This is a genomic window from Stenotrophomonas muris (assembly GCF_052751275.1).
In genome coordinates, this window is sequence record NZ_CP199879.1 from 849,038 (window position 1) to 906,708 (window position 57,671).

45 protein-coding genes (2 of these 45 running past the window's edge) are annotated in these 57,671 nt (G+C 66.8%); 23 read left to right on the forward strand and 22 right to left on the reverse strand.

What is annotated here, in order from left to right; all coding sequences use genetic code 11:
* From ACUVWL_RS03735 to ACUVWL_RS03785, 11 genes are all read left to right on the forward strand, one after another.
* Positions 1-435 carry the 3' portion of a glycine zipper 2TM domain-containing protein gene (locus ACUVWL_RS03735; RefSeq protein ID WP_046431690.1) on the forward strand. Its footprint begins 411 nt before the window's first position, so the window shows 435 of its 846 coding nt (coding positions 412-846); its start codon lies off the left edge, out of view; it ends in the stop codon at positions 433-435.
* Positions 436-561: 126 nt separating this feature from the next.
* Entirely contained in the window at positions 562-1,104 is a 543-nt protein-coding gene (locus ACUVWL_RS03740; RefSeq protein ID WP_053495598.1) for a GNAT family N-acetyltransferase, read from the forward strand.
* Positions 1,105-1,280: 176 nt separating this feature from the next.
* Positions 1,281-1,937, forward strand: a complete 657-nt coding sequence (locus ACUVWL_RS03745; RefSeq protein ID WP_046431688.1) for a glutathione S-transferase family protein — start codon at positions 1,281-1,283, stop codon at positions 1,935-1,937.
* A gap of 78 nt (positions 1,938-2,015) precedes the next feature.
* The gene (locus tag ACUVWL_RS03750) at positions 2,016-4,295 is read left to right on the forward strand and encodes a thiamine pyrophosphate-dependent enzyme (protein ID WP_046431612.1); all 2,280 of its coding nucleotides are present in this window, start codon (positions 2,016-2,018) and stop codon (positions 4,293-4,295) included.
* A 3-nt stretch (positions 4,296-4,298) separates the two neighbouring features.
* Positions 4,299-6,242 (forward strand): asparagine synthase (glutamine-hydrolyzing), encoded by a 1,944-nt coding sequence (gene asnB, locus ACUVWL_RS03755; protein WP_445978827.1) that lies wholly within the window; start codon positions 4,299-4,301, stop codon positions 6,240-6,242.
* 66 nt (positions 6,243-6,308) lie between these two features.
* Entirely contained in the window at positions 6,309-6,869 is a 561-nt protein-coding gene (locus tag ACUVWL_RS03760) for an NADPH-dependent FMN reductase (protein WP_014647710.1), read from the forward strand.
* A gap of 297 nt (positions 6,870-7,166) precedes the next feature.
* Positions 7,167-8,597, forward strand: a complete 1,431-nt coding sequence (locus ACUVWL_RS03765; RefSeq protein WP_014647708.1) for a replicative DNA helicase — start codon at positions 7,167-7,169, stop codon at positions 8,595-8,597.
* A 173-nt stretch (positions 8,598-8,770) separates the two neighbouring features.
* Positions 8,771-11,014: a TonB-dependent receptor family protein gene (locus tag ACUVWL_RS03770; RefSeq protein WP_445978828.1), complete on the forward strand. Its 2,244-nt coding sequence runs from the start codon at positions 8,771-8,773 to the stop codon at positions 11,012-11,014.
* The gene (locus ACUVWL_RS03775; RefSeq protein WP_445978829.1) at positions 11,014-12,606 is read left to right on the forward strand and encodes an alkaline phosphatase D family protein; all 1,593 of its coding nucleotides are present in this window, start codon (positions 11,014-11,016) and stop codon (positions 12,604-12,606) included. Before ACUVWL_RS03770 ends, ACUVWL_RS03775 begins: the two co-directional genes overlap by 1 nt.
* Positions 12,607-12,816: 210 nt before the next feature.
* Entirely contained in the window at positions 12,817-13,029 is a 213-nt protein-coding gene (locus ACUVWL_RS03780) for a hypothetical protein (RefSeq protein WP_032958903.1), read from the forward strand.
* Entirely contained in the window at positions 13,026-13,274 is a 249-nt protein-coding gene (locus ACUVWL_RS03785; RefSeq protein ID WP_053495588.1) for a hypothetical protein, read from the forward strand. The genes ACUVWL_RS03780 and ACUVWL_RS03785 overlap by 4 nt, the downstream gene beginning before the upstream one ends.
* A 148-nt stretch (positions 13,275-13,422) precedes the next feature.
* Here the strand turns inward: ACUVWL_RS03785 and lpdA are convergent, their stop codons facing one another.
* The 6 genes from lpdA to purB form a co-directional block, all read right to left on the reverse strand.
* Entirely contained in the window at positions 13,423-14,859 is a 1,437-nt protein-coding gene (gene lpdA, locus ACUVWL_RS03790) for a dihydrolipoyl dehydrogenase (protein ID WP_014647703.1), read from the reverse strand.
* Between the two features lie 63 nt (positions 14,860-14,922).
* The gene (sucB, locus tag ACUVWL_RS03795) at positions 14,923-16,113 is read right to left on the reverse strand and encodes a dihydrolipoyllysine-residue succinyltransferase (protein WP_180835898.1); all 1,191 of its coding nucleotides are present in this window, start codon (positions 16,111-16,113) and stop codon (positions 14,923-14,925) included.
* A 40-nt stretch (positions 16,114-16,153) separates the two neighbouring features.
* Positions 16,154-18,985 carry a 2-oxoglutarate dehydrogenase E1 component gene (locus tag ACUVWL_RS03800; RefSeq protein WP_445978830.1) on the reverse strand — a complete coding sequence of 944 codons (2,832 nt, stop codon included), beginning with the start codon at positions 18,983-18,985 and terminating at the stop codon, positions 16,154-16,156.
* Positions 18,986-19,171: 186 nt separating this feature from the next.
* Positions 19,172-20,068 carry a GNAT family N-acetyltransferase gene (locus ACUVWL_RS03805; RefSeq protein ID WP_100450318.1) on the reverse strand — a complete coding sequence of 299 codons (897 nt, stop codon included), beginning with the start codon at positions 20,066-20,068 and terminating at the stop codon, positions 19,172-19,174.
* A 9-nt stretch (positions 20,069-20,077) separates the two neighbouring features.
* A complete protein-coding gene (locus tag ACUVWL_RS03810; protein ID WP_049420425.1) occupies positions 20,078-21,490 on the reverse strand; it encodes a ribosomal protein uL16 3-hydroxylase in 1,413 nt (470 codons plus the stop codon).
* A gap of 605 nt (positions 21,491-22,095) precedes the next feature.
* The gene (gene purB / locus ACUVWL_RS03815) at positions 22,096-23,463 is read right to left on the reverse strand and encodes an adenylosuccinate lyase (RefSeq protein ID WP_111207021.1); all 1,368 of its coding nucleotides are present in this window, start codon (positions 23,461-23,463) and stop codon (positions 22,096-22,098) included.
* Positions 23,464-23,755: 292 nt separating this feature from the next.
* On the opposite strand from purB, the gene ACUVWL_RS03820 reads away from it, so the two are divergent.
* Positions 23,756-25,183, forward strand: coding sequence for a class II fumarate hydratase (locus ACUVWL_RS03820; RefSeq protein ID WP_445978831.1), 1,428 nt, complete (start codon positions 23,756-23,758; stop codon positions 25,181-25,183).
* 104 nt (positions 25,184-25,287) lie between these two features.
* On the opposite strand, the gene ACUVWL_RS03825 is transcribed toward ACUVWL_RS03820, so the two are convergent.
* The 7 genes from ACUVWL_RS03825 to ACUVWL_RS03855 form a co-directional block, all read right to left on the reverse strand.
* A complete protein-coding gene (locus ACUVWL_RS03825; protein WP_014647695.1) occupies positions 25,288-25,713 on the reverse strand; it encodes a hypothetical protein in 426 nt (141 codons plus the stop codon).
* Between the two features lie 106 nt (positions 25,714-25,819).
* Positions 25,820-26,425: a hypothetical protein gene (locus tag ACUVWL_RS03830; protein WP_049442450.1), complete on the reverse strand. Its 606-nt coding sequence runs from the start codon at positions 26,423-26,425 to the stop codon at positions 25,820-25,822.
* Between the two features lie 30 nt (positions 26,426-26,455).
* Positions 26,456-27,343 (reverse strand): hypothetical protein, encoded by an 888-nt coding sequence (locus ACUVWL_RS03835; protein ID WP_445978832.1) that lies wholly within the window; start codon positions 27,341-27,343, stop codon positions 26,456-26,458.
* Between the two features lie 25 nt (positions 27,344-27,368).
* Positions 27,369-28,397, reverse strand: a complete 1,029-nt coding sequence (locus tag ACUVWL_RS03840; protein WP_046431579.1) for an ABC-2 transporter permease — start codon at positions 28,395-28,397, stop codon at positions 27,369-27,371.
* The gene (locus tag ACUVWL_RS03845) at positions 28,394-29,269 is read right to left on the reverse strand and encodes an ABC transporter ATP-binding protein (protein ID WP_014647691.1); all 876 of its coding nucleotides are present in this window, start codon (positions 29,267-29,269) and stop codon (positions 28,394-28,396) included. The genes ACUVWL_RS03840 and ACUVWL_RS03845 overlap by 4 nt, the downstream gene beginning before the upstream one ends.
* Complete coding sequence (locus ACUVWL_RS03850) at positions 29,269-29,628, reverse strand: GntR family transcriptional regulator (protein WP_005410261.1); 360 nt, start codon at positions 29,626-29,628, stop codon at positions 29,269-29,271. Before ACUVWL_RS03850 ends, ACUVWL_RS03845 begins: the two co-directional genes overlap by 1 nt.
* 2 nt (positions 29,629-29,630) lie before the next feature.
* Positions 29,631-29,867 carry a hypothetical protein gene (locus ACUVWL_RS03855; RefSeq protein ID WP_014647690.1) on the reverse strand — a complete coding sequence of 79 codons (237 nt, stop codon included), beginning with the start codon at positions 29,865-29,867 and terminating at the stop codon, positions 29,631-29,633.
* 365 nt (positions 29,868-30,232) lie between these two features.
* On the opposite strand from ACUVWL_RS03855, the gene ACUVWL_RS03860 reads away from it, so the two are divergent.
* From ACUVWL_RS03860 to ACUVWL_RS03885, 6 genes are all read left to right on the forward strand, one after another.
* Positions 30,233-30,820, forward strand: a complete 588-nt coding sequence (locus ACUVWL_RS03860) for a glutathione peroxidase (protein ID WP_445978833.1) — start codon at positions 30,233-30,235, stop codon at positions 30,818-30,820.
* 96 nt (positions 30,821-30,916) lie between these two features.
* Positions 30,917-31,894 (forward strand): FKBP-type peptidyl-prolyl cis-trans isomerase N-terminal domain-containing protein, encoded by a 978-nt coding sequence (locus ACUVWL_RS03865; RefSeq protein ID WP_032962085.1) that lies wholly within the window; start codon positions 30,917-30,919, stop codon positions 31,892-31,894.
* 23 nt (positions 31,895-31,917) lie between these two features.
* Positions 31,918-33,267, forward strand: coding sequence for a UDP-glucose dehydrogenase family protein (locus tag ACUVWL_RS03870; protein WP_014647687.1), 1,350 nt, complete (start codon positions 31,918-31,920; stop codon positions 33,265-33,267).
* A complete protein-coding gene (locus ACUVWL_RS03875) occupies positions 33,260-33,502 on the forward strand; it encodes a SlyX family protein (RefSeq protein WP_005410256.1) in 243 nt (80 codons plus the stop codon). The genes ACUVWL_RS03870 and ACUVWL_RS03875 overlap by 8 nt, the downstream gene beginning before the upstream one ends.
* A gap of 10 nt (positions 33,503-33,512) precedes the next feature.
* Positions 33,513-34,193: a DUF2058 domain-containing protein gene (locus ACUVWL_RS03880; protein WP_049408561.1), complete on the forward strand. Its 681-nt coding sequence runs from the start codon at positions 33,513-33,515 to the stop codon at positions 34,191-34,193.
* Between the two features lie 48 nt (positions 34,194-34,241).
* Positions 34,242-36,314 carry an acyltransferase family protein gene (locus tag ACUVWL_RS03885; protein ID WP_241887795.1) on the forward strand — a complete coding sequence of 691 codons (2,073 nt, stop codon included), beginning with the start codon at positions 34,242-34,244 and terminating at the stop codon, positions 36,312-36,314.
* Positions 36,315-36,326: 12 nt separating this feature from the next.
* Here the strand turns inward: ACUVWL_RS03885 and ACUVWL_RS03890 are convergent, their stop codons facing one another.
* The 4 genes from ACUVWL_RS03890 to ACUVWL_RS03905 form a co-directional block, all read right to left on the reverse strand.
* Positions 36,327-37,511 (reverse strand): MFS transporter, encoded by a 1,185-nt coding sequence (locus ACUVWL_RS03890; protein WP_111207025.1) that lies wholly within the window; start codon positions 37,509-37,511, stop codon positions 36,327-36,329.
* A 95-nt stretch (positions 37,512-37,606) separates the two neighbouring features.
* Complete coding sequence (gene metH, locus ACUVWL_RS03895; protein WP_014647682.1) at positions 37,607-40,291, reverse strand: methionine synthase; 2,685 nt, start codon at positions 40,289-40,291, stop codon at positions 37,607-37,609.
* A 57-nt stretch (positions 40,292-40,348) separates the two neighbouring features.
* Positions 40,349-41,440, reverse strand: a complete 1,092-nt coding sequence (locus ACUVWL_RS03900; protein WP_262087111.1) for a homocysteine S-methyltransferase family protein — start codon at positions 41,438-41,440, stop codon at positions 40,349-40,351.
* A gap of 13 nt (positions 41,441-41,453) precedes the next feature.
* Positions 41,454-42,383: an ArsR/SmtB family transcription factor gene (locus ACUVWL_RS03905; protein ID WP_014037755.1), complete on the reverse strand. Its 930-nt coding sequence runs from the start codon at positions 42,381-42,383 to the stop codon at positions 41,454-41,456.
* 153 nt (positions 42,384-42,536) lie between these two features.
* Here ACUVWL_RS03905 and ACUVWL_RS03910 point away from each other — a divergent pair, with 153 nt between their 5' ends.
* Positions 42,537-43,685 carry an acyl-CoA dehydrogenase family protein gene (locus tag ACUVWL_RS03910; RefSeq protein WP_014647680.1) on the forward strand — a complete coding sequence of 383 codons (1,149 nt, stop codon included), beginning with the start codon at positions 42,537-42,539 and terminating at the stop codon, positions 43,683-43,685.
* Positions 43,686-43,815: 130 nt separating this feature from the next.
* Positions 43,816-44,103: a hypothetical protein gene (locus ACUVWL_RS03915; protein WP_277878426.1), complete on the forward strand. Its 288-nt coding sequence runs from the start codon at positions 43,816-43,818 to the stop codon at positions 44,101-44,103.
* Between the two features lie 151 nt (positions 44,104-44,254).
* Here ACUVWL_RS03915 and ACUVWL_RS03920 read toward each other — a convergent pair whose 3' ends face one another.
* The 3 genes from ACUVWL_RS03920 to ACUVWL_RS03930 are packed head-to-tail and all read right to left on the reverse strand — an operon-like array spanning position 44,255 to position 49,368.
* Positions 44,255-47,428: a multidrug efflux RND transporter permease subunit gene (locus ACUVWL_RS03920; protein ID WP_046431562.1), complete on the reverse strand. Its 3,174-nt coding sequence runs from the start codon at positions 47,426-47,428 to the stop codon at positions 44,255-44,257.
* Between the two features lie 15 nt (positions 47,429-47,443).
* The gene (locus ACUVWL_RS03925) at positions 47,444-48,712 is read right to left on the reverse strand and encodes an efflux RND transporter periplasmic adaptor subunit (protein WP_032962064.1); all 1,269 of its coding nucleotides are present in this window, start codon (positions 48,710-48,712) and stop codon (positions 47,444-47,446) included.
* Positions 48,712-49,368, reverse strand: a complete 657-nt coding sequence (locus ACUVWL_RS03930; RefSeq protein WP_111207029.1) for a TetR/AcrR family transcriptional regulator — start codon at positions 49,366-49,368, stop codon at positions 48,712-48,714. Before ACUVWL_RS03930 ends, ACUVWL_RS03925 begins: the two co-directional genes overlap by 1 nt.
* A 250-nt stretch (positions 49,369-49,618) precedes the next feature.
* On the opposite strand from ACUVWL_RS03930, the gene ACUVWL_RS03935 reads away from it, so the two are divergent.
* The 3 genes from ACUVWL_RS03935 (at position 49,619) to ACUVWL_RS03945 (ending at position 56,643) form a co-directional block, all read left to right on the forward strand.
* The gene (locus tag ACUVWL_RS03935) at positions 49,619-54,595 is read left to right on the forward strand and encodes an NAD-glutamate dehydrogenase (RefSeq protein ID WP_445978834.1); all 4,977 of its coding nucleotides are present in this window, start codon (positions 49,619-49,621) and stop codon (positions 54,593-54,595) included.
* Positions 54,596-54,877: 282 nt separating this feature from the next.
* Complete coding sequence (locus tag ACUVWL_RS03940) at positions 54,878-55,651, forward strand: NAD kinase (protein ID WP_032962058.1); 774 nt, start codon at positions 54,878-54,880, stop codon at positions 55,649-55,651.
* A gap of 47 nt (positions 55,652-55,698) precedes the next feature.
* Positions 55,699-56,643, forward strand: coding sequence for a 5'-nucleotidase (locus ACUVWL_RS03945; RefSeq protein WP_005410242.1), 945 nt, complete (start codon positions 55,699-55,701; stop codon positions 56,641-56,643).
* A gap of 171 nt (positions 56,644-56,814) precedes the next feature.
* On the opposite strand, the gene ACUVWL_RS03950 is transcribed toward ACUVWL_RS03945, so the two are convergent.
* Positions 56,815-57,366 (reverse strand): DUF2939 domain-containing protein, encoded by a 552-nt coding sequence (locus tag ACUVWL_RS03950; RefSeq protein ID WP_014647672.1) that lies wholly within the window; start codon positions 57,364-57,366, stop codon positions 56,815-56,817.
* A gap of 42 nt (positions 57,367-57,408) precedes the next feature.
* Positions 57,409-57,671, reverse strand: the final stretch of a protein-coding gene (locus ACUVWL_RS03955) for an aldo/keto reductase (RefSeq protein ID WP_014647671.1). The gene runs 718 nt beyond the window's last position; the window shows 263 of its 981 coding nt (coding positions 719-981); its start codon lies beyond the right edge, outside the window — the gene reads right to left on this strand; its stop codon occupies positions 57,409-57,411.

A 57,671-nucleotide genomic window follows, 5' to 3' on the forward strand; every position in this document is an offset into this window, starting at 1 on the left:
CTGCTCGGCAACCAGGTCGGTGGCGGCAACGGCAAGAAGGCCGCGACCGCCGCCGGTGCCGTGGCCGGCGGCTTCATCGGCAACCAGATCGACAAGCGCCATGTGGGTGGCCGCGTGGTCAACCGCACCGAGCGCCAGTGCCACACCGAGACCGCCACCTCCGAGTCGAGCCGCGTCACCGGCTACAACGTGACCTACCGCAATGAGGACGGCACCACCGGCACCATGCGCATGGCCAGCAAGCCGGGCAACCGCATTGCCATGGGTACCAACGACGTGGTGAAGGGTTACAACGTGACCTACCGCTATGACGGCGCGGAGAAGACCGTGCGCATGGACAACAAGCCGGCCAGCGATCGCCTGCCGGTGGTCGATGGCCAGCTGGTCACGCAGACCGCTGCCGCCGGTGCCACTGCCGCAGCCACGCGCCAGTAATCCCGGCGCAGCATGCAGTACCTGACGGGCCGGCTCATGCCGGCCCGTTTCATTGCGACCGGCGATATTCATCCGCGCAGCGAAGCCATCCTCCATCATGGGTGCCCCCTTCGACATGGAGCCGGCATGAGCATCTTCGACCTGCGCATCGAAACCGAGCGGCTGATCCTGCGCCCGCTGCTTCGCGAGGACTACGAGCCGTACCTGGCGTTCTGCGCCGACGAGGCCACGATGCGTACCCTGGGCGGCGTGCAGCCACCCTCGGTAGCCTGGCGCGGTTTCTGCAGCCTGGCCGGCGCCTGGCAGCTGTTCGGCTTCTCGATGTTCAGCGTGATCGAGAAATCCAGCGGCGACTGGATCGGGCGGATGGGACCGTGGCAGCCGCAGGACTGGCCGGGTACCGAGGTCGGTTGGGGCATCCGCCATGCCAGCTGGGGCCGGGGCTATGCGCCGGAGGCGGCGGTCGCGGCGATCGACTGGGCGTTCGATACGCTGGGATGGGCTGAGGTGATCCACACGATCGCCGAGGACAACGACAACTCGCGGGCCGTGGCACGCAAGCTGGGAAGCACCCTGCTGCGCATGGGGGAGTTGCCAGCGCCATACAACGACAAGCCCATGCAGATCTGGGGCCAGTCGCGCGAACAGTGGCGGCAACGCGCGCGCTGAGCGTGGCTTGGTAGTGCCGGCCGCTGGCCGGCAATCGCTTGGATCCAGCTGCATCGAGGATGCCGGCCAGCGGCCGGCACTACCGTGTAGTCATGCTGCACCCGCGCTTGGCATTCACTGGCGTGCTTGCCAGACTGCACGCAGCCGGCCGCCGGCCGGATCCGAGGGAGCAGGCAATGGTGGAAGAGCGCGTCCCGTTGACGGTGCACGGCATGTCGGTGTCAGGCAATTGCCACAAGGTCCGCCTGCTGCTGGAGCAGCTCGGCAGCCGCTACCGCTGGGTGGAAGTGGACAGTGCCCACGGCCAGACCCACACCCCTGAGTTCCTCGCGCTCAATCCCAATGCCAAGGTGCCGTTGATCGTCCGCGACGATGGCCGCGTGCTGACCGAGTCCAATGCGATCCTTTTCTGGCTGGCCGAAGGCACGCCCTACCTGCCCACCGATGGCTGGGAGCGCGCGCAGGCACTGAGCTGGATGTTCTTCGAGCAGTACACGCACGAGCCGTGCGTAGCGGTCGCGCGCTTCATCCGCGGCTGGACCCCGCCTGGGTCGCCGCGCCGCGCCGAACTGCCACGCCTGCACGAGCGCGCCGCCGCTGCACTGGCGGTGATGGAGCAGCACCTGCGTGATGCGCAATGGTTCACCGGCAGTGGGTACGGCATCGCCGACATCGCGCTGTTCGCCTACACCGACGTCGCAGGCGAGGGTGGAATCAGCCTGCAGCCGTTCCCGGAAGTTCGCGCCTGGTTGCAGCGCGTGCGCGGGCAGCCGCGCTTCCTGCCGATGCCGGCGGTGACCGCCGAGGTCCGCGCCCGCTTCGAGGCCGCATGACTCTCACCAAGGTGATCCCCACAGGGTAGCGCCTGGCCAACCCCGGGCGGAATGCAACAACGACACGGAGGGTGTTCGATGTTCGCTGTGGTTCCAGATCCGATTCCCGCACGCATGCGCGTGCTCAACCGCGCCGACGTGTGCGACGCCAATTTCCTCGACGCGGTGCGTGGCTGGCGCGGTACCCCGCGCCCGCGCCCGGCGCCGGATGCGCCGATCCTGCCGGGCAGCACGCTTACCGCCGCCGCGTTTGGCGAGCTGTTCGATTCGCAGCTGGCCAGCCGCCAGCTGGACCTGATGGCGCGCGTGCTGCGCGTGCAGAACAAGGTCTTCTACACCATCGGTTCATCCGGCCACGAAGGCAATGCGCTGCTGGCACGGGCCTGCCGGCATACGGATCCAGCATTCCTGCACTATCGCTCCGGTGCCTTCATGGCCGAGCGCTCACGCCAGGTGCCGGGGATCGACCCGCTGCGCGATGCCGCGCTGTCCTTTGCTGCCAGCGCCGATGACCCGGCCAGCGGGGGGCGGCACAAGGTGTGGGGCAGCAAACCGTTGTGGGTGCTGCCGCAGACCTCGACCATCGCCTCGCATCTTCCGAAAGCGCTGGGCACCGCGCTGGCCCTCGAAAGCGGCAAGCGGCTGGGCCACGAACTGCCGATTCCGGCCGACAGCATCGTACTGTGCTCGTTCGGCGACGCCTCGGCCAACCATGCCACCGCGCAGACCGCGTTCAACACCGCGATGTGGTCGGCCTACCAGAAGCTGCCGGCACCGGTCCTGTTCGTCTGCGAGGACAATGGCCTGGGCATCTCGGTGAAAACGCCTGAAGGCTGGATCGCCGAACGCTTCAGCGGTCAGCCCGGGCTGGACTATTTCTACGCCGATGGCCTCGACCTGGCCACCGGCCATGCGCAGGTGCAGGCGGCGGTGGAGCACTGCCGGCGTACGCGGCGGCCGACCTTCCTGCATCTGCGCACCACGCGCCTGATGGGGCACGCCGGCACCGACTTCGAGGTGGAATGGCGCGCGTTGCCGGAGCTGTGCGCGGCCGAGGCGCAGGATCCGCTGCTGCGCTCGGCACAGATCGCGATGGAATCGGGCTGGATGGATGCGGCCGCCATCGAGGTGGCCTACGAGACGATGCGCGCGCGCTGCATGGCCGCCGCCGCCGATGCCGAAGGACGGCCGAAGCTGCAGTCGCTGCGGGAAGTGATGGAGCCGCTTGCGCCCTATACGCCGGCTGCGGTGCAGGCCGAAGCACGGCGCGAGGTGCCCGCCGGAACGCGTGAAGCGCTGTATGGCGGTGCGGAGGCGTTGCCCGAACGGCAGGCGCCACGCCACCTCGCGATCCAGATCAACCATGCCCTGCAGGAACTGCTGGCGAAGTATCCGCAGAGCCTGCTGTTCGGTGAGGACGTCGCACAGAAGGGCGGTGTCTACACCGTCACCAAGGATCTGCTGCGCCGCTTCGGCCCACGCCGGGTGTTCAACACCCTGCTGGACGAGACCATGATCCTGGGCATGGCTCAGGGCCTGGCCAACCTGGGCATGCTGCCGATTCCGGAGATCCAGTACCTGGCCTATCTGCACAACGCCATCGACCAGGTGCGCGGCGAAGCGTGTTCGCTGCAGTTCTTCTCCAACGACCAGTACCGCAACCCGATGCTGGTGCGGGTGGCCGGGCTGGGGTACCAGAAGGGCTTCGGTGGCCACTTCCACAACGACAACTCGATCACCGCGTTGCGCGACATCCCGGGGCTGGTGGTGGGCTGCCCGTCGCGTGGCGACGATGCGGTGATGATGCTGCGCACGCTGGCCGCACTGGCGCGGGTGGATGGGCGCGTGGCGGTGTTCCTGGAGCCGATCGCGTTGTACATGAGCAAGGACCTGCACGAAGCCGGCGATGGCCAGTGGCTGTTCGACTTCCCCGCACAGGGCCAGTCGCTGGTGCCGGGGGAGGGCCGGGTCTATGCGCCGGAGGCCGGCGATCTGGTGATCTATACCTATGGCAACGGCGTGCCGATGGCATTGCGCGCATCGCGGGCGATCGAGCAGCAGCTGGGCTGGCAGGTGCGGGTGGTCGACCTGCGCTGGCTGGTACCGCTGGACGCCGGTTTCATCGCTGCCCAGGCCGCCAGCGCACGGCGGGTGCTGGTGCTGGATGAAGGCCGCCACAGCGGCGGGGTGGGCGAGGGCGTGGTCACCGCGCTGGTCGAGGCCGGGTTCGGCCATCTGCCGTTGCGCCGGGTCTGCGGTGCCGACACCTACACGCCACTGGCGGGGGCAGCAATGTTCGGGCTTCCAAGCGACAATGCGGTGATTGGCGCCGCCCTCGACCTGGCGCAGGAACCCTGATGCATGTGTGGATTGGCGGGAATGTTGTTGCCGGCGCCGGTGGCGTCGGCCGAGGCGCTGCAGGCGCAGGCCCTGGCCATGGGCCAGGCGCTGCACCACCGCGGGCCCGATGATGGCGGCAGCTGGGTCGATGCCGAGGCGGGCATCGCGCTGGCGCATCGCCGCCTGAGCATCCTCGACCTGTCCCCGCTGGGCCACCAGCCGATGGCCTCGGCCGACGGCCGCTACGTGATGGCCTACAACGGCGAGGTCTACAACTTCGCCGCCCTGCGCGAGGAACTGGAGCCGCTGGGGCATGCCTTCCGCGGCCATTCCGACACCGAAGTACTGCTGGCGGCGATCCTGCAATGGGGCGTGGAAGACACCCTGCAGCGCTGCAACGGCATGTTCGCCATCGCGCTGTGGGACCGCCAGGAGCGTTGCCTGTGGCTGGCCCGCGATCGCGTCGGCAAGAAGCCGCTGTACTACGGCTGGGCCGGCGACACGCTGGTGTTCGGTTCGGAACTGAAAGCGCTCTGGCAGCACCCGGCGTTCGACAACGACATCGACCGCGATGCGCTCACCTTGCTGCTGCGGCTGGATTACATCCCGGCGCCGCACAGCATCCACCAGCGCTGCTACAAGCTGATGCCGGGCCGGGTGTTGCGCCTGGACGCGGCGGCCGTCGCTGCCGGCGCATCCGCGCATCGTCCGGAACAGGCACAGCGGCCGTACTGGGATGCGCGCGCGCGCATGCAGGCGGCGCTGGCCGCACCCTTCCAGGGCCGCATCGAGGACGCCGAGGAACAGCTGGACACGCTGCTGCGCGACGCGGTGGCGCTACGCATGGTGGCCGACGTGCCGGTCGGCGTATTCCTGTCTGGTGGCACCGATTCCTCACTGGTGGCGTCGCTGATGCAGGCCCAGAGCGGGCAGCCGATGCACAGCTTCAGCATCGGCTTCACCGATTCGGGACATGACGAGGCGCCGCTGGCCCGGGAGCTGGCGGCCCACCTGGGCTGTGACCATACCGAGTTGTACGTCAGCGGCGCCGACGCGCTGGCGGTGGTGCCGCAGTTGCCGGCGATGTTCGATGAGCCTTTTGCCGACGCGTCGCAGGTGCCGACCGCGCTGGTCGCCCGGCTGGCGCGGCAGGGCGTGACCGTGGCGCTGTCTGGTGACGGTGGCGATGAGCTGTTCTTCGGCTATACCCGGTATGTACGCGCGCTGCGCAACTGGCAGATGCTCGGCCGCGTGCCGGGGCCGCTGCGGCGCTGGATGGGCGCGCGTGCGCAGCAGCAGGGCGAAGCCTCGCGCACCGGCGGCCTGGCCGCGCTGCTGGCCGAGACCGGTGCGCGTGGCATCGGCGACGTCTACCGCAACCGCATCTCGCGCTGGCGCGACCCGGCCGCGGCGGTGACCGGCGCGCGGGCCGCCGGCAGCTTCTACGACCTGGCCGATCCGCTGCACGGCGCGGGTACGCCGGCCGACGCGATGATGCTGGCCGATTTCGTGACCTACCTGCCGGACGATCTGTTGTGCAAGGTCGACCGCACCTCGATGGCGGTCAGCCTGGAGGCGCGCGCACCGCTGCTGGACTGGCGGGTGGCCGAGTTCGCCTGGTCGCTGCCGCTGGGCTTCAAGCGCAGCGAGACCACCAGCAAGGTGCTGCTCAAGCGCGTGCTGGGCCGTTACGTGCCGCATTCGATGGTGCACCGTCCCAAGCGCGGTTTCGGCGCGCCGGTCAGTGACTGGCTGAAAGGCGACCTGCGGCCCTGGGCCGAGGACCTGCTGCAGCCGGCGCGGCTGGAGCGTGAGGGCGTGCTGTCGGCGGCGGCGGTGCAGCCGCTGTGGCAGCAGTTCCTGGGAGGGCAGCGCAAGTGGCATACCCATCTGTGGAACGTGCTGATGTTCCAGGCCTGGCAGGCGCATTGGCGGCAGGTGCGCGCAGGCATTGTGGGCGGCTGATCTTCACCGGCCTGCACGGGCCCGGCGACTAGGCTGGGCCTCCCGCACCATGAGGAGTATGTCCCGATGTCCGTCCCCACCATCGCCGTGTTCGTCGGCAGCCTGCGCAAGGACTCGTGCAACCGCAAGCTGGCCCATGCGCTGGAGAAGATCGCCGGTGATCGCGCACGCTTCCAGTACGTGCAGATCGGCGACCTGCCGTTGTATGACCAGGACTTCGACGCGCAGTACCCGGCGCAGGGTACCCGGCTGAAGGACCAGGTGCGCGCCGCCGACGCGGTGCTGTTCGTCACCCCCGAATACAACCGGTCGGTGCCGGGCGTGCTCAAGAACGCCATCGATATCGGCTCGCGTCCCTACGGTGACAGTGCGTTTGCCGGCAAGCCGGCGGCGGTGATCGGCGCCTCCATCGGCCAGATCGGTACCGCCGTGGCCCAGCAGCACCTGCGCAACACCTTGGCCTTCCTGGATATGCATGTGCTTGGGCAGCCCGAGGCGTTCATCCACTTCAAGGAGGGCCTGATCGATGCCGACGGCACGATCCACAACGAGGGCACGCAGAAGTTCCTGCAGGGCTACGTGGACCGGTTCCTGGCGCTGATCGCGGTGCACGTCAAGGGCGATTGACGCCTGCGGGGTCGGAGTTCCCTGCGTCGCAGAGGGATCCGACCCCAACCACGCCCGGGGTCGGATCCTGACGCGCAGCGACGGGCTCCGACCCGTGGCGCCTGATCTGCGATAATGCTCCGCTCGGGTGCCGCAATGGCGCCTGTCGCAGGCAGTGCGACGCCCCCACGCCAGTCTGGCCAGGCGCCGGCGGATATCCCCCGTTTCTCCACGGCTTATCCACAGCCTTGTCCATGGTCGCCGGGGTCGGCGCATGCCTACACTCGTCTGGCCCACTTTTGCAGGAAACACCGCAGCATGTCCGCTCGTCCCGGCTTCCGTTCCAACCGCAGAGAGCGCGGTGATGGCTTCGATCGCGATCGCGACGAGTCGCGCATCGACCAGTTGCGGGTACCGCCGCATTCGGTGGAAGCCGAGCAGGCGGTGCTGGGGGGGCTGATGCTGGCGCCCGAAGCGTATGACCGGGTCAATGACCAGCTGACCGAAGGCGACTTCTACCGTCGCGACCACCAGATGATCTATCGGGCGATCCGCGAGCTCTCCGAGCGCGAGCGTCCGTTCGATGCGGTGACCCTGGGCGAGTGGTTCGAGTCGCAGGGCAAGATGGAACTGGTGGGCGACGGTGCCTATCTGATCGAACTGGCCAGTACCACGCCGTCGGCTGCCAACATCGTGGCCTACGCCGAGATCGTGCGTGACAAGGCAGTGTTGCGCCAGCTGATCCAGGTGGGCACCGACATCGTCAACGACGGTTTCCAGCCCGAAGGCCGCGACAGCAGCGAGCTGCTGGCCTCGGCGGAAAAGAGCGTGTTCGCCATTGCCGAACAGGGCGCACGTGGTCGCACCGATTTCGTGGCCATGCCCGGTGCGCTGAAGGATGCATTCGAGGAGCTGCGCAATCGCTTCGAGAACGGCGGCAACATCACCGGCCTGCCGACCGGGTACACCGATTTCGATGCGATGACCGCCGGCCTGCAGCCGACCGATCTGATCATCCTCGCGGCGCGCCCGGCCATGGGCAAGACCACCTTCGCGCTGAACATCGCCGAGTACGCGGCGATCAAGTCGAAGAAGGGCGTGGCGGTGTTCTCGATGGAAATGTCGGCATCGCAGCTGGCGATGCGCCTGATTTCCTCCAATGGCCGCATCAACGCGCAGCGCCTGCGTACCGGCCAGCTGGAAGACGAGGACTGGAGCCGCGTCACCAGCGCGATCAAGATGCTGAAGGAAACCAAGATCTTCATCGACGATACGCCGGGCGTGTCGCCGGAAGTGCTGCGCTCCAAGTGCCGCCGCCTCAAGCGCGAGCATGACCTCGGCCTGATCGTGATCGACTACCTGCAGCTGATGAGCGTGCCCGGCAACAGCGAAAACCGCGCGACCGAAATCTCGGAGATCTCGCGTTCGTTGAAGGGCCTGGCCAAGGAATTGAATGTGCCGGTGATCGCGCTGTCACAGCTCAACCGCTCGCTGGAAACGCGTACCGACAAGCGCCCGGTGATGGCCGACCTTCGCGAGTCGGGCGCAATCGAGCAGGACGCGGACATGATCGTGTTCATCTACCGCGACGACTACTACAACAAGGAAAACTCGCCGGACAAGGGCCTGGCCGAGATCATCATCGGCAAGCACCGTGGTGGCCCGACCGGCTCGTGCAAGCTGAAGTTCTTCGGCGAGTACACCCGCTTCGACAACCTGGCCCACGATTCGGTCGGCTCGTTCGAATAACGGCCATGCCGGCCGCTGGCCGGCAATCGCCTTCCGGACGGTAAACCATTCGGAACGCAAGGATTCCGCATGTGGCGTGTAAATGACATGTAACGCGCCGCTTCTACGATTCCGCCGCTGCTGCTCTTCGACGCCGCCCTTCGGCGTCCAGCGTGCCCAAGGAATCCGCCTCCATGTCGTCCCACGCTCCGCTTCGCCGCAATCTGCTGGCCCTGCTGGTCTGTGCTTCGCTGCCGTCGCTCGCTGCCGCTGAAACCGCCCCCGCCCCCGACGCACCGTCGGCGACCACCCTCGATTCGATCTCGGTGATCGGCCGCGGTGAAGCCCGCCAGGTGCAGCGCGTGACCGCCGAGGACATGAAGATCCTGCCGCCCGGTGCGAACCCACTGAAGCTGCTGGCCAGCAAGCCGGGCGTTCACTTCGAGTCGGCCGATGCCACCGGCGCCTACGAATGGTCCACCACCATCAGCCTGCGTGGCTTCAACCAGAGCCGCCTGGGCTACACGCTCGATGGCATCCCGCTGGGCAACATGGCCTATGGCAACAGCAACGGCCTGCACATCAGCCGTGCCGTGATCAGCGAGAACCTGGGCGGAGCCGAAGTGTCCACCGGCATCGGCGCGCTGGGTACGCCGTCCACCAGCAACCTCGGTGGCGTGTTCCAGTTCTATTCGATCGATCCGTCCACCGAGTACGGCGTGGTGCTGGCGCAGGGCTTCGGCAGCGACAGCGCGCGGCGCAGCTATGCGCGCTTGGAGACGGGTGAGCACCAGGGCTTTGCGGCCTATCTATCCGGCGTGTACTCCGAAGGCGACAAGTGGAAGGGCAAGGGCTCGCAGGAGCTGAAACAGTTCAACGGCAAGGCCACCTACAATTTCGGAACGGACAGCAGGATCACCGCGCTGTTCAACGCCTCGCGCCGCGTCGAGGCGGACTACCAGGACCTGTCGCTGGAGATGATCGATCGCCTTGGCTGGGACTGGGACAACTACGCGCCGGACTGGGATCGTGCCGTCGCCGCCGCGCGCGGCAGGTTCACGGGCGGCGTCAACAGCCCCTGGGATGCGTACTACTCCGGCCACGGCCTGCGCAACGATGACCTGTCCAGCATCGCCGGCGATTTCGGCCTGAACGAGTCGATGCGGCTGAAGGTCAACGTCTACAACCACAGCAACCGTGGCCAGGGCCACTGGTTCAGCCCGTCCAATCCATCCAACCCGGGCACCAGTCGCGAGATTCCGATCTCGATCCGCACCACCGAGTACGCGATCGACCGTACCGGCGTGACCTCGGCGTTCACCTGGAACGTCGGCGGCCACGACCTGGAAGCCGGCCTCTGGTACGAGGACAACGGCCACAGCGTGCAGCGCAACTTCTACTACATCGATGGCCCGGTCACCGATGACTTCTTCCTGCGCAACCCGGACCAGCGCGTGTGGCACCAGCGCTACACCACCATTACCCGCCAGTTCTACGTGCAGGACCGCTTCCGCCTGTTCGATGACCGGCTGACCATCGACATCGGTGCGAAGTCGCCGCACACCCGCACCCGCGTGCGCACGCCACTGGGCAGCTATGCCAACAACAGCAGCCTGACTTCGAAGAAGGGCCTGCTGCCTCAGGCGGGTTTCAACTTCAAGCTCAACGAAGGCAACGAGATCTTCGGTTCGTTCGCCAGGAACATCGCCGCCTACGCGTTGGGCGTGGGCAGCCCGTTCAACGTGCCGCAGGCGGCGTTCGATGCCAGCGCGCAGGACTTGAAGCCGGAACAGTCACGCACCCTGGAACTGGGCTGGCGCGGCTACGGGAAGGGCTATGAAGCCTCGGTTGCGGTGTACGACGTCAAGTTCGACAACCGCCTGCTGGCGATCGCCCAGTGCGTGGGCATCCTCGGCTGCCCGGCGCTGTTCTCCAACGTCGGTTCGGTGACCAGCCGCGGCGCCGAGGCGACACTGCAGCTGAAGCCGATGCAGGACCTGGCCTGGTCCAACGCGCTGTCCTGGAATGACAGCACCTACGACAACGACTACGTGAACAATGGCGTGGTGCCGACCCGCGGCAAGAAGACCGTCGACACCCCCGAATGGATGTTCGCCAGCACCCTGGCCTGGACCCCGGGCCCCTGGGACATGCGCCTGTCGGCCAACCACGTCGGCAAGCGCTACGTGACCTATACCAACGACGCGTCGGTGCCGAGCTACTGGCTGGTCAATGCCTCCGTGGCCTATGACTTCGGCGCGCTGGGCCCGGCGCAGAACCTGACCATGTCGCTGAACCTGACCAACCTGACCGACAAGCGCTACCTGTCCTCGATCAACACCAACGGCACCTACGCCGCCGACCCGACCCGCAGCCTGGCGACCATGCAGGTCGGCGCGCCGCGCCAGATGATGGCCACCGCCACCGTGCGCTTCTGATGCGCGGGCCTGTGGATCCGGAACGCCGTCGTCGCCTGCTGCGCATGGCGTGGCAGGGCACGGGGGCGGCGATCGCGCTGGCGGCGATGCCGGGGCTGGCCACGGCCGGCCCACGGCCGCGGCTGGGGCGTGATCCGTTCACCCTTGGTGTCGCCGCCGGTGATCCGGATCCACAGGGGGCCGTGTTGTGGACGCGGCTGGCGCCGGACCCGCTCAACGGCGGCGGCATGCCGTCGCGGGCGGTGCCGGTGCGCTGGTTCGTGGCCGAAGACGCCGGCATGCGCCGGCTGGTACAGCGGGGCGTCGCTGCCGCGGTGCCGGAGCTGGCCCATTCGGTGCACGTGGAGGTCAATGGCCTGCGCCCGGGCCGCGACTACTACTACCGCTTCGCCTGCGATGGCGATGAGGAAAGCGCGGTCGGCCACTTCCGCACCGCGTCGCTACCGGACACGCAGCTGCAGCAGCTGCGGCTGGCCCTGTGCACCTGCCAGGCCTGGAACAGTGGCTACTATCCGGTGCTGCGCGATATCGCACGGAGCGATGTCGACCTCGTGCTGCATGCCGGCGACTACCTGTATGAATACAGCCCGCTGCAGAACGTGCGTGGCACCATGCTGGACGCGGCGCGTTTCAGTGGCGAGACGGTGAGCCTGGAGCGCTACCGTGACCAGTACGCGCTGTACAAGCTCGACCCGGATCTGCAGGCAGCCCATGCCGCACACGCCTTCGCGGTGATCTGGGACGATCACGAGGTGCAGAACGACTACTCGGGCATCCATCCGGAGAAGCCCAGCGTGTCGATCGAGGACTTCATCGTTCGCCGCGCGGCGGCCTACCGCGCGTTCTACGAACATCTGCCGATGCGCAGCACGCCTGCGGGCAATGGCGGCCTGCGCGTGCACCGGCGCCTGCGTTACGGCGATCTGGCACAGCTGACCCTGCTCGACTGCCGCCAGTTCCGCCCGGCCAATCCCTGCGGTGTGGGCGAGTCACCGCGCTGCGAAGCGGCGCTGGATCCACGCATGAGCATGCTCGGCACGGGGCAGGAAGCGTGGTTCACGCAGTCGATGGCCGCCGCGCAGGGCACGCGCTGGAACGTGGTGGTGCAGCAGCTGCTGATGTCGCAGCTGCGGCTGGACGGCGGCACGCCACGCGAGCGCTTCTGGAACGACGCCTGGGATGGCTATCCCGCCGCACGCAGGCGTCTGCTGCAGGCGATGCAGGCGGGCGGGCAGGGCAATGCCATCGTGCTGGGCGGCGACTGGCATTCCACCTTCGTCAATGACCTGAAGCTGGATTTCGACGCGGCCAGCGCGCCGGTCGTGGCCACCGAATTCATCGCCCCGGCGATCAGCAGTGGCGGCGACGACACGCCGTACGGGCCGTACTACGGGCCATCGATTCCGCAGAATCCGCATATCCGCTATTTCGACGGCGACCGCCGCGGCTGGTGGGAGCTGCAGCTGAACCGGCAGACCGTGGACGCCGAGCTCCGCTTCGCCGACAGCGTGCTGCGCCCGGATGCCGCAGTGCGTACCGCGGCGCGATTCCAGGTGACCCATGGCCGCCCGGGCGCGGTGCAGCTCCTGTAGAGCCGAGCCCACGCTCGGCTGTCGCGCGCAGCGCGGGTTTTCTGTGATCGCAACGAAGAGCAGCCGAGCGCGGGCTCGGCTCTACAACGACGGCCCTGCACCGGATTTCATCGCCCCCAGCCCGGGTTTCGTCGCAAACCGTTTGCCGGCGGCGAGGGCAGGGCGCCAAGGTGTCCGCAGGCGGCAGGGTGCCGCCCCAAGGAGACCGTGATGAAGACCCTGTTCGCGCTCGGTGTGTGGTGCCTGCTGTTCGTGCTGTGCTGGCCGCTGGCGATCCTCGCCCTGATCGCCTGGCCGCTCGTGTGGCTGCTGAGCCTGCCGTTCCGCCTGGTCGGCATCACCTTCTCGGCGTTGTTCGCCTTCCTGCGCGCGCTGTTCATGCTGCCGGCGCGGTTGCTTGGCGGCCGGGCGGTTCCCGCATGAGGAGGGTGCTGCTGGCCGGTCTGGTCCTGTTGCCAGGCCCGGTGCTGGCCGCACCCCCGGTACCCCCGTCGGCGTGGCTGGAGCGCGAGCAGAGCGCTGCGGCTGACGAAGCCAATGCAGCGGCGGTCCCTGCGCCGAAAGCCGAGGCGCGCTGCCGGGTGGTCAAGCAATGGAAGGCCGGCGATACGGTGGTACAGCACAGGGTCTGTGAGGATCCACCGAAGAAGCCGGCTGGAAAGGTGTAGCGCCGAGCCCATGCTCGGCGGCCTTTGCAGGGCAGCCGAGCGTGGGCTCGGCGCTACAGGGAAACGGGCAACAAAAAACCCCGCCGGGGCGGGGTTTTTCGTCTGCAGGTGAGTGCCGACCAACGGTCGGCACCTACCATGATGCCGATCAGTTCGCCTTGTGGATGGCGCGCTTGCTGACCGCCATCGCCGCGTCGTGGACCACTTCCGACAGCGACGGGTGGGCGTGGCAGATGCGGGCCAGGTCATCGGCCGAACCGCTGAACTCCATGGTCAGCACGCCTTCGTGCACCAGCTCGGAGACGTTGGCGCCGACCAGGTGCATGCCGAGGATGCGATCGGTTTCGGCATGGGCCAGGATCTTCACGAAGCCTGCCGGCTCGATCATCGCCACGGCACGGCCGTTGGCGGCGAACGGGAAGCTGCCGGCCTTGTACGGAATGCCTTCGGCCTTCAGCTGCGCTTCGGTCTTGCCGACCCAGGCCAGTTCCGGTTCGGTGTAGATGACCCACGGGATGGTGTCGAAGTTGACGTGGCCCGGCAGGCCGGCGATCAGCTCAGCCACCGCGATGCCTTCCTCGAAGCCCTTGTGCGCCAGCATCGGGCCGCGCACGCAGTCGCCGACTGCCCACACACCGTTGACGCCGGTGTGGCAGTGCGCATCGACTTCGATCTGGCCGCGCTCGTTGATCTTGACGCCGGTGCCTTCGGCCAGCAGGCCCTTGGTGGCGGCGCGACGGCCAACGGCCACCAGCAGCTTGTCCACGGTCAGGGTCTTTTCGCCTTCCGCGTCGGTGTAGGTGACGATGACTTCCTTCTTCTTGCCCTTGCCGGTGATCTCGGTCTTGGAGACCTTGGCATTGAGCTTGATGTCCAGGCCCTGCTTCTTGAATTCCTTGGCAGCCGCCTTGGCCACTTCGGCATCGGCAGCCGCCAGGAACTCCGGCATGGCTTCCAGGATGGTGACTTCAGCGCCCAGGCGCTTCCACACGCTGCCCAGTTCCAGGCCGATCACGCCGGCGCCGATCACGGCCAGGCGGTTCGGCACTTCGGTGAAGTCCAGGCCGCCAACGTTGTCGACGATGGTCTCGCCGTCGAACTTGGCGAACGGCAGTTCGATCGAATCCGAACCGGCCGCGATGATGACGTTGGTGCCCTTCAGCTCGACGATGGAACCGTCATGCTGGGTGACCTTGACCACGTTGCCCGGCTGCAGTTCACCGAAGCCGTAGTAGGCGGCGACCTTGTTGGCCTTGAACAGCATGCCGATGCCGCCGGTGAACTGCTTGACGATCTTGTCCTTGCGGCCAACCATCGCCTCGACGTCGATCTTGGCATCCTTGAAGCTGATGCCGTGGTCGCCAAAGATGTGGCCCATGTTCCAGAACTGGCGCGAGGAATCCAGCAGCGCCTTGGACGGGATGCAGCCCACGCGCAGGCAGGTGCCGCCGAGGGCCGGCTTGCCGTCCTTGCCCAGCGCTGCATCGATGCAGGCGGTCTTCAGGCCCAGCTGGGCCGCGCGGATGGCAGCGTGGTAACCGGCCGGGCCGGCACCGATGACGACGACGTCGAATTGTTCAGCCATTGAATTATTCCTTGATGCATTACCAGAACCCCTCCGCGCAGGCGCGGAGGGGCGGGAGGTGTCTTACAGGCCGAACAGCATGCGGCCCGGGTTTTCCAGCTGGTTCTTGATGTCCACCAGGAACTGCACCGAGTCCTTGCCGTCGATGATGCGGTGGTCGTAGGACAGCGCCAGGTACATCATCGGCGCGATCACGACCTGGCCGTTCTGGGCGATCGGACGCTCCTTGATGGCGTGCATGCCCAGGATGGCGCTCTGCGGCGGGTTGATGATCGGGGTCGACAGCAGCGAACCGAAGGTGCCGCCGTTGGTCACGGTGAAGGTGCCGCCCTGCAGCTCTTCCAGGCCCAGCTTGCCGTCACGGGCCTTCTTGGCGTAGTCGGCGATGGTCTTCTCGATGTCGGCGAACGACATGCGCTCGACGTTGCGCAGCACCGGCGTGACCAGGCCCTTCTCGGTCGAGACGGCGATCGAGATGTCCGAGTAGCCGTGATAGATGATGTCGTCGCCGTCGATCGAGGCGTTGACCAGCGGGAAGCGCTGCAGCGCGTTGGCGGCGGCCTTCACGAAGAAGCTCATGAAGCCCAGCTTGATGCCGTGTGCCTTGACGAACTCGTCCTGCAGTTCCTTGCGCGCCGCCGACACCTTGGACAGGTCGACTTCGTTGAAGGTGGTCAGCATCGCGGTGGAGTTCTTCGACTCCATCAGGCGCTCGGCGATGCGCTTGCGGATGCGGGTCATCGGCACGCGCTCTTCCGGGCGTGCGCCACCGGCCTTGCCGGCGCCGCCGTTGCGGGCGAAGTTGACGATGTCTTCCTTGGTGACCGCGCCGCGACGGCCGGTGCCGTCGACATCGGCCGGGTTCACGCCTTCAGTGATGGCGGTGAAGCGGGCGCCCGGCGGCAGCGCATCGGCGGCCGACTTGGCGGCCGGGGCCGGCGCAGCGGCAGCGGCCGGAGCCGGAGCGGCGGCGGCCGGAGCGGCCTCGGCGGTCGGTGCCGGAGCAGCTGCAACGGCGCCTTCCTCGATGATCGCCACGACCTGGCTGGAGGTCACGGTCGAGCCTTCGGCGAACTTGATTTCCTTCAGCACGCCGTCGACCGGCGACGGCACTTCCAGGACGACCTTGTCGGTTTCCAGGTCAAGCAGGTTTTCGTCGCGCTTGACGGCGTCGCCCACCTTCTTGTGCCAGGTGGCGATGGTGCCGTCGGCGACGGATTCGGGCAGTACCGGGGCTTTGACTTCGGTGGCCATTGCGGGAGCTTCCTGGTTTGTCTTCTAAATATGGGGAGGATTATTCAGCGAACGTGTCGTTGAACGGGTTGACCAGTGCGTCGGCGATCAGCTGCTGCTGCTCGCGGACGTGGTCAGCCATGTGACCGGCAGCCGGCGAGGCCGAACGTGCGCGACCGGCGTAGTGCAGGTTCTGGCCATCGGCCAGGCAGAACTGCAGGTGGTGGCGGATCTGGTACCACGCGCCCTGGTTCTGCGGTTCTTCCTGCGTCCACACCACGTCGGTGGCCTTGCCGTACTTCTTCAGTTCGGCCGCCAGCAGCGCACGCGGGAACGGATACAGCTGCTCCACGCGGATGATCGCCACGTCGTCCTGGCCACGCTTGATCTGGTCCTCCAGCAGGTCGTAATAGACCTTGCCCGAGCACAGCACCACGCGCTTGACCTTCTTGGCGTCTGCGTTGGCGTCGCCGATCAGGTGCTGGAACTCGCCGTTGGCCAGCTCGTCCAGGGTCGACACGGCCAGCTTGTGGCGCAGCAGCGACTTCGGCGACATCACCACCAGCGGCTTGCGGGTGGTCATGTGCAGCTGGCGACGCAGCATGTGGAAGGCCTGGGCCGGGGTCGACGGCACGACCACCAGCATGTTCTCCAGCGCGCACAGCTGCAGGAAGCGCTCCAGGCGCGCCGAGCTGTGTTCCGGGCCTTGCCCTTCATAGCCATGCGGCAGCAGCAGGGTCAGGCCGGAAATGCGGCCCCACTTGGCTTCACCGGCGGCGATGAACTGGTCGATCACCACCTGGGCACCGTTGGCGAAGTCGCCGAACTGGCCTTCCCAGATGCACAGCGTGTTCGGATCGGTGGTGGAGAAGCCGTACTCGTAGGCCATCACCGCTTCTTCGCTCAGCAGCGAATCGATGACGGTGGCCTTCTCCGGCGAATCCACCAGCTGCCGCAGCGGCATGTAGTAGTTGTCGGTCTTCTGGTCGTGCAGGATCGCGTGGCGATGCGTGAACGTACCGCGGCCCACGTCCTGGCCGACCAGGCGCAGTGCATGGCCTTCGTCGAGCAGGGTGGCGTAGGCCAGGTTCTCGGCAAAGCCCCAGTCGCCCGGGATCTCGCCGGCGGCCATCTTGCGGCGGTCGTCATAGACCTTGGCCACGCGCGAGTGCAGCTGCACTTCATCGGGAATGGTGTTGATCAGCTTGGCCAGCTCGACCAGCTTGTTCTTCTCGACCTTGGTCGAGACCGGGTCGGACAGCTTGCCTTCCAGCAGCTTCGGCCAATCGACGAACAGCGGGCTGCTCGGCGGGGTCTTCTCGACCTTGGCCAGCTCGGTGGTCACTTCACCGGCGTCCAGCTTCTCGCGGTAGGCATCGACCATCGCCTTGCCGGCGCCGGCGGCGATCACGCCCGCCTTTTCCAGCTGCTCGGCGTACATCTCGCGGGTGGTCGGGTGCTTGCGGATCACCTGGTACATCAGCGGCTGGGTGATCGCCGGTTCGTCGGCCTCGTTGTGGCCCCAGCGGCGGTAGCACATCAGGTCGATGACCACGTCCTTGGCAAACGTCTGGCGGAACTCGAAGGCCAGCTGTGCGGCGAACACCACTGCTTCCGGGTCATCGCCGTTCACGTGCAGCACCGGCGCGGCGATCATCTTCGCCACGTCGGTGGCATAGCGCGTGGAACGCGTATCCAGCGGGTTGGAGGTGGTGAAGCCGACCTGGTTGTTGACCACGATGTGCACGGTGCCGCCGACGGCGAAGCCGCGGGCCTGCGACATCTGGAACAGTTCCATGACCACGCCCTGGCCGGAGAAGGCCGCGTCGCCGTGGATCAGGATCGGCATGACCTGCTTGCGCGCGGTGTCCTTGCGGCGCTCCTGGCGCGAGCGCACGGAACCGGCCACGACCGGGTCGGCGATTTCCAGGTGCGACGGGTTGAACGCCAGCGCCAGGTGCACCGGGCCGCCATCGGTGGCGACGTCGGCGGAGAAGCCCATGTGGTACTTCACGTCGCCGGCCGAGGCGTGCTCGTCGTGCTCGAACTTGCCTTCGAACTCGTCGAACAGCTTGCGCGGGTTCTTGCCCAGCGTGTTGACCAGCACGTTCAGGCGGCCACGGTGGGCCATGCCGATCACCACATCCTTGACGCCATCCTTGCCGGCGTTGCGGATGATGGTGTCCATCATCGGGATCAGCGAATCGCCGCCTTCCAGCGAGAACCGCTTCTGGCCGACGTACTTGGTGTGCAGGTAGCGCTCCAGGCCCTCGGCCGCAGTCAGGCGCTCCAGGGTGCGGCGCTGGGTGTCAGCGTCCAGCTGGTAGTTGCCACCGGCGGCTTCCAGCTTCTTGTAGATCCACTGGCGCTGCTCGACCTCGGAGATGTGCATGAACTCCGCACCGATCGAGCCGGTGTAGGTCGCCTTCAGGCGTGCCAGCAGGTCGCGCAGCTTCATGCGCGGCTGGCCGCCGACGCCGCCGGTGCTGAACTCGCTGTTGAGGTCGGCATCGGACAGGCTGTGGAACGGCAGGCCCAGATCCGGGGTATTGACCGGTGCGGCCAGGCCCAGCGGATCGAGGCGGGCGTCCAGGTGGCCGCGCGAACGGTAGGCGGTGATCAGACGACCGACATTGCGCTCGCGCTCGTCGCCTGCACCGTTACCGGTACCGGCCTTCAGCGCATCCTTGGCCGCGTCCGCAATGTGGGAGATGACGGCCGAGTGCGGAATGTCACCTGCTTCGCGGCCCTTGAAGCCGTCGAAGTAGGTTTTCCATTTGGGATCGACACTATCCGGGGAGACCAGGTACTGCTCGTACAGGTCCTCGACATAGGAGGCGTTGTCGCCGGCGAGTTGCGAAGATTGCGCAAACTGCTTCAGTTGATTGTCCACGATGGAGGGTGTTGATTCGCTTTGTGGGGTATGGCTTCAGAAGGACCCGGCAGGAAGATGAATAGCCCTGCGCGGGCGCGTTCAAACAGCCAAATTGTACCCCCAACCGGACACGAAGGGGCACCACCACAGGTATCCCGCGTCCGCCGATGCCGGTTCCAGACAGGTTCGGTCGGCTGTGCCGACTCAGATGCCGAGCGCACGCAGTTCGCTGCAGACGCGCGAACGGTCCCAGACACGCTGCAATTGCTGCTCGAACGGCTGCGAACGTGCTGGCAGCGCGATGCCGGCCTCGCCGTCGAGGCGATGGCCGATCAGACGAAAGTAGAAGTCGCCCGCATCGTTGAGCAGGCAGGCCGAGGCCAGCGCGCGGTCGACCGGATCGCTGACCTCGCGGAACTGGATCACGCTGGGCAGGCGCTGGGCCAGCGCCAGCAGCGGCGACCCGGCAGACGCGATCGCGGCGGCGTCGTGCACGATCACCCGCAGCTGCTTGTCGTGGCGGGCGGTGACGAAGCGGCGCAGGGCGGACTGTACCGGGGGCGCATCGAGCAGCCCCGGGTCCAGTTGGCGGCTGTGCAGCCACAGCTGGCGACGGGCGCGGTGGATGATGGCCGTGGTGATCGCCACCGCCTCGGCGCGGCTGTCGATGGCGCTGGCCACGCCCAGCCGGCGGCGCATCTGCTGGTGTCCGATGCCGGCTTCCTCGAACACCTCGCCCTCGGGCAGGAAGCCCTGGCGTGCATAGAAATCGCGCGCGGGCAGCTGGGCGTGCAGGTGCAGTTCGGCCAGGCCGAGCCGGCGCCCGGCCTCGACCAGGGCCGCCAGCAGGGCCTCGCCGACCCCGTTGCTGCGATGGGTGGCCAGCACGGCCATGCGGCCGATGCGGCCGTCCGGGGCCAGCCTGCCGGTGCCGACCGGCTGGCCGTCACTGTCCAGCGCCAGCACATGGGCACTGACCGGGTCCAGCGCATCGCGTTCCAGCTCGGCGGCGATGCCCTGTTCCTGCACGAACACGCGTTGGCGCACGTCGTGGATGGCAACGTGGGCGTCGGCGTGGCTGACCTGCTGGACCCGGATCATGACGATGGCTCAGGCCCGGCCGGTGCTGTCGTCTTCGTCGTCGTCCTCAAAGTTGACGATGACCTCGATACCGTCGTCGTGCACGGTCACGGAGTGGACATCGTCGGACACCGCGTCGGCGTCGATCGCCTCGACGCGGTCGCGGCCTTCGACGACCTCGCCGAGCACCACGGCATCCTCGCTGTCTTCCTCGTCTTCGGCCTCGTACACCTCATTCGGGTCGATCAGCTGGAACACACCACCGACCAGCAGCTGCTGGACCACGGCACGGCCCTTGTCGGACAGGCCGCGATAGGCGGCGGCGTCGAGCTGCTCGGCGCCGGCCAGTCGCTGCGCGTCCTTCACCGGCAGCGCGAAGTCCTGGCCGCTGACATACAGGCTGGCGCCACGCTTGGCCCGGCGCCAGGCCAGGCGGGCCCACGGGTGGCGCTGCAGCAGCATGCCCGAGGCCAGTGCTTCGACCACTTGCTCCGCGGCCGGCGCAGCCTGGTGGGCCATCACTTCGCCGGCGGCGCGGTAGGTGGTGATGAAGCGGCCGAACCAGTCACCCAGCTTGTCCGGGTCGTTCATGCGGATGGCGTTGAGGGCGGTGATCACCCGCGCCATCGCCACCGTGTCGATTTCGTTCGGGTCGGCCGGCACCTTCAGGTCGGCATCCTGGTAGCGGATGTTCTCATCGGCATCGGCGATCAGGGTGTCCAGATAGTCGCTGATCAGCTCGGCAGAAGACGGCGCACGCATGCCGAACGAGAAGGTCAGGCAGGGGTCTTCGGCGACGCCGTGGTGCGGCACGTTCGGCGGCAGGTACAGCATGTCGCCCGGCGCCAGCACCCAGTCGTGGGTGGGCTTGAACACCTTCAGCAGCTTCAGCTCCACGTCCGGGCGGAAGCCCAGCGGCGGCTGCCTGCCCTTGATCGATTCGCTCGCATCGATCTGCCAGCGACGGTGGCCGTGGGCCTGCAGCAGGAACACGTCGTACTGATCGACATGGGCGCCGACCGAGCCGCCGGTGGCGGCGAAGCTGATCATCACGTCATCCATGCGCCAGCGCGGCAGGAAGCTGAAGTGTTGGATCAGGGCGCGCACGTCCGGGTCCCACTTGTCCACATCCTGCACCAGCAGGGTCCAGTCGTGGTCGGGCAGGGCGGGGAACACGTCTTCCTGGAACGGGCCGGTGCGCACGCGCCAGCCGTCCTGGGCCTTGTCGTGCTCGATCAGGCGCGCCAGCACACCTTCCTCGCAGGCCAGCCCGGCCAGGTCTTCCGGCTGTACCGGGGTCTGGAAATCCGGGAAGGCATTGCGGATCAGCAGCGGGCGCTTCTGCCAGAAGTCGCGCAGGAAGGTGGCCGGCGCCATGCCGAGCGGCTGGCCAGGGCGGGCGGTGACTTCGATCAGGGGGGCGGAGGACTTGCGGGCGGCCATGGGGGAATCCTTGCAGCGGAAAGCGGGAGGGGCGGCGTGGCGAGCCGCCAAGGGTTCCATTGTCCGCCGTTCGTCGGGATTGCGCACGTGCGGTGGTTTGTCGCGGGGTGTCCGGCCAACGGCGGAGCCCCTCGTCGCGGGTGACAGTTTCCTGCGCGGCCCGCCACGGAATGGAAGAAGAAGATCAAAGGCAACAGCGGGTCGCGCGCTGCGCTTGCTCATGCCCTTGTAGAGCCGAGCCCACGCTCGGCTTGCTGTTGCCCACGCCCAAAAGCAGCCGAGCACGGGCTCGGCTCTACAAAAGACCCTCAAACAAAGACGGACGCGGCGAAGCCGCGTCCCTCTTTCAAATTCCGTCCCGACAACCCAATGCTCTTCGATCCGTCACCGGGAATCTGCCAGAGGTGGGGCGGGAGGGGCCAGCGGGACCGTTGGCGCCATGGATGGCGCCATCGAGCCCCCATGGATGGGTTCACGGCGTGTCCCGCTGGCCCCTCCCGCCCCACCCAGCTAGCAGCAATCCAGAGCCGCTCTTGACGTTGCTATTGCCGTTGCCGTTGCCTGCCGCAGGCAGCGCCCGCGGCCGCCGCCGCAAAGGAATCCCCTTAAATCTTCTTCGCCAGCGACTCAGCCAGGCCGGTGTAGCTGCCCGGGGTCATCTCCAGCAGGCGCTGCTTCGCATCCGTCGGCAGCTCCAGCCCCTGCACGAACGCACGCATCGACTCGGCGGTGATGCCCTGGCCGCGGGTCAGCGCCTTCAGCTGCTCGTACGGGTTCGGCAGGCCGTGGCGGCGCATCACCGTCTGCACGGCCTCGGCCAGCACTTCCCAGGCCGCGTCCAGATCGGCGTCCAGGCGCTGCGGGTTCACTTCCAGCTTGCCCAGGCCCTTGGCCAGCGAATCCAGTGCCACCTGGCTGTGGCCGAACGCGGTGCCCAGCGCACGCAGCACGGTGGAATCGGTCAGGTCACGCTGCCAGCGGCTGATCGGCAGCTTCGCGCTGAAGTGCTCGAACAGCGCGTTGGCGATGCCGAAGTTGCCTTCCGCATTCTCGAAATCGATCGGGTTGACCTTGTGCGGCATCGTCGACGAACCAACTTCGCCTTCCTTCAGGCGCTGCTTGAAGTAGCCCAGCGAAACGTAGCCCCAGATGTCACGGGCCAGGTCGATCAGGATGATGTTGGCGCGGCGTGCGGCATCACCGATCTCGGCGATGTTGTCGTGCGGCTCGATCTGCGTGGTGTACGGGTTGAACACCAGGCCCAGGCCGGTCACGAAGCGCTCGGCGAAGGCTGGCCAGTCCACGTCCGGGTAGCTGGCGATGTGGGCGTTGTAGTTGCCCACCGCGCCGTTGATCTTGCCGGTCAGTTCGACCGCGGCAATCTGCCGGCGCTGGCGCTCCAGGCGCGCGACTACGTTGGCCAGCTCCTTGCCCAGGGTGGTCGGCGAGGCGGTCTGGCCGTGGGTGCGCGACAGCATCGGCTGGCCAGCCTCGGCGTGGGCCAGGGTGCGCAGGGTGCTGGCGATGCCGTCCAGGGTCGGCAACAGCACCTCGCGGCGCGCCTGTTCCAGCATCAGGCCGTAGCTGAGGTTGTTGATGTCTTCGCTGGTGCAGGCGAAATGCACGAATTCCAGCGCCGGGGCCAGCTCGGCGTCGTCCTTCAGCTGTTCCTTGATGAAGTACTCCACCGCCTTGACGTCATGGTTGGTGGTGCGCTCGATCTCCTTCACGCGCGCGGCCTGGGCCGGGCTGAAGCTGGCGGCCAGCGCGCGCAGGCGGGCGATGGCAGCGTCGGAGAACGGAGCCAGTTCGACGATGCCCGGCTCGGCGGCCAGGGCCAGCAGCCATTCCACCTCGACCGTGATGCGGGCCTTGATCAGGCCGTACTCGGAGAAGATCGGGCGCAGGGCGTCGACCTTGCCGGCATAGCGGCCATCGAGCGGGGACAGGGCGAGCAGGGCGGAATCGGACATGTCGGCAGGGCTGGGACGAGCGGCGGGGGCGATATTCTACGACGTGCCGGCGGGGCGTGCCCTGTAGAGCCGAGCCCACGCTCGGCTGCTTCGGAGAATCCGGCGCCCCGCGGGCAGCCGAGCATGGGCTCGGCTCTACAACACGGCCCTGCGGACGGAACGATCTGGCCCGTCCTCGTCATCCCACGCTGCGGGCAAGGGAGTATCGTTGGCGCAGCCGCCAGCCCGGGAAGCGACACCCTGCCAGCCGCCGCTTCCCTTTCCCCAACTGAAGTAGTGCGGAGTTGATGCAATGAGCAGAGCTGCAAGCAAGGGTTTCAGAATCGAACACGACAGCATGGGCGAGCTGCAGGTGCCTGCCGACGCCCTCTGGGGCGCGCAGACCCAGCGTGCCGTGCAGAATTTCCCGGTGTCGGGCCAGCGCATGCCGCGCGGTTTCATCCGTGCCCTGGGCCTGGTCAAGGGCGCTGCCGCTGGCGTCAACGCCGAGCTGGGCCATCTGCCCAAGAACGTGGCCAAGGCCATCCAGACCGCTGCCGCCGAAGTGGCCGCCGGCACCTGGGACGCGCAGTTCCCGATCGACGTCTACCAGACCGGTTCTGGCACGTCCTCGAACATGAATGCCAACGAGGTCATCGCCACCCTGGCCAACCGTGCCGGCAAGGCGGGCAAGACCGCGGTGCACCCCAATGACCACGTCAACCAGGGGCAGAGCTCCAATGACGTGATCCCGACCGCGTTGCGCGTATCGGCGGTACTGGCGGCACATGAGCAGCTGCTGCCGGCGCTGGTGCACCTGCGCAAGACCCTCGACAAGAAGGGCCGCAGCCTGCGCAAGGTGGTCAAGACCGGCCGCACGCACCTGATGGATGCGATGCCGCTGACCTTCGAGCAGGAGTTCGGCGCATGGTCGGCACAGCTGGCCTCGGCACAGGAACGCATCGAAGACAGCCTCAAGCGTGTGCGCCGGCTGCCGCTGGGCGGCACCGCCATCGGTACCGGCATCAATGCCGACCCGCGCTTCGGCGCGCGGGTGGCCAAGGCGTTGAAGCAGCAGACCGGGTTCAAGTTCGACAGCGCCGAGAACAAGTTCGAGGGCCTGGCCGCGCAGGATGACGCGGTGGAACTGTCGGGCCAGCTCAATGCACTGGCGGTGGCGCTGATCAAGATCGCCAACGATCTTCGCTGGATGAACGCCGGTCCGCTGGCCGGGCTGGGCGAGATCGAACTGCCGGCGCTGCAGCCGGGCAGCTCGATCATGCCGGGCAAGGTCAACCCGGTGATTCCGGAAGCGACGGTGATGGCCTGCGCGCAGGTGATCGGCCACCACACCGCGATCACCGTGGCCGGGCAGACCGGCAACTTCCAGCTCAATGTCACCCTGCCGCTGATCGCGGTGAACCTGCTGGATGGCATTGGCCTGCTGGCCAATGTGTCTCGCCTGCTGGCCGACAGCGCGATTGCCGGGCTGAAGGTGCGTGAGGATCGCGTTGCCGAAGCATTGGCGCGCAACCCGATCCTGGTCACCGCGCTGAACCCGATCATCGGCTACGAGAAGGCGGCGGCGATTGCCAAGCGTGCCTACAAGGAGCAGCGTCCGGTGCTGGATGTCGCGCTGGAGGACAGCGGCCTGGATGAAGCCGAGCTGCGCCGCCTGCTGGACCCGGCCGCACTGACTGCCGGTGGCATCCACGCGGGGGGCGGTGGCGGCGGCGGTTGATCTGCCGGTCGTAGGGCCGAGCCCATGGCCGGCTGCTTCCTGGACCTGGGCCGAGCATGGGCTCGGTTCTACAAGAGGAAACGCCGCCCAGGGGCGGCGTTTTTTCAGCGACGGTCGGCGACGATGTTGCCGAAGGTGTCGGTGTAGTCCTTGAACTCGGGGATGCGCTGGACCAGGTCGGCCGGGATCACTTCCATGCCTTCCGGCGGCTGGATCTTCACCGGCTGCATGTTGGGATCGGCCGGGGCGGCGACCAGGGTGTTCTGGCGCAGCACCTGCAGCTTGCCGAACATGGTCTGCAGCATCTGCTTCTGTGCCTCGTCCAGCGGAATCTGGATCTCGTCCACCTTCATCGAACCATCGCCGAGGATGATGATGTTCGGCGCCGGCGGGCGACGCACAGTGACCATGCCTTCGCTGACGGAGATCTTTGGCTTGCCGCGCTCGGCGCGGTGGTTGCGGTAATCCTTGTCACAGCCGACCAGGCCCAGGCAGAGCAGGGCGGCCAGCAGCAGGAACAACTTCTTCATGGCATTCGGTTGGGGGGCCTCCGGGGCCGCCATTGTAAGCCGGCCGGCGCACGACGGCCGGCAGCGGGGCGCCGCTGCCGGCCGGGTGCGCTGATCTGTCACAGGCCTAGCGTTGGACCACGGTGTCCTTGCCGCAGTCGTCGACGTCACTCTGGTCCATCGTTGCGTAGGGCTTGAACGCCGGCAGCTCGCGCGCCAGTGCCTGCTGGCTGGCCAGCATCGCCGGCAAGCGGTTGCAGATGCGCTTGGCCTGGGCTTCGATCTTCTCCGCCTCGGCATTGATCCGCTTCTCGATGCCTTCGCTGTCGCCGCTGAAGATGCCCTTCAGTGCCTCCCCGGCAGCGCTGGCGCCGAGCTTGGCGCCGGCCAGGCCGACATCCATGCCGTCCATCGCAATGGCGACGACGTGGCCGCGGTACTCCAGCAACCGCTGTCGCTGGGCCTCGTTGGCCGGCACGTCCTTGCCGTCGATCAGCAGGTGGCCATCCGGCGTGATCTCCGCACGCGGCTGCTTGTCGGCGGAGATGTTGATGTTGCCCTGGGTGATGTCCTTGCGGGCATCAACCATGGCCTCCTTGACGGTCTGGCCGACGCCGCTGGTGGCTTCGGCGACGCTTTTGCCGACGGTCTTGTCGGGCGTGGAAGAAGTGCCGCCGCAGGCGATCAGCGGCAGGCACAGCAGGGTGGCAGGCAGCAGGCGCAGCAGGTTCATGGCAACTCCCTCGAATTGGTCCGGTGGCGGTTACTTGTTGCGGGGCAGGGTGACCGTGCCGCCGACGTTGCGGTGGCCGACATCGCCGCTGCCGCTGTGGTCGACGGTCAGGCTGCCGCGCACGCCGTCGACCTGGATGTCACCCGAACCATGGCTGCGCACGTGCACGTTGCCGCCGATGTCGGACAGGTCGACATCGCCCGAGCCGACCACGCCGACCTCGACGTTGCCTTGCACGCGCTTGAACCCGATGTCGCCGGAACCGACCGTGTCCAGCCGGGCGTTGCCGCGGACATCGCTGATCTTCAGGTCACCGGAGCCGACGGTGCCGGTGACCGCATCGCCGCCGATGTTGCGTGCCTTGACGTCGCCGGAGCCGAGCGACAGCAGGTTCAGCGAGCCGCCACCGTCGATGTCCAGGTCACCCGAACCCACCGCTGCGTGGATGCTGCCGCGGGTGCCGCGAACGATCGCGTCGCCCGAGCCGATGTCCACGCTCAGCGATTGGGCGTTGTCCACGCTGGCATCGCCGGAGCCGACCTTGAGCTGCAGGGGCAGGTTGTCGGGCACGCTGCCGCGGATGTCGAGCCACGCATAGCTGTTGCCCAGGCTGATGCCGCTGTGGCGGCCGTCGCGGCGCAGGCTGACGACCAGCTTGTCGCCTTCCCTGCGCTGGTCCAGTACCAGCTGGTCCAGCCATTCCTGGCTGGAGGCGCAGGCGCGGCCATCGAGCTGGCCACCGCCCTTGCTGGCGACGACCTTCAGGTCATGCTGGTTCACCTCCAGCACCACCGCCTTGGCGCCGGCCACATCCAGCTTCAGCGTGCGGGCGGCGGTGAACTTGCAGTTCGGAGCATCGGCGGCCAGCGCCGACAGAGGCAACAGCAACAACGCAGAACAGGCGAGCAGGGAACGCATGGGTGGTGCCTCCGGGTGGATGGAATCAGATCTCGCCGGCGCGCTTGCGCAGGCGGATGGCGAGGACGATGAACACGACACCGACGGCGGCACCGATCCATAGTTCCGGCATCGCCAGCGACTTCAGCTGCGAGGCCGGGGACATCAGGCTGACCACCGATTCGAGATCGCGACGCGTGCCTTCCTCGGCGCTGAGGCGATACACCAGGTCGGTGCCCGGCACGCCGCCCAGCAGCAGTCGGCCAACGATGTTCTGCCAGAACCAGCCGGTGGTCAGGCCGATCAACGGCATCACCTTGGTGGTGCTGACAATGACGCCGGCGAACAGCGGCAGCATCACCGCCCACAGGAACGGTTTGGTACGGGCCCAGGCCGAGCACAGCAGCAGCCAGCCGGCGGTGGGCAGGGCCCACAGGGCGTAGACCGGAATCCAGGCCAGGTGACCGGCGGCCAGGGTCAACGGGCTGGCCGGGCCCCAGATCAGGGTCATCGGGCTGCCACCGTGCATCAGCGCGACGATGCTGATCACCAGCATGAAGCCGAACATGGTGATGATGCCGGCGATCACCGCGATCAGCGGGGCCACCACCAGTGCGCTGATCACCTTGGACAGCACGGTCTGGGTGTCCGACAGCGGCAGCGACTTCCAGAACAGGATGCTGCGGTCGCGACGGTCGTCGTACAGGGCGCCCAGGCAGTAGAAGAACACCACGAAGGCCAGCACCAGGAACGGCCAGGCCGAGCTGAGCACCAGGGTCAGGTCGAGGCCGTTGCCGAGGTCGGCCAGGTCCTTGGCGCTGATGTCGCGGGTCAGCAGGGCCAGGTCCAGGCCGTTGATGTTCACGCTCTCGCCGTCGACATGCAGTGCGCCGTTGCGTGCTGCACGGTTCAGTGCAAACAGGCCGAAGGCGATGCCGACGGTGCTCATCACCAGCGAGATCAGGCCGGCGATCAGCGGCGCATACAGGAAACCGCCACGGTTCTCCCAGTACTCGCGCTTGAGCAGCCAGCGCAGGGTGCCCATCGGGCTGACGGGGTGGTTGACGGCAGTCATGCGTAGGTCCCCTTCATGATGGCGACGAACAGATCGGCCAGGCCCGGGCTGCGGGTCTCGCCAAGGGTGGAGAGCTGGGTGCGCGGCACACCGTCGAACAGCATTACGGTCTTGCCGAACGTCAGGCTGCGCTCGTCGATCGGCTTCAGCGCACGCGCGGTCTCCAGCTGGTCGGCGTTGACCAGAAGCTCGGTGTAGCGCTGGCCGACATCGTCCATTTCTGCATCGAGCACGATGCGACCATCACGGATGAACATGACGTCGCTGAGGATGTGCTCGATCTCCTCCACCTGGTGGGTGGTGACGATGATGGTCTTCTGTTCGTCGAAATAATCTTCCAGCAGGCGCTGGTAGAACTCCTTGCGGTACAGGATGTCCAGGCCCAGGGTGGGCTCGTCCAGCACCAGGATGCGCGCATCGATGGCCATCACCAGCGCCAGGTGCAGCTGCACGATCATGCCCTTGGACAGTTCGCGCACGCGCTGCTTCGGCTGCAGCTTGGTGTTGGCCAGGAAACGCTCGCAGCGGGCACGGTCGAAGCGCGGATGGACACCGGCGACGAAATCGATCGCTTCACGGACCTTCAGCCAGCGCGGCAGCACGGCGACGTCGGCAATGAAGCAGATGTCGTTCATCAGCGCGTCGCGGTGCTGCCGCGGGTCGCGGCCGAGCACGCTCAACTCACCTTCCACCGAGGTCAGGCCGAGGATGGCCTTCAGCGCGGTGGTCTTGCCGGCGCCGTTGGGCCCGATCAGGCCGACGATGCGCCCGCTCGGAATGCTGAAGCTGGCATTGTCGAGGGCCACGGTGGTCTTGTAGGCCTTGCGCAGGCCTCGGGCGGTGATGACCGGTTCACTTGCAGTGCTATTCATCAGACTTTCCCCTGGGGCAGCAATTCGTCGAGGCTCAGGCCCAGGCGCTGGATGCGCTCCAGCACCGCCGGCCATTCTTCATTGAGAAAGCGCTCGCGCTCGCTGCTGCGCAGCTGCGTGGCCGCCTGCTCGGTCATGAACATGCCCAGGCCGCGGCGCTTCTCGACCAGGCCTTCATCGGCCAGTTCCTGGTAAGCGCGCGAAACGGTGATGGGGTTGAGCTGGTAGTCGGCGGCCACCTGGCGCACCGAAGGCAGGGCATCGCCCGGCTTGAGGATTCCGTCGAGCATCATGGCGATCACGCGCTCCTTCAACTGACGGTAGATGGGAGCGCCGTCGCTCCACTGGATGTCGCTCATATTCAGCTCCGTGGGGTCAGCGGCTGTGCGAACGAGAAGTACGGCATGGACAGGGAGCTGTGCAGCCGACGCGGGGGAGAGGGGGAGGGATCGGCGTTCCCGGCCGGCGAAACGGATGCATCCTGCGCACTGTCGGCGGAGGCGGGAGCGGTTGGCATGGCCAGCCAGGCCAGCACGATCAGGGTCGAAACGGCAGCGGCCGCGGGTGCGGTGAGGTTGCGACGGATCCGGGCGTTCATGGCTCCCCCTGTCTCAGGTGACTGGTGTTGTATGCAACTATAACACCGGCACGCCCACGTGCAACCCCTTGCCGTGCCCAACTGATGGCAGGGGTGGTCAAACCGCTGAAATATCCCCTTATCCCCTTGATTGAAAAGGGAAACGGAATTGTCGTGCGGGCCGATCACGCCCTGCCTTCCATTCAGCGTTGTCCATGCTATGTCATCCCTGCGCCGTTGAGGGTGGGTCCTCCCGGGAAAGGCCACGCCGCGCAAAGCCGCCGGCGCCCGCCGCAACAAGGGGCAACGGAGCCCGGTGCTATAGTTCGGCCGATTCCCGGCCGCTATCGGCCGGCCCTGTGAATGGCTACCGCGGACTGCTCTCGATGCCCCTGCCGACCGTTGTCCCGCGCCGACTGCGCGGCCTGTCCCTGTTGACCCTGCTGGTGGCCGGCCTGGCCGGTTCCGCCCACGTGCTGGCGGCCGATCTGCTGGACCTGGACTATCGCCCGCTGGCCAGCAAGCAGCAGATCAACCTGCAGCAGCGCTACCACGGGCAGGTGCTGCTGGTGGTCAATACCGCAAGCAAGTGCGGCTATACCCCCCAGTACGAAGGCCTGGAGGCGCTGCAGAAGCGTTATGCCGGCCGCGGCTTTGCCGTGCTGGGTTTCCCGTCCAACGATTTCAAGGGCCAGGAACCGGGTGACGAGAAGCAGATCCAGGATTTCTGCACGCTTACCTATGGCGTCAAGTTCCCGATGTTCGAGAAGGTGCACGTCGTCGGTGCGGCGGCCACGCCGCTGTACCAGCGGTTGACCGCAGCCACCGGCGTGGCGCCGGGCTGGAACTTCCACAAATATCTGGTCGGCCGCGATGGCAAGGTCATCGCCCAGTTCGCCAGCAAGGTGACGCCGGACGATCCACAGCTGACCGCCGCCATCGACAAGGCGCTGGCCGTCGCTCCTACGCATTGATATCCGGCACGGATGCCTCGACATCGACGGCATGCGTGCGACAATGCTTCTTTTCGCGCCGACGTCGGCGCCCAGACACTTCCAGGAATGCAGCGAATGAAGATGGGAATGCGCGGCGCCGCGGCGTCGGTTCTGATTCTGGCGATGGGCACTTCGGGTGTCGCTCTGTCGCAACAACCGGCTGCCCCCGCAGCCGCCAAGGAGACCGCAACCTTGAATTCCCCCAAGCAGAAGCTCGGCTACGCCATCGGCCTGGACGTCGCCAAGTCGTTCACCCCGATCGCCGATGAGATCGATGTGGCCGCGCTGCGCACCGCCGTGGAACGTTCGTTCGAAGGCCTGCAGCCGCAGATCACCCAGGAACAGGCCAAGGCCACCGATGCCGCACTGCGCCAGGTCGTGATGGCCCGCAGCGGGCAGCAGGTGCCGGGCATGGCGCCGGGTTCGCAGCCGCCGAAGGTCGACCGCGTCAAGGTGTCGCAGATGATCGGTTCCTACTCGGTCGGCCCGTCGCTGGCACAGCTGAAGGACGACATCGATGTCGCCTCGCTGTTTGACGCGATCAGCACCGGCCTGAGCAAGGGTCAGCCGAAGATGACGGAAGCTGACGCGACCGCCACCATCCAGGCGTTCATGGGCAGCAAGCAGGCCGAAATGCAGGCCAAGGCCGCCGCTGCCGCGCAGACCAACCGCGAGGAAGGCAATGCGTTCCTGGCCAAGAACAAGACCCAGCCCGGCGTGGTAACCACCCCGTCGGGCCTGCAGTACCAGGTCATCCGCCCGGGCAGCGGCGAGCGTCCGCTGCCGAGCAGCAAGGTGCGCGTGAACTACGAAGGCAAGCTGCTCAACGGCACCGTGTTCGACAGCTCCTATGGTCGTCAGCCGGCCGAGTTCGGCCTGGACCAGGTGATCAAGGGCTGGACCGAAGGCGTCGCGCTGATGCCGGTCGGTTCGAAGTACCGCTTCTGGATCCCGGGCGAGCTCGCCTACGGTGAGAACGGCACCCCGGGTGGCCCGATCGGCCCGAACGCGACTCTGACGTTCGACGTCGAGCTGCTGGGCGTCCTGCCGTAAGCGACCACGGAGCCAGCACGGACATGCGCGTTGCGATTTTCGGTACCGGTTACGTAGGGCTGGTGACCGGTACCTGCCTGGCCGATGTCGGCCACCAGGTGGTCTGCGTCGATATCGACCAGGCCAAGGTCGATGGCCTCAACCAGGGCATCATCCCGATCTATGAGCCGGGCCTGGAACCGATGGTGAAGGCCAATCACGCCGCGTCGCGGCTGACGTTCACCACCGATGCCGCAGCCGCGATCGGCCACGGCCAGGTCGTGTTCATCGCCGTCGGCACGCCGCCGGACGAGGATGGCAGCGCCGATCTGCAGTACGTGCTGGCCGTGGCCCGCACCATCGGCCAGCACATGAGCGTGCCGACCGTGGTGGTCAACAAGTCGACGGTGCCGGTGGGCACCGCCGACAAGGTCCGTGCCGCCATTGCCGCAGAGCTGGCGGCACGTGGCGCCGACATCGCCTTCGACGTGGTGTCCAACCCGGAATTCCTGAAGGAAGGCGACGCCGTTGCCGACTGCATGCGTCCGGATCGCATCATCATCGGTGCGACCAGCGCCGAGTCGGTGGCGGTGATGCGGCGCCTGTATGCACCGTTCAACCGCAACCACGACCGCGTGGTGGAAATGGACGTGCGCTCGGCCGAGCTGACCAAGTACGCCGCCAACGCGATGCTGGCGACCAAGATCTCGTTCATGAACGAAATCGCCAACATCGCCGAACGTGTCGGCGCCGATGTGGAGCAGGTCCGCCAGGGCATCGGCTCGGATCCGCGCATCGGCTGGCATTTCATCTACCCGGGCGCCGGCTATGGTGGCTCGTGCTTCCCCAAGGATGTGCAGGCGCTGGCCCGCACCGCGCAGCAGGCCGGCCTGGAGCCTAAACTGCTGAACGCCGTGGAAGCGGTCAACGATGCGCAGAAGGGCCATCTGTTCGCCCTGGTCCAGCGCCATTACGACAAGGGCGAGGACGAAGGCGTGCGTGGCAAGACCTTTGCCGTGTGGGGCCTGGCATTCAAGCCAAACACCGACGACATGCGCGAAGCCTCCAGCCGACGCCTGCTGGCGCAACTGTGGGAAGGCGGTGCGACGGTGCGTGCCTACGATCCGGAAGCGATGCATGAGGCGCAGCGCATCTTCGGTGAACGCGATGACCTGGTGTTCTGCAGCAATGCCAGCGAGGCGCTGCAGGGCGCCGATGCACTGGTCGTGGTGACCGAGTGGAAGCAGTTCCGCAGCCCCGATTTCCAGACGCTGCGCGAGCAGTTGAAGGACGCGGTGGTGTTCGACGGCCGCAACCTGTACGAGCCGGCGGACGTGGAAGCAGCGGGCCTGGCGTATTACGGCATTGGCCGGGGGCGCTCGCTGCATGTCTGATCTGCTGCCAACCGAACGCGAGCAGGCGCTGGAAGCGCGCCTGGTCGAACTGGAAATGCGCGTGTCCTTCCAGGAACAGGCGCTGGCCGAACTGAGCGATGCGCTGGCCGATGCCCGCATGCAGGGCATGCGCAACGCCGACGTGCTGCGCGTGCTGCTGGAAGATCTGGGCAAGGTCCGCAACGCGCTGAATTCTTCCGATCCGGCGAGCGAACCGCCGCCGCCGCACTACTGATCCGAATCCTATGAGCGATACCCTCCGCGACCAGCTGATGGGCCTGGGCTTCAAGCCTGCGCCCAAGCCAGAGCGCAAGAATGATGGCCCCCGCCGTGATGGCCGCCCGCAGGGCAAGGGTGGCAACGGCAATGGAAAGCCGCAGGGCGCTGGCAAGGGCGAGCACAAGCCCGGCCAGCGTCGCGGTCCTGGCCATGGCGGCCCGGGCAAGCCCGGCCAGTCGCGTGGCCCGGGCCAGCAGGGCCCGCGCAAGCCGCGCAGCGCAGAAGAGATGGACCTGGCCAAGGCCTACGCCATCCGCGCGCAGAAGGAAAAGGAAGAGCGCATCGAAACCGAGCGCCTGAAGCAGGAAGAGGCGCGTGTGCGCCGCGAGGCCAAGGCCAAGCTGGAAGAACTGCTGAAGGACAAGGGCCTGAATGCCGAAGCGGCGGACATTGCCCGCCACTTCCCCTACGGCGGCAAGATCAAGCGCATCTATGTGACCGCCGAACAGCTGACCGCGCTCAACGCCGGTGAGCTGGGTGTGGTCCAGCTCAATGGCCGCTACCTGCTGGTGACCGCCGAGGTGCTGGCGCAGTGCGAGGCGGTGTTCGCCGCATCGGTGGCGCTGAAGGTCGATCCGAATGCGCCGGCCGAGGAAGATCCGTACGCGGACCCGCAGTACCAGGTGCCGGACGACCTGGTCTGGTAAACGCGTGACCGCCGCGGGCGCGCTGCCGTCGCGGCCGTGGGGGTAGGGATGACCGCTGATCCAAGCCGTGGCTACGTGCCGCACATTGACGGCCTGCGCGCGATCGCCGTGCTGGCCGTCATCGTGTTCCACCTGGACCCGGCCTGGTTGCCAGGCGGGTTCACCGGCGTGGATGTGTTCTTCGTCATCTCCGGTTTCGTGGTCAGCGCGTCGGTACACCGGCTGCCGCCGCTGTCGCTGGGGCAGTCGATGCTGCGCTTCTATGCGCGCCGCATCCGTCGCATCGCGCCGGCGCTGTTGGCCTGCCTGTTGCTGACTGCCGTGGCAAGCGTGCTGTTCATTCCCGAGTCCTGGCTCAGCGAAGCCAGTGACAGGACCGGACTGATGGCGTTCTTCGGCTTCAGCAACTGGGTGCTGGCAGCGATCGGCAACGACTATTTCGCACCCAGGGCCGAATTCAATCCCTACACCCACACCTGGTCGCTGGGCGTGGAAGAGCAGTTCTACCTGCTGTTCCCGCTGCTGTTCCTGGCTTGGGCGCGCGGTGCACGCGGGCGCTGGATCAGCCTGGGCCTGTTCGCCCTGGTCAGCATGGCGTCGCTGCTGCATGCGGCGGTGCTGGGTCTGCGCGAGGCGCCGCCATCGTGGGCGTTCTATGCCACCAGCACCCGCCTCTGGCAACTGGGGGTGGGCGTGCTGCTGTTCCAGCTGCTGCATGTGCGCGAATCGCTGGACCCGGCAACCGGCCAGGCACTGAAGCGCGCCGCGCCGGTGTTCTCCCTGCTGGCCATGGTGGCGCTGGGCCTGCTGGGGTGGGCGTTGTGGTCCGCGCGTGCCGGGCGGTCACCGTGGCCTGACGGCGTGCTGCCGGCCTTCGCCACCGCGGGCCTGCTGTGGGCGCTGCATCATCATCCGCAGGCATGGGTGGCGCGCCTGTTGGCCAGCGCCCCGATGCGCCGTATCGGCCTGCTGTCGTACTCGCTGTACCTGTGGCACTGGCCGGTGTTCGTGCTGATGCGCTGGACCGTGGGCCTGCAGACACCCTTGCAGATGACCACCGCGATGGCGTTGGTGCTGCTGCTGTCATGGCTGTCGTGGCGCTGGGTGGAACAGCCGTTCCGCGGCACGTTGGCGCAGCGCCTGCGTCCCGGGCGTTGGGTGCTGGCCGGCGCGGTCGTACTGCTGTGCGCCGCCGGCATCCAGACAGTGCTCTACCTGCAGGCGCCGCGGCTGTCGTTGAGTACGGTCAGCCGGCATCCGGCCGATTGGTACCCCAATGGCAAGAGCGTGGCCGGTGACTATCCCGAGTGCGCACTGGTGGTCGCCAAGCATCGTTTCGAAGGCGGTAGTGCGCGCACCTTTGCCCGTGGAGACTGCGACCGCCCGCTACCGGTTGGCGCGCCGAAGCGGGTGTTCGTTGCTGGTGATTCGCATGCGATGGCCTACATCGAGCTGCTGCAGCGACTGGCCCTGGAAACCGGCTCGGCGGTCTCCCTCTATGGCCGCGGCGGATGCCCGCAGGTGAGCCTGCAGAAGTGGCGCGGTGCCGGTGCCGGTTGCGCTGATTTCGACGCCGCGGTGTTCGCCGATATCGTGCGGCGTGCGCAGCCGGGGGATGCCGTGGTGCTGGTGTCGTTGCGCGTGCCACGCCTTTCCGATCAGTTCGTGCTGTTCGATGCGCAGGCGCAGCTGGCGGGCGAACTGACGGCAGAGGCCGCGGCAGGACGCGACGCCGAAGTGGCCGAGGCGGTCGCGCAGTGGAGACCCCTGGCCGAGCGTGGCGTGCGCATCGTGCTGGAGGCGCCCAAGCCAGTGCTGCCAGCGCCTCCTTATCGCTGCTCGGACCGCTTCAATGCCCGCAACGAGGTCTGCCGCAACGGCCTGGACAGCACGCGCGTCGCGATGGAAACGTTGCGGGCACCCATGCTGGGCAGCCTGCAGCAGGTGGTCGATGGACTGCCAGGTGGCGTGCTGTGGGACCCGATGCCGGCGCTGTGCGACGACGCGTTATGTCCAGCCCAGCGCGATGGGCGGCCGCTGTTCTTCGATGGCGATCATCTCAGTGCGCATGGCAACCGGGTGCTGCTGCCCTCGCTGCAACAGGTGCTGTTGCAGCGCTGAGCCGGGCAGGGGTCAGCGCACGCGGCTGTTCCGTCGCGCACGTATGAGCGGCAGGCTCAGTGCGAAGAAACAGAGCAGGGCGCCAATCAGGGCGAAGCCGCTGCCGGCCAGGAACGCGGTGCGACCATCGTCGATCTTCCACAGTTGGCCGGCAATGAGTGCGCCGAGCACACCGCCGACACCGGACGAGAATCCGTACAGCAGCCCCTGGCCATGCCCATTGAGGCGACCGGGGAAGTAGGTCGCCAGCATCTGCATCGCTGCTGCGAAGAACGCCGCAAAGCCCAGCGCGTGCGCGCTCTGCGCCAGCAGCATCACCGGCAGGTTTTCCGGGAACAGTGCGGTCACGGCCCAGCGCAGGCAGGAACTGACCAGCGCGATCAACAGCATCCAGCTGGCGTCATAGCGGCGGAAGAAGCGGCCGATGGTGAAGAACACGCCCACTTCGAAGACCACACCGATGGTCCACAACAGGCCCAGGGTGGAGGTGCGGTAGCCGTGATGGTCCATGTAGACCGAAAAGAACGTGTAGTACGGGCCGAAAGACAGTTGCTCCATGAAGGCGGCCAGGAAGAACGCCAGCACCGGCGGTCGGCGCACGATCTGCCAGAAGCCGCTGGCGTCGCCGCCGGTCTTGCCGATGCCGCGCGCGTAGTGGTTGCTGAAGGCCGAGGCGACCAGCAGCGCGAACAGTGGCAGCATCATCCACGGCAGCAGCCCGGCGTGGCTGGCCGTGCCGTCATCTTCGATCAGCCAGCCGAACAGGGTCACGACGGCGATGAAGCCGAGCGAGCCCCAGACCCGGATCAACCCGTAGCGATGGCTGTCGTTGCCCAGATGGGTGAGGGTGATCGACTCGAACTGCGGCATCACCGCGTTGTAGAAGAAGCAGAACACCACCATCGCCGGGTACATCCACGGCTGTGGCAGCGGCAGCAGGAATACCGCGAAGCTGAGCAGGGTCAGCACGCAGCCCGCGCGCAGCAGGCGGATCGGTCGTGGCGATGCGGCCGCCAGCGAGGTCCAGGTGCTGGGCGCGATCACGCGGGTGGCGTACCACAGGCCCATCATCACGCTGATGGCCGTCACGCTCATGCCGCGCGCGGTCAGGAACAGGCTCCAGTACGGCGTGAACGCGCCCAGCGCCGCGTAGTAGAACAGGTAGAAGCTGGAGAGGCGTGCAACGGGAACGGTCATCGCGGAATGATGAGGCAAAAAAGGGGACGGAGGGAATTAAGTCGCGAATGCATAAACGACTTAATCCCCTCCGTCCCCTTTTTGTGCTTTTTGTGTCATTCGGGGTCGTAGTCGAGGTTGGAGGCCAGCCAGCGTTCGGCCTGGGCGCGGTCCACGCCCTTGCGGCGGGCGTAATCGCTGACCTGTTCGCGGCTGAGCCGGCCGACCACGAAGTACTGGCTCTGCGGATGGCTGAAGTAGTAGCCCGAGACAGCGGCCGTGGGCAGCATCGCGAAGCTCTCGGTCAATTCCATGCCGGCGTTTGCTTCGGCCTGCAGCAGGTCGAACAGGCGCCGTTTCTCGCTGTGTTCCGGGCAGGCCGGATAGCCAGGCGCCGGCCGGATGCCGCGATACTGCTCGTCGATCAGGGCGTCGTTGTCCAGCGCCTCGGCGCGCTCATGGCCCCAGAATTCGGTACGCACGCGCTGGTGCAGGCGCTCGGCCAGCGCCTCGGCGAGGCGGTCGGCCAGTGCTTTCAGCAGGATCGCGTTGTAGTCGTCATGCTCGGCCTCGAAGCGCGCGACGTGCGCGTCGATGCCGATACCGGCAGTGACTGCGAACGCGCCGATCCAGTCCTGCTTGCCACTGTCGAGGGGCGCGATGAAATCGGCCAAGCAGAAGTCCGGGCGCTCGGCAGGCTTGTCTACCTGCTGGCGCAGGAAGTGCAGGGTCGTTTCGCCCTGCGGGTGCTGCACGCGGACGTCGTCGCCGATGCTGTTGGCCGGCCACAGGCCGAACACGGCCTTGGCCGTCAGCCACTTCTCGCCGACGATGCGCTCGAGCATCGCGCGCGCATCGCGGTACAGCTCGCTGGCCTGGGTGCCGACGATCTCGTCGGTGAGGATGGCCGGGAACTTGCCGGCCAGCTCCCAGGCCTGGAAGAACGGTGTCCAGTCGATGTAGTCGACCAGTTCGTCCAGCGGGTAGTCATCGAACACGTGCAGGCCGGGTTGTTCCGGTGCCGGTGGCGTGTAGCTGTCCCAGCCGCCCTGGAATTTCTGCGCGCGCGCATGTTCCAGCGTCACCAGGCGCTTGGCGTCGCCACGGTTGCGGTGGCGGGCGCGGATCTCGGCATAGTCGGCCTCGTTGGCCGCGACGAAGGCTTCGCGCAGGTCGCGTGAGATCAGCGACTGGGCCACGCCCACCGCGCGCGAGGCGTCCTTCACCCACACCGTAGGCGCTTTGTAGTGCGGGTCGATCTTCAGCGCGGTGTGCGCGCGCGAGGTGGTGGCGCCGCCGATCAGCAGCGGCAGGTCGAAGCCCTGGCGCTCCATCTCGCGGGCGACGTGGCTCATCTCCTCCAGCGACGGGGTGATCAGTCCGGACAGTCCGACCAGGTCGGCGTTGTGCTCGCGGGCGGCATCGAGGATCTTCTGCGCCGGCACCATCACGCCCAGGTCGACCACCTCGAAGTTGTTGCAGGCCAGGACCACGCCGACGATGTTCTTGCCGATGTCATGCACATCGCCCTTCACCGTGGCCATGATGATCTTGCCATTGCTCTTGGCGGTATCACCGCTGCGTGCCTTCTCCGCCTCGATGTACGGCAGCAGGTAGGCCACCGCCTTCTTCATCACGCGTGCGGATTTCACCACCTGCGGCAGGAACATCTTGCCGGCACCGAACAGGTCGCCCACGATGTTCATGCCGTCCATCAGCGGGCCCTCGATCACGTCCAGCGGGCGGCTGGAGGCCTGCCGGGCCAGCTCGGTGTCTTCCTCGACAAAGGCATCCAGGCCGTGCACCAGCGCATGTGCCAGGCGCTGCGCCACCGGCTTCCCGCGCCAGGCCAGGTCCTCGGTCTTCGCCGCGCCCTTGCTGCCCTTGTAGCGCTCGGCGATCTCCAGCAGGCGCTCGGTGGCATCGCTGCGGCGGTTGAGGATCACGTCCTCGACGCGCTCGCGCAGCTCAGGCTCCAGCTCGTCGTAGATCGGCATGGCGCCGGCGTTGACGATGCCCATGTCCATGCCGGCGGCGATGGCGTGGTAGAGGAACACCGAGTGGATGGCCTGGCGCACCGTTTCGTTGCCGCGGAACGAGAACGAGACGTTGGAGACGCCGCCGGAGACGTGGCAGTGCGGCAGGGTCTGCTTGATGATGCGGGTGGCTTCGATGAAGTCCACCGCATAGTTGTCGTGCTCTTCGATGCCGGTGGCGACGGCGAAGATGTTCGGGTCGAAGATGATGTCCTGCGGCGGGAAGCCGATCTCGTCGACCAGGATGCGGTAGGCGCGGGTGCAGATCTCGACCTTGCGCGCGCAGGTATCGGCCTGCCCGCTTTCATCGAAGGCCATGACCACCGCGGCGGCGCCATAGCGCAGGACCTTGCGCGCGTGTTCGCGGAACAGCGCCTCGCCTTCCTTCAGCGAGATCGAATTGACCACGCTCTTGCCCTGCAGGCACTTCAACCCGGCTTCGATCACGCTCCACTTGGAGGAGTCGACCATGACCGGGATGCGGGCGATGTCCGGCTCGGACATGATCAGGTTGAGGTAGCGGGTCATTGCCGCTTCCGAATCGATCAGGCCCTCGTCCATGTTGACGTCGAGGATCTGCGCGCCGCTGGCGACCTGCTGGCGGGCCACGTCCACCGCTTCTTCGTAGCGGCCTTCCTTGATGAGCTTGCGGAACTGCGCACTGCCGGTGACGTTGGTGCGTTCGCCGACGTTGATGAACAGCAGGTCCGGAGTGATGACCAGGGGTTCCAGGCCGGACAGGCGGGTAGGGCGGACAGGCGTCATGGCAGGCGTCGGCTCAACAGCAGGAGGGCGGGAAGTGTGGAACGGTGGCGGCGACATTCATGCGGCCTGCTCCTGGACACCGGGCAGGGCGCGCGGCGGCAGCCCGGCCACGGCGCGGGCGATCGCACGGATGTGGTCGGGGGTGGAGCCGCAGCAGCCGCCGACCAGGTTCAACAGGCCATCCTCGGCGAAGCCGCGCAGGGTGGTGGCCATCTCTTCAGGCGTTTCGTCGTACTCGCCGAAGGCGTTGGGCAGGCCCGCGTTGGGGTGCGCGCTGACGTAACAGTCGGCGACCTGCGAGAGGGTCTCCACGTGCGGGCGCATCGCCTCGGCGCCCAGCGCGCAGTTCAAGCCGATCGACAGCGGGCGCGCATGCGCCAGTGACGCATGGAAGGCCTCGGCGGTCTGCCCGGACAGGGTGCGCCCGGAGGCGTCGGTGATGGTGCCGGAGATCATCACCGGCAGGCGTGCACCACGCGCGTCGAAGGCCTCCTCCAGCGCATACAGCGCGGCCTTGGCATTGAGCGTGTCGAAGATGGTCTCGACCATGAGGGTGTCGGCGCCGCCATCGATCAGGCCCTCGATGGCTTCGCGATAGGTGTCGCGCAACTCGTCGAAGCTGGTGTTGCGGAAGCCCGGATCGTTGACGTCGGGACTGATCGAAGCGGTGCGGCTGGTGGGACCGATCACCCCGATCACGAAGCGCGGCTTGCCCGGCGTGGCCGCAGCCACCGCATCGCAGCAGGCGCGTGCAACGGCGGCGCCGGCCTTGTTCAGCTCGTACACCAGGTGTTCGAGGTGGTAGTCGGCCTGGCTGACCGAAGTGGCGTTGAAGGTGTTGGTCTCGACCAGATCCGCCCCGGCGTCCAGGTATGCGGTATGGATGTCGGCGATGACCTGCGGCCGGGTCAGCAGCAGCAGGTCGTTGTTGCCCTTCAGGTCATGGCCTTCAGGCGTGCCGTGGTCGCAGCCGCGACCGTGCGCATGGTCATAGCCACCGGCGAATCGCTCGCCGCGGTAGTCGTCTTCCTGCAGACCATGGCGCTGGATCATCGTGCCCATCGCGCCGTCGATGATCAGGATCCGCTCGCGCAGGGCGTCGAGCAGGGCGTTGGCACGGTCAGGATGCAACCAGGGCAGGGCGGGCATGGTGGTCTCGGGCTCAGGGCTTGTTGGCGATCAGCGAAATCACTTCGAAGTGCGGCGGACGCTTCTCGCGGGTGACCGTTTCCAGGCTGGACACCTGCAGGCCGGCCTTGTCGACGAACTTGCGCAGCTCCTTGTCGCTGAAGCCGAGGTTGACGTGGCCATAGGCCTCCACCGCTGCCTTGTGCTCGTGACGGGCCAGGCTGCACAGCAGCAGGCGGCCGCCCGGGCGCAGCACGCGTGCGGCTTCGGTTACGGCCTGCGCAGGCTTGCTGGCATAGGTCAGCGCGTGCATCAGCACCACCAGGTCGAAGCTGCCGTCCTTGAACGGCAGGGCATGCATGTCGCCCTCGCGGACTTCCACATTGGGCAGCCGGCGCAGGCGCTCGCTGGCAGCGGCGACCACGCGCGCGCTGGTATCGATGCAGATGTAGCGCTTGGCGTGGGGGGCGACCAGTTCGGCCAGCACGCCGTCACCGGAGGCGATGTCCAGCACGTCGCCGGTCTCCAGCAACGGCAAGGCGGTGCGCGCCAGCGCCTCCCAGGTACGGCCCGGAGAGTAGTGGCGCTCCATGTCGCCGGCCACGCTGTCGGCCCAGTTCTGGTCAGAGGCGCGATGGGCCAGCACTGCAGCCACGCGCTCGGCATCCTGGCGCAGCAACGGGTCGTCGCTTCCGTTGCTCAAGGCATGCCACAATGCACGCTGCGCCGGGTCCAGCTGGGCTTCGTCGAAACGGTAGTAGGCCGACACGCCGGCACGGCGGTCGCGGACCAGGCCGGCTTCCTTCAGGCGCGCCAGGTGGGTGGACACGCGCGGCTGCGCCAGCCGGGTGATTGCCGACAGTTCGGCCACGGTCAGTTCCTCCTGCTCCAGCAGCGCCAGCAGGCGCACGCGGGTGGCATCGGCGAACACCTTCAGGCGGGTCGACCAGTCTTCCAGATCCATAAATATCTACCTATCGCGATATAGAGATATATTCGCCGAAAGGGCCTGCCGCGGTCAAGTCGCCAGCGTACGGAAACAGCCGGCCCCCGGTACAATCGGAGCACCTGGGCGCGCCGTATGCGGCCCATAACTTCATGTACCCGGGAGGGTGTTGTGGATTTCAGCTTTACCGAAGAGCAGTTGATGCTGCAGGACGTGGCGCGGCGCATCGCGCAGGAAAAGATCGCCCCCAGCGCGGAGCACCATGACCGCACCGGCGAGTTCCCGCTGGACAACATCCGCCTGCTGGGCGAGAACGGCCTGATGGGCATCGAAGTGCCGACCGAGTACGGCGGTGCGGGCATGGACCCGGTTGCGTACGTGCTGGCGATGGTGGAGGTCGCCGCCGCCGACGCCGCTCACTCGACCATCATGTCGGTCAACAACTCGCTGTTCTGCAACGGCATCCTCACCCACGGTACCGAGCAGCAGAAGCAGACCTACGTGCGTGCCATCGCCGAAGGCACCGCCATCGGCGCGTTCGCGCTGACCGAGCCGCAGTCCGGTTCCGATGCCACTGCCATGCGCTGCCGCGCGGTGAAACAGGCCGACGGCACTTTCGTCATCAATGGCAAGAAGAGCTGGATCACCTCCGGCCCGGTGGCCAAGTACATCGTGCTGTTCGCGATGAGCGAGCCGGACAAGGGCGCGCGCGGCATCACCGCCTTCATCATCGATACCGACAAGGCCGGTTTCGGTCGTGGCAAGACCGAGCCCAAGCTGGGCATCCGCGCCTCGGCCACCTGCGAGATCGAGTTCAACGATTACGTGGCGCAGGCCGAGGACGTGCTGGGCCAGGAGGGCGAGGGCTTCAAGATCGCCATGAGCGTGCTCGATGCCGGCCGCATCGGTATCGCCTCGCAGGCCATCGGCATCGCCCGTGCCGCCTATGAAGCGACCCTGGAGTACGTGAAGGAGCGCAAGGCCTTCGGTGCCGCCATCGGCACCTTCCAGATGACCCAGGCCAAGATTGCCGACATGAAGTGCAAGCTGGATGCAGCGCTGCTGCTGACGTTGCGCGCGGCTTGGGTGAAGGGCCAGGGCAAGCGCTTCAGCAACGAAGCCGCCATCGCCAAGCTCACCGCCTCGGAAGCGGCGATGTGGATCACCCACCAGGCGGTGCAGATCCACGGCGGCATGGGGTATTCGAAGGAGATGCCGCTGGAGCGTTACTTCCGTGATGCCAAGATCACCGAGATCTATGAAGGCACCTCGGAAATCCAGCGCCTGGTGATCGCCCGCAACGAAACCGGGCTGCGCTGAGACGCAACGGCCGCGCCGCTGCAATGGCGGCGCGGCCGGTCGATCCACGCCACGCGTGGATGCGCTGTGCTCTTGGCCGAACGATGCCGGATCTGTTCCAATGCAGGCCGTTTCCATACGGTCTGCACAGATGATCTATCGTGGTTGGGGAATCCTGACACTGATCACGCCGATCGCAGCGATCCTGCTGCTGGCGTATTTCTTCCCGCACGCAGGCCCCAAGGGCAACACCCCACTCTCGCAGGTGTTGCTGGGTGCCAGCATTGGCGCGGCGGTGAACGTGCTGCTGGGCCTGTGGCTCAACCGGGCACCCCGGCAGAAGGGCGAAGTGGCGCCCCATCATTTCTTCTTTGTGCCCATGCAGTGGGCTGCACTGGTAATCGTGGCAGTGTGCCTGGTGGTCGCGCTGTTGCGCTGAAACGTGACTCGAACGGCGCCCACCAAGGTTGGCGGCTACCGGGCATGCCGTTGCCCTGGTAGATGCCAACCTTGGTTGGCATGAATTCAAAGGCGGCAAGAAAAAGGCCCCGGATCGCTCCGGGGCCTTTTCGTTTCAGCGCACTGCCGGATCAACGATCCGGGCGGTGTGCAGCATCCGCGTCGCGCTGGCGTTCCATGAACTCCTTGGACGGTTCATCCAGCTTGTCGCCCAGCATGCGGCGCACGACCACGAAGAACACCGGGATCATCAGCAGGCCGAGCAGGGTGGCGAACAGCATGCCGCCGATCACGCCGGTACCGATGGCGTGGCGGGAATTGGCGCCGGCGCCGGTGGAGATCGCCATCGGGATCACGCCCATGATGAACGCGAACGAGGTCATCAGGATCGGGCGGAAGCGCAGGCGGGCCGCTTCGATGGTGGCATCGCGCAGGTTCTTGCCGGCTGCGCGCTGCTCCACCGCGAACTCCACGATCAGGATCGCGTTCTTCGCGGCCAGGCCGATCACGGTGATCAGGCCGATCTTGAAGAACAGATCGTTGGGCAGGCCGCGCAGCATCGACAGGCCCAGTGCGCCCAGCACGCCCAGCGGCACCACCAACAGCACCGCCACCGGGATCGACCAGCTTTCATACAGGGCGGCCAGGCACAGGAACACCACCACGATGGACAGCACCAGCAGCAGCGTGGCGGCATTGCCGGCCAGGATTTCCTGGTAGGACATGCCGGACCAGTCGTAGCCGAAGCCGGCCGGCAGGTCGTCGTTGACGATGCTCTCCATGGTCTGCATCGCTTCGCCCGAGCTGGTGCCCGGGGCCTGCGAGCCGACGATGTTGATCGCCGAGTAGCCGTTGTAGCGGCTCAGCGACGGCGGTGCCGACACCCATTCGGACTTGACCACCGTGTTGAGCGGGATCATCGCGTTGGTGCCATCGGCGTTCTGGGTCAGGGTGGAGGGGCTGTAGAAGCTCTTCAGCGACTCCTGGCCGGTGCGGTACGGGCCATCGGCCTGCATGGTCACGCGCTTGATGCGGCCTTCGTAGAAGAAGTCGTTGACATAGACCGGGGCCAGCATCAGCTGGATGGTGCTGTACACGTCCGACACCGACATGCCCATCGACTGCGCCTGCACGCGGTCCACGTGCAGCTGCAGCTGCGGGGCGTTCTCCAGCCCGTTCGGACGCACGCCGACCAGGGCTTCGGGCTTCTGCGCGGCCTTGCCCAGCAGGATGTTGCGCGCCTGGGTCAGCTGTTCGTAGCCGGCACCACTGCGGTCCTGCAGCCACATGTCGAAGCCGCCGAACTGGCCGAGGCCCTGCACGGTGGGCAGGTTGACCACGAAGATCTGCGCTTCCTTGATGCCGTAGAACGCGCCGTTCATGTTCTGGATGAACTCGGGCGCGGTGAACTTGCGTTCCTCCCACGGCTTCAGGCGGATGAAGCCCATGCCCACGTTCTCGCCGGAACCGACGAAGCTGAAGCCGGCCACCTGCAGCATGCCTTCATAGCCATCCTGCTTTTCCAGGATGCCACGCATCTGCGCGAACACTTCGTTGGTCTGGCCCTTGGTCGAGCCCGGCGGCAGCTGCACGATCGCCAGCGCATAGCCCTGGTCTTCTTCCGGCAGGAAGCTGCCCGGCATGCGGGTGAACAGGAAGCCGCACAGCGCGGTCAGCACCACGAACAGGATCATCCAGCGCGGCGCATGGCGCACCGCCGAGGTGATGTGGCCCACGTAGGTGTGGCTGATCTTGTCGTAGTACTTGTTGAAGGTGCGGTAGACGATGTTCGGATTGTCGTTGTGCGTCGGCTTGAGGAAGGTCGCGCACAGCGCCGGGGTGAAGCCCAGTGCCAGGAACGCCGAGAACGCCATCGAGATGGCGATGGTCAGGGCGAACTGCTTGTAGATCTCGCCGGCGGCGCCGCCCTGCAGGGCGGACGGGATGAACACCGCGGCCAGCACGACGGTGATCGCCACCACCGCGCCGGTGATCTGGGTCATCGCCTTCTGCGTGGCCGGCTTCGGCGCCAGGCCTTCCTCGCTCATGATGCGTTCGACGTTCTCGATCACCACGATCGCATCGTCGACCACGATGCCGATCGCCAGCACCATCGCGAACAGGGTCAGCTGGTTGATCGTGAAGCCGATCATCCACATGCCCAGGAAGGTACCGAGCAGGGCGACGGGGATGACCAGGGTCGGGATCAGTGTGGCGCGGAAGTTCTGCAGGAAGATCAGCATCACCAGGAACACCAGCAGGACCGCTTCAAACAGGGTCTTGACCACTTCCTGGATCGAGATCTTGACGAAGGTGGTGCTGTCGTACGGCGAGAACCAGGTCACCCCGGACGGGAAACTGGGCTGCAGCTCGTCCATCTTGGCGCGCACCGCTTCGGCCACGTTCAGGGCGTTGGCGCCCGGCAGCAGCTGGATGGCGAAGGCGCCGGTCGGCTTGCCGTTGTACTGGGTGTCGAAGCCGTAGTTGTTGGCACCGAAGGCGACGCGGGCGATGTCCTTGAGCAGCACGCGCGAGCCATCGGCGTTGGCGCGCAGGATGATGTTCTCGAATTCCTGCGGCGAGCTGAAGCGGCCTTCGGCCGAGACCGTGGCGGTGAAGTGCTGGCCTTCCGGCGACGGGTCCGAACCCAGCGCACCGGCGGCGAACTGCACGTTCTGCGCACGTACCGCGGCCAGTACCTGGCTGGCCGACAGGCCATAGCCCTGCATCTTCTCCGGGTTCAGCCAGATGTTCATGGCGTACTCGGAACCGAACTGCTGGGTGCTGCCGACGCCGGGGATACGCGAGACCTGGTCGAGCACGCGCGAGCCGACGATGTCGTTCAGGGCGTCACGGTTGATGGTCGGGGTATCGGACTGCAGCGCCACCACCATCAGGAAGCCGGCATTGGCCTTGGCCACCACCACGCCCTGCTGGGTCACTTCCGAAGGCAGTCGTGGCGTGGCCAGCGACACCTTGTTCTGCACCTGCACCTGGGCGATGTCCGGATCGGTACCGGTCTCGAAGGTCAGGGTGATCTGCGCGCGGCCGTTGGAGGCCGACGAGGAGCTGAAGTACAGCAGGTGATCGATACCGGTCAGCTGCTGCTCGATCACCTGGGTGACCGATTTCTCGGTGGTGTCCGCGCTGGCGCCCGGGTAGGTCGCCGAGACGGTGACCTGCGGCGGGGCGATGTTGGGATAGGACTCCACGCCCAGGTTGAGGATCGCGATCACGCCGCTGAGCGAGATCAGGATCGCAACCACCCAGGCGAAGACTGGATGTTCGATGAAAAATTTAGGCATGACGGAAGGTTCCCGTTACTGCTTGTTCGAATCGGTGGCGGCCGGCTTGGCCGCATCGGCCTGTTCCGGCTTGGCCGCGTCGGCCGGTGCCTTGCCTGCCGCCGGTGCTGCGCCCGCCGGAGCGGCGCCGCCTGCGGCAGGCTTGCCGTTGGCGTCCTGCCCCGGGGTCCACGGCTTGGCCACCGCCGGTGCACCTTCCTTGACCTTCTGCACGCCGGCCACGATCACCTTGTCACCGGCGGCCAGACCGTCGCTGACCAGCCAGTTGCCGTTCTGCGCGCCATCGGTCTTCACGTTCTTGCGCACCACCTTGCCGTCGGCACCGACCACCATCACGTAGCCGCCGGTGGTGTCACGCAGCAGCGCCTGCTGCGGCACCAGGTAGGCATTGTTGCGCTCGCCCAGGTTGGCCTGGAAGCTGACGAAGGCGCCCGGCAGCAGGATCTGCTGGGGGTTCGGCAGCAGCGCACGCAGCGACACCGCACCGGTGGCCGGGTCGACCGTGGTCGAGGAGAAGTCCAGCGTGCCCGGCTCACCATAGGTGCTGCCGTCGGCCAGCTTGACGTTGACCGTGGCCTTGCCGTCGCCGGACAGCGCCAGCGAGCCCTTGGCCTGCTGCGCGCGAAGCTGGGTCAGCTCATCCACGCTCAGCGAGAAGTTCACATACAGCGGGTCGAGCTGGTCAACGGTGGTCAGCAGGGTCACATCGCCCTGGCCGACCAGCGCGCCCTCGGTGACCTGCTGCTTGTTGGCCACGCCACTGATCGGCGCGGTCACTTCGGCGTAGCCCAGGTTGATCCGCGAAGAGGTCACTGCCGCTTCGGCCTGCTTGACGGCGGCCAGGGCGGTGCGCTCGGCCGATTCGGCGTTGTCCAGGTCGGACTTGGAGACGAACTGCTGCGGCGCCAGCGAGCGCGCGCGATCGGCGGCGACCTTGGCATTGGCGTAGGTGGCGCGGGCCGAAGCCAGCTGGGCCTCGGAGGCGTTGAGCGAGGCACGCAACGGCGCCGGGTCGATCAGGAACAGGGTCTGGCCCTGCTTGACCTGCGAACCTTCCTGGTAAACGCGCTTGAGCAGCACGCCGGGTACGCGTGCGCGGACGTCGGCGCTGCGGAACGGCGACAGGCGGCCGACCAGCTCGCGCTGCAGCGGCAGGGTCTGCGGCTTGGCGTCGATCACGCCCACCTCCGGCGGCGGGGGCGTCTGCTGTTCCGGCTTCTTGCAGGCAGCCAGCGCGACAGCAACGGCGCACGTCAAGGCAAGGGTGCGGAGTGGGGCGGTCATCAGGAGGAACTCCGGGGTTGGTTTGTAGACGGGGCCGGCGACGGCTGTGGCGCGAACGCGCGCAGGAAGCTGTCGACGGAGAACTCTGCCCAGCGCCGACGCAGGAGCGCGTCATCACGATGGGGGGTATGGAAGCGCTGTTTGTCGAAATCCTGACCGGCGATCATGCTCAGCAGCAGTTCGGCCATGAAGTGCGGGTCGTCATGCCGGAGCTGGCCTTGCATGCAAACGGTTTCAATCCATTCAGCAAGATGAAGCGTCAGCGCGCCGGCACCGTGCCGGTACAGCGTACGCGCCTCTTCGGGAAACTGGGCTGCCTCGGCTGCAATCAGCCGGCAGGCCTGTCCTACGTGCGGTTGGTTGAAATGCTCCAGGAAGTCGGTGGCGAACTGGAGAAGGCTGGCACGCAGGTCGTCACTGCGGAGTGCACGCAGCATGGCCCCGGTGGCGTGGCCGACGTGGCGCTGCATCACCCGGCGCAGCAGTTCCTGCTTGCTGCCGTAGCGCGAGTACAGGGTCTGCTTGGAGCAGCCGGCATGCTGGGCCACTGCGTCCATGCTCATCTGCATGCCCTGCTCGGCCAGCAGTCTGCGCACGGCATCGAACACGCGCTCATCGCGCGCGTCGAGGGCAACGGGGAGGTAGGCCGGGTTCACGCGGTGGACTATACCGTCCAGTTCAGGATTGTGGAATCGAATCGGCGTCGCCGCGTGTGTCTTTCGGTAACACGCTTTGCCGATCCTGTCGGCACTGCTGAAGCAGGCGCCAGCTCCATACCGGAGCGAACTGAATAGGCGTCTAAACCGCAGCAAACCCGAATCTGCTTATTCCGTCCTGCAGCAAGGCCTTTTCGTGCGGTAGGGCTACAATTTCATTTTCCCAACTGAGCAAGCGCATCGCTCTGCCATGAAACCGCAAAAAACCGCAGCCAAGACCGTGAAAAACAAGACGAAACCAGCAGAGTCGGAGGTCGCAGTGACCGCTGGTTTCTCCCTGGAGCCGGTGTACACGGCCTTGCGCAAGCGCTACCCCGCGGCCGCACAGGCCGAAGCGGTGGCCTTCGCCACTGACTTCTACAAGCGCATGGAATCGGACGAGTTCCCGCACCACAGCGCTGAAGAGTGGGCCGCGCTCGCGGCTGAGACGCTGGAATTCGCCCGTGCCCGCAAGGCCGGCAAGGCCAACGTCCGCGTGTTCAATCCGACTGCGAAGGCCAACGGTTGGGAATCGCCGCACACCGTGCTGCAGATCGTCAACGACGACATGCCGTTCCTGGTGGATACCGTCACCATGTCGCTGGCCGAGCAGGGCGTGGGTGTCCACGTGCTGGGCCACCCGGTGCTCCGCTTCACCCGCGACAAGGCCGGCAAGCTGGTCAAGGTCGGCGAGGGCGATGCCGAGTCGGTGATGCTGCTGGAGATCGACCGCCAGCCGGCCGACGCCATGGCTGCCATCGAACAGGCCATCAACAAGGCGCTGGACGAAGTGCGTGCGATCGTGCGCGACTGGCAGCCGATGAAGGACAAGGCACTGGCGCTGGCCGACGACCTCGGCAGCCGCCAGCTGCCGGTCGACGACGCATCGCGCAAGGAAGCACAGGAGTTCCTGCGCTGGGCCGCCGACAACCACTTCACCTTCTTCGGCTACCGCGAATACCGCGTCGAGAAGCAGGGCAAGGAAGAGGTGCTGGCGCCGCTGAACGACACCGGCCTGGGCCTGATGCGCGGCAAGGACAAGTCCGCCGCCCGTCCGGTCAAGACCCTGGCCGCGCAGGGCCTGAACACCACGTCCGGTCTGAAGGATGCGCTGATCCTGACCAAGACCAATGCCCGTTCGCGCGTGCATCGCGCTGGCTACATGGATTACATCGGCGTGCTGGAATTCGACGCCAAGGGCAAGATCATCGGCGAGCAGCGCTTCCTCGGCCTGTTCACCTCCAGCGCCTACAACCGCCGCCCGTGGGAAATCCCGCTGGTGCGCCAGCGCCACGAGCACGTGATGAAGCAGTCGGGCCTGGCCCCGGCCAGCCACAGTGGCAAGGCCCTGCGCCACATCCTGGAAACCCTGCCGCGCGAAGAACTGTTCCAGTCCAGCGAGGACGAACTGTTCCGCACCGCGATGGGCGTGCTGGGCCTGCAGGAGCGCGTGCGCAGCCGCCTGTTCCTGCGCCGCGACAAGTACAGCCGTTTCATCTCCGCGCTGGTCTACCTGCCGCGTGAGCGCTTCAACACCGACGTGCGCCTGCGCATCGAAGCGATGCTGAAGGACGCGCTGCACGGCGAGTACGTCGACAGCTCGGTGGTGCTGGGCGAATCGCCGCTGGCCCAGGTGCACCTGATCGTGCGCCCGAAGCCGGGTGAGATGCTCGACGTCGATACCGCCGAACTGGAGCAGAAGCTGGCCCAGGTGCTGCGCAACTGGCAGGACGACCTGCGCGAAGCGCTGGTGGCCCGCCACGGCGAGACCGAAGGCCTGCGCATCGCCGCCCGTATCGGCAAGGCGCTGCCGGCCGGCTACATCGAAGACAACAGCACCGCGGTTGCCGCCAACGATGTCAGCCAGCTCGACGCCCTGACCGGCCCGGACGACCTGCGCCTGAGCCTGCAGGCCGTGCCGCGCGAAAGCGGTGATGGCCTGCGCCTGAAGCTGTATCGCCAGCTTGACGACATTCCGCTGTCGGACGCGCTGCCGATGATGGAAAACATGGGCCTGCGCGTGATCGCCGAGCGTCCGTACCGCCTGTCGGTCGACAACGCCCCGGTGTACGTGCAGGACTTCGAGGTCGAGTCGACCGCCGGCGCGATCGATGCCGCCAGTGTCGATGAAGCCTTCGGCGAGACCTTCGCCCGCGTCTGGCACGGCGATGCCGAGAACGACGGCTTCAACCGCCTGGTGCTGGCTGCCGGCCTGCACTGGCGCCAGGTGGCCATGCTGCGCGGCTACTGCAAGTACCTGCTGCAGACCGGCGTGCCGTTCTCCCAAGCCTACGTGGAAGGCACCTTCGCGCGCTACCCGCTGCTGGCCCGCCTGCTGGTCGAGCTGTTCGAAGCCCGCTTCGATCCGGCCACCGGCCACGAGAGCAAGGACGACATCGCCGCCGGCCAGGCCCAGCTGAAGGCCCACTTCGACGTGCTGGCTGCCGGTGACGATGCCACCCTGAAGGTGCTCAAGACCGTGGTCGACGCCCGCAAGGGTGACCGCGACGCGCAGATGCAGGCCGCGCGCGATGCGCTGCTGAAGCTGATGGACCGCGTGTCCAGCCTGGACGAGGACCGCATCCTGCGCTCGTTCATGGGCGTGATCGACGCGACCCTGCGTACCAGCTACTACCAGATCGATGCCAACGGCCAGCACGGCCATGTCATCAGCTTCAAGTTCGATTCGGCGCTGGTGCCGGACCTGCCGAAGCCGCGCCCGTACCGCGAGATCTTCGTCTACGGCCCGCGCGTGGAAGGTACCCACCTGCGCTTCGGCGCGGTCGCCCGTGGTGGCCTGCGCTGGTCGGACCGTCGCGAAGACTTCCGTACCGAAGTGCTGGGCCTGGTCAAGGCACAGATGGTCAAGAACACCGTCATCGTGCCGGTCGGCGCGAAGGGCGGCTTCTTCGCCAAGACCCCGCCGGTGAACGGCGACCGTGATGCGATCTTCGCCAACGGCGTGGCCTGCTACAAGCTGTTCATCCAGGGCCTGCTGGATATCACCGACAACATCGTCAACAACAAGATCGTGCCGCCGGTGGATGTCGTGCGCCACGACATGGACGATCCGTACCTGGTGGTGGCCGCCGACAAGGGCACTGCGACCTTCTCCGACATCGCCAACGGCCTGGCCATCGCGCACGGCTTCTGGATGGGCGATGCGTTCGCCTCCGGTGGTTCGGTCGGTTACGACCACAAGGGCATGGGCATCACCGCACGCGGTGCGTGGGAGTCGGTCAAGCGCCACTTCCGTGCGCTGGGCCGTGACAGCCAGAGCCAGGACTTCACCGCGGTCGGCGTCGGCGACATGTCCGGCGACGTGTTCGGCAACGGCATGCTGCTGTCGCGCCACATCCGCCTGGTGGCTGCGTTCGATCACCGCCACATCTTCCTGGACCCGAACCCGGACGCGGCCACCACGTTCGTCGAACGTGAGCGCCTGTTCACCGTGCCGCGTTCGAGCTGGGCGGACTACGATGCCAAGCTGATCAGCAAGGGCGGCGGCGTGTACCCGCGCAGCCTGAAGTCGATCGAGATCACCCCGCAGGTGCGTGAAGCGCTGGGCCTGGACGAGAACGTCAAGGCGCTGTCGCCGAACGAGCTGATGAGCGCGATCCTGAAGGCACCGGTCGACCTGCTGTGGAACGGCGGCATCGGTACCTACGTCAAGGCCGCCAGCGAGCAGCACAGCGATGTCGGCGACCGTGCCAACAACGCGCTGCGCGTGAACGGTGGCGAGCTGCGCTGCAAGGTGGTGGGCGAGGGCGGCAACCTGGGCATGACCCAGCTGGGCCGCATCGAAGCCGCGCAGGCCGGCGTGCTGCTCAACACCGACTTCATCGACAACTCGGCCGGTGTCGACACCTCCGACCATGAAGTCAACATCAAGATCCTGCTCAACGATGTGGTGCGGGCCAAGAAGCTGACCGTCGAGCAGCGCAACAAGCTGCTGGCCTCGATGACCGATGAAGTCGCCGAGCTGGTGCTCAACGACAACTACCGCCAGAACCAGGCGCTGAGCCTGATGGAGCGGATGGCGGTCAAGCGCCTGGGTTCCAAGCAGCACTTCATCCGTACCCTGGAACAGCAGGGCCTGCTTGATCGCCAGATCGAGTTCCTGCCGTCCGATGCCGAGCTGTCGCAGCGCAAGGCGCGCGGCCAGGGCCTGACCCGTCCGGAACTGTCGGTGCTGCTGTCCTACTCCAAGCTGGTGGCATTCGCCCAGCTGCTGGATTCGGACATCCCGGAAGATCCGTACCTGTCCAAGGAACTGCAGCGCTACTTCCCGACCCCGCTGCAGAAGAAGTATGCCGACGCAATGGAGCGTCACCGCCTGAAGCGCGAAATCATCGCCACGGCCGTGACCAACCAGACCATCAACCGCATGGGCGCCACCTTCCTGATGCGCATGCAGGAAGACACCGGCCGTTCCATCGCCGAGGTCGCCAAGGCCTACACGATCAGCCGTGAAACGCTGGATGCACGCGCGCTGTGGGCGCAGATCGATGCCCTCGACGGCAAGGTGTCGGAGTCGGTGCAGATCGACGCCTTGGAAGTGATCTGGAAGCTGCAGCGCTCGTTCGTGCGCTGGCTGCTGTCGCGCCCCGGCGCGATGCCCGGCATCACCGAAGCGGTCAACCGCTACCAGGGCCCGTTCAACGACATCCGCGTTGCCTCGGGTGTGCTGCCGGATTCGCAGCGTCCGACCTACGAAGCCCTGGTGGCCGAGTGGAAGGAAAAGGGCCTGCCGTCCGCGCTGGCGCAGCAGCTGGCCGAACTGCACTTCCTGGAGCCGGCGTTCGACATCATCGAACTGGCCCGTACCCGCAAGCTGAAGCCGGTGGACGTGTCCAAGGTCCACTTCCGCCTGGGCGATGCCCTGCAGCTGCCGTGGCTGTTCGAGCAGGTCGATGCGCTGGAGGTCAATGGCCGTTGGCACGCGGTGGCACGTGGCGTGCTGCGTGACGAGCTGGCCGCCAACCACCGCAACCTGGCGGGCCAGGTGCTGGGTACCAAGGGCAGCAGTGCCGAAGCAAAGGTGGCGGCCTGGATGGGGCGCGACGACAGCAGCCTGCGCTTCACCCTGGCAATGCTGGCCGAACTGGCCGAGCAGAAGACCCTGGACTACCCGACCGTTTCGGTCGCGGTGCAGCGCCTGGGTCAGCTGGCCGCGCATGGTGCGTAAGCGCATTCGCGCTGACGCCCCACGGTTTGCTCTGCAAACCGTGGGCCCCATGCCAACCATGCTCCCAGACCCCCGCGCCGTTGGCGCGCCCCCCTGACTCAGGGGGGGCTCCTGATCTGCAGCAGTTGGAGGAACGGCCCCGCGAAAGCGGGGCCGTTCTGCATTGCCGGGTAGTGCCGGCCGCTGGCCGGCAACCGCGCGGACCACAATCGGGTGCAGCTGCCGGCCAGCGGCCGGCACTACCGGGTATGCTCTTGCTGGCACACCCACCCGGATCCACCGATGAGCGACACCCCCCGCATCGCTTTCCTGGCCAGCGCCACCGAACCTGCACAGATGGCCCGCGCCGCGATGGTCTCGCGTTATGGCGATCACGCGCCGGAGCAGGCCGACGTGCTGTGTCCGCTGGGGGGCGACGGCTTCATGCTGCAGACCCTGCACCGGCATGGGCACCTGGGCAAGCCGGTGTTCGGCATGAAGCTGGGCACCGTCGGCTTCCTGATGAACCAGTACCGCGGCGACGACGACGTGCAGGCCCGCATTGCGCGTGCCGAACCGGCCAACCTGCGCCCGCTGGAAATGGTGGCGCTGACCGAGTCGGGCACCAGTACCGGTTCGCTGGCCTACAACGATGTCTCGCTGCTGCGCCAGACCCGGCAGGCCGCGCATATCGGCATCGACCTCAACGGCCAGGAACGCGTGGCCGAGCTGATCGGTGACGGCGTGCTGGTGGCCACCCCGGCGGGCAGCACCGCCTACAACTATTCCGCGCATGGCCCGGTATTGCCGCTGGGCTCGCACACCATCGCGCTGACGCCGTTGGCCCCGTACCGGCCGCGTCGCTGGCGCGGGGCGATCCTCAAGGCCGATACCGAGGTGCGCTTCCGCGTGCTCGATCCGTACAAGCGCCCGGTCAGCGTCACGGCGGATTCGCACGAGACCCGCGACGTGGTCGAGGTGACCATCCGCGAGTCGAAGGACCGCCGCGTGACCCTGCTGTTCGACCCGGAGCACAACCTGGAAGACAGGATCCTGAGCGAACAGTTCGTTTTTTGAGGACAATGGGCGGCCGGCCCCGCCGACCGCTTGAAGGACCCCCACCGATGGGCGACAACTCCCCCCGCTTGCTGACCGTCGCGGTGACCTCGCGCGCGCTGTTCGACCTCGAGGAAAGCCATGCGCTGTTCGAAAGTGATGGCGTGGCGGCCTACGCCGAATTCCAGCGCCAGCACGAGGACGATATCCTCGGCCCCGGCGTGGCCTTCCCGGTGGTGCGCAAGCTGCTGGCGCTGAACCAGGGCGCCAGCCCGGAGAACCCGCGGGTCGAGGTGATCCTGCTTTCGCGCAACTCGGCCGATACCGGCCTGCGCATCTTCAATTCGATCCAGCACTATGGGCTGGGCATCATCCGCGCGACCTTCACCGCCGGCGAGCCGACCTGGCCGTACGTGAAGCCGTTCGGTACCGACCTGTTCCTGTCGGCCAACCCCGAATCGGTGCGCAGCGCGCTGCGTCATGGCATCGCGGCGGCAACCATCCTGCCCAAGCCGCCGGGCGAGACCGCTGCGGCAGCCGCCGACCAGATCGATACTGGTCGCCCGGCCGGCCAGCTGCGCATCGCCTTCGATGGTGACGCGGTGATCTTCGGTGACGAGAGCGAGCGCATCTCGCGCGAGCAGGGCGTGGAAGCGTTTGGCCGCCACGAGCGCGAGCGCGCCCGCGAGCCGCTCAGCGGCGGTCCCTTCCGTGGCTTCCTGTCGGCCCTGCATACGCTGCAGGAAGTGTTCCCGGCCGGCGAGAGCGCGCCGATCCGTACCGCGCTCGTGACCGCGCGTTCGGCACCGGCGCATGAGCGGGTGATCCGCACCCTGCGCGAGTGGGGCGTGCGCCTGGACGAGGCACTGTTCCTGGGCGGCCGTCACAAGGGCCCGTTCCTGCAGGCCTTCGGTGCCGACATCTTCTTCGACGATTCGCAGCACAACATCGACAGCGCCCGCGAGCATGTGGCCGCCGGCCACGTGCCGCACGGCGTCGCCAACGAGGGGTAGGGCGGACTCGACCGGTAGGTGCCAACCGTTGGTTGGCACTGCCTAGGACCCATGCCCACCAAGGTGGGCATCTACCACAGCGACATGCCCACCAAGGTGGGCATCTACCAGAGCCACATGCCCCGGTAGTTGCCAACCTTGGTTGGCGCTGCCGTCAGGCCACGGGTCCGATCAAGGGCTGCCCGACATTCCCAGCTGCAGGTCCACCACCTTCCAGCGCAGGCCCTGCGGCTCCAGCACCACCTTCAACGGTGGCTGGCCGGGGCCGCGATCGACGTCGATCACGAATCGGTCCAGTGCCTCGAAATGATGCTCGGCATGCTTCAGCGGCCGCGCCGGTTCGGTCGCACCGAAGGCATCGCCGCCCTGCAGTTCATTGCGGCCACGCTTCCACAGCACGTGGCCCTGCAGCATCGCGCCGATCCCGGTCGGGGTCACCATGGTCTCCACTGCGGCACCGCCAAGCTGGTCGCCCAGCCCATAGAGCAGGGCGCCGAACGGGCTGGATGCCACGTCGGGGCCGGCCTGGCGCACCAGGTAGTCGTTGAGCTGCGCACGCAGGCTGCTGCGCACGCGCGGGAAGTCGACGTAACGCTCCAGTCGGGCGGTGTCGCGCTGCTCGATGGCCTTGGACAGGCCATTGACGGTCATGTAGGGGCCGCCGAACCACCAGGCGGCGACGGCCAGGACCAGCAGCACAATGAGTGCGGTGAGTTTCTTCATGCCGACCAGACTGCCGCAATGGCGGCAGTGCCGGGTGAAGACTCAATGACTGGGCGAGCCACGGCCGTCACCGAAGGCATCGACCAGCTGTTGCCGTTCGGCCGGGGTCAGCGCTTCCAGCCGCGTCGCCAGCACCTCGTCGAGGCTGCGGGTGCGGGTGGTGCCAAGGATGCCGCTGGCCACGCCGGGATGGCCCAGCGCATAGGCGAAGGCGGTCTGGGCCGGGCGTTGGCTGCGGATCGCGGCCACTGCCCGGCGCATCTGGCGGGCACTGCGCATCAGCTGGCGGCTGCTGGGCTTCAGCC

Excerpts from the sequence above, each read along its gene's own strand:
- ACUVWL_RS03740 (WP_053495598.1), top strand. The coding sequence starts at position 562 with ATGAGCATCTTCGACCTGCGCATCGAAACCGAGCGGCTGATCCTGCGC.
- ACUVWL_RS03745 (WP_046431688.1), top strand. The coding sequence starts at position 1,281 with ATGGTGGAAGAGCGCGTCCCGTTGACGGTGCACGGCATGTCGGTGTCA.
- ACUVWL_RS03750 (WP_046431612.1), top strand. The coding sequence starts at position 2,016 with ATGTTCGCTGTGGTTCCAGATCCGATTCCCGCACGCATGCGCGTGCTC.
- asnB (WP_445978827.1), top strand. The coding sequence starts at position 4,299 with ATGTGTGGATTGGCGGGAATGTTGTTGCCGGCGCCGGTGGCGTCGGCC.
- ACUVWL_RS03760 (WP_014647710.1), top strand. The coding sequence starts at position 6,309 with ATGTCCGTCCCCACCATCGCCGTGTTCGTCGGCAGCCTGCGCAAGGAC.
- ACUVWL_RS03765 (WP_014647708.1), top strand. The coding sequence starts at position 7,167 with ATGTCCGCTCGTCCCGGCTTCCGTTCCAACCGCAGAGAGCGCGGTGAT.
- ACUVWL_RS03770 (WP_445978828.1), top strand. The coding sequence starts at position 8,771 with ATGTCGTCCCACGCTCCGCTTCGCCGCAATCTGCTGGCCCTGCTGGTC.
- ACUVWL_RS03775 (WP_445978829.1), top strand. The coding sequence starts at position 11,014 with ATGCGCGGGCCTGTGGATCCGGAACGCCGTCGTCGCCTGCTGCGCATG.
- ACUVWL_RS03780 (WP_032958903.1), top strand. The coding sequence starts at position 12,817 with ATGAAGACCCTGTTCGCGCTCGGTGTGTGGTGCCTGCTGTTCGTGCTG.
- ACUVWL_RS03785 (WP_053495588.1), top strand. The coding sequence starts at position 13,026 with ATGAGGAGGGTGCTGCTGGCCGGTCTGGTCCTGTTGCCAGGCCCGGTG.
- lpdA (WP_014647703.1), bottom strand. The coding sequence starts at position 14,859 with ATGGCTGAACAATTCGACGTCGTCGTCATCGGTGCCGGCCCGGCCGGT.
- sucB (WP_180835898.1), bottom strand. The coding sequence starts at position 16,113 with ATGGCCACCGAAGTCAAAGCCCCGGTACTGCCCGAATCCGTCGCCGAC.
- ACUVWL_RS03805 (WP_100450318.1), bottom strand. The coding sequence starts at position 20,068 with ATGATCCGGGTCCAGCAGGTCAGCCACGCCGACGCCCACGTTGCCATC.
- ACUVWL_RS03810 (WP_049420425.1), bottom strand. The coding sequence starts at position 21,490 with ATGGCCGCCCGCAAGTCCTCCGCCCCCCTGATCGAAGTCACCGCCCGC.
- purB (WP_111207021.1), bottom strand. The coding sequence starts at position 23,463 with ATGTCCGATTCCGCCCTGCTCGCCCTGTCCCCGCTCGATGGCCGCTAT.
- ACUVWL_RS03820 (WP_445978831.1), top strand. The coding sequence starts at position 23,756 with ATGAGCAGAGCTGCAAGCAAGGGTTTCAGAATCGAACACGACAGCATG.
- ACUVWL_RS03825 (WP_014647695.1), bottom strand. The coding sequence starts at position 25,713 with ATGAAGAAGTTGTTCCTGCTGCTGGCCGCCCTGCTCTGCCTGGGCCTG.
- ACUVWL_RS03830 (WP_049442450.1), bottom strand. The coding sequence starts at position 26,425 with ATGAACCTGCTGCGCCTGCTGCCTGCCACCCTGCTGTGCCTGCCGCTG.
- ACUVWL_RS03835 (WP_445978832.1), bottom strand. The coding sequence starts at position 27,343 with ATGCGTTCCCTGCTCGCCTGTTCTGCGTTGTTGCTGTTGCCTCTGTCG.
- ACUVWL_RS03840 (WP_046431579.1), bottom strand. The coding sequence starts at position 28,397 with ATGACTGCCGTCAACCACCCCGTCAGCCCGATGGGCACCCTGCGCTGG.
- ACUVWL_RS03845 (WP_014647691.1), bottom strand. The coding sequence starts at position 29,269 with ATGAATAGCACTGCAAGTGAACCGGTCATCACCGCCCGAGGCCTGCGC.
- ACUVWL_RS03850 (WP_005410261.1), bottom strand. The coding sequence starts at position 29,628 with ATGAGCGACATCCAGTGGAGCGACGGCGCTCCCATCTACCGTCAGTTG.
- ACUVWL_RS03855 (WP_014647690.1), bottom strand. The coding sequence starts at position 29,867 with ATGAACGCCCGGATCCGTCGCAACCTCACCGCACCCGCGGCCGCTGCC.
- ACUVWL_RS03860 (WP_445978833.1), top strand. The coding sequence starts at position 30,233 with ATGCCCCTGCCGACCGTTGTCCCGCGCCGACTGCGCGGCCTGTCCCTG.
- ACUVWL_RS03865 (WP_032962085.1), top strand. The coding sequence starts at position 30,917 with ATGAAGATGGGAATGCGCGGCGCCGCGGCGTCGGTTCTGATTCTGGCG.
- ACUVWL_RS03870 (WP_014647687.1), top strand. The coding sequence starts at position 31,918 with ATGCGCGTTGCGATTTTCGGTACCGGTTACGTAGGGCTGGTGACCGGT.
- ACUVWL_RS03875 (WP_005410256.1), top strand. The coding sequence starts at position 33,260 with ATGTCTGATCTGCTGCCAACCGAACGCGAGCAGGCGCTGGAAGCGCGC.
- ACUVWL_RS03880 (WP_049408561.1), top strand. The coding sequence starts at position 33,513 with ATGAGCGATACCCTCCGCGACCAGCTGATGGGCCTGGGCTTCAAGCCT.
- ACUVWL_RS03885 (WP_241887795.1), top strand. The coding sequence starts at position 34,242 with ATGACCGCTGATCCAAGCCGTGGCTACGTGCCGCACATTGACGGCCTG.
- ACUVWL_RS03890 (WP_111207025.1), bottom strand. The coding sequence starts at position 37,511 with ATGACCGTTCCCGTTGCACGCCTCTCCAGCTTCTACCTGTTCTACTAC.
- metH (WP_014647682.1), bottom strand. The coding sequence starts at position 40,291 with ATGACGCCTGTCCGCCCTACCCGCCTGTCCGGCCTGGAACCCCTGGTC.
- ACUVWL_RS03900 (WP_262087111.1), bottom strand. The coding sequence starts at position 41,440 with ATGCCCGCCCTGCCCTGGTTGCATCCTGACCGTGCCAACGCCCTGCTC.
- ACUVWL_RS03905 (WP_014037755.1), bottom strand. The coding sequence starts at position 42,383 with ATGGATCTGGAAGACTGGTCGACCCGCCTGAAGGTGTTCGCCGATGCC.
- ACUVWL_RS03915 (WP_277878426.1), top strand. The coding sequence starts at position 43,816 with ATGATCTATCGTGGTTGGGGAATCCTGACACTGATCACGCCGATCGCA.
- ACUVWL_RS03920 (WP_046431562.1), bottom strand. The coding sequence starts at position 47,428 with ATGCCTAAATTTTTCATCGAACATCCAGTCTTCGCCTGGGTGGTTGCG.
- ACUVWL_RS03925 (WP_032962064.1), bottom strand. The coding sequence starts at position 48,712 with ATGACCGCCCCACTCCGCACCCTTGCCTTGACGTGCGCCGTTGCTGTC.
- ACUVWL_RS03935 (WP_445978834.1), top strand. The coding sequence starts at position 49,619 with ATGAAACCGCAAAAAACCGCAGCCAAGACCGTGAAAAACAAGACGAAA.
- ACUVWL_RS03940 (WP_032962058.1), top strand. The coding sequence starts at position 54,878 with ATGAGCGACACCCCCCGCATCGCTTTCCTGGCCAGCGCCACCGAACCT.
- ACUVWL_RS03945 (WP_005410242.1), top strand. The coding sequence starts at position 55,699 with ATGGGCGACAACTCCCCCCGCTTGCTGACCGTCGCGGTGACCTCGCGC.
- ACUVWL_RS03950 (WP_014647672.1), bottom strand. The coding sequence starts at position 57,366 with ATGAAGAAACTCACCGCACTCATTGTGCTGCTGGTCCTGGCCGTCGCC.